Source organism: Streptomyces sp. NPDC044033 (genome assembly GCF_056434425.1).
Genome location: NZ_JBWKFF010000001.1, coordinates 720617 through 776849, shown reverse-complemented (window position 1 = coordinate 776849; position 56233 = coordinate 720617). Strand labels below are relative to the sequence as shown.

The window sequence follows — 56233 nt, the reverse complement described above, 5'->3', positions numbered from 1 at the left end:
GGTGGCGTTGCCGAAGCGTGAGAGCCACCGCGGCTCGGCTACGCCGCAGTCGTGACCGCAGACGCGCGTCAGGGAGGCCCGGAACTCCTCCAGCGTCAACGGCTCGCCACTGGACGTCCGCATGCGCTCGGGGTCGATGCAGACGAAGCGGGTGAGTCCGGCCTCCAGGGGCACGACCAGGACGCCGCTCCGCTTTGCCGCCTCAAGGGCCTCGGGAGAGGCGTCGACCACCGCGAAGTCGCCGAGGGCGCCGGTGAGAGTCTCGTCCGTACCGGAGAAGCCGATGCCGACGGCCTGCCGCACGACGCTACGGCCGCCGTCGCACCCGACGACGTACCGCGCCCGGGATGTGGTGGCCTGCCCGTCGCTGTCCCGGAGGTCGACCGAAACGCCGGTGTCGTCCTGGCTCAGCCCCAGGACCTCGTGCCCGCGGTCGATCCGCACCCCCAGTTCGCGAGCCCGCTCCTCCAGCAGGGCTTCTGTACGCGCCTGGACCAGGAACAGCGTGTAGCCGTGCCGGCTGTCCAGCGCGCCGAAGTCGAGATGGGTGGGCAGATTGGCGAAATGCCAGCCCGGCACGGTCTTGCCTGCCGACAGGAAGCGCGGCGCGAGACCTCGCATGTCCATCAGCTCCATGCTGCGTGGGTGCAGCGACAGGGCTCGGGAGTTCTGCGTAGCCTCCGCGCGGCGCTCCACGATCCGCGCCCGAACACCGGCCAGGGCGAGTTCGCACCCGAGCATCAGGCCGGTCGGGCCGGCACCGACGATGATCACGTCCGATTCCATGGCTGTCCTCCTTGATTAATGAACGATGTTCACGTGAACGGTGTTCACTATATTCGGAGGCGCGGCCTCTTCGTCAACCCCGAGCCAGGGGCGCTCCGCGCGGCTCGACCGCGTCGAAACGGTCGGCAACGCTCTGGAGGTGCCGAACGGCATCGGCATCGGCATCGGCCTCGGCCTCGGTATCGGTATCGACCTCGAAGCACTCGCTGTGCGCTGTGCGCCCGCGCCGACAAGCCGGAGGTTCACGCCGGGGTGCCGCGACGGCACTTCACGCCCGGACAAGACCTGCCCGGGCGTACTCATTGATGCCGGCTCATCCGGCGAGGACGACATGACCGTGAATCACGACATGGATCGGCATGTCCGGTCCTGGGAAGAAGGAGCCGCCTGGGCAAGAGCGATCGCCCCGGGGGGACGACCTCACAAACTTCGCCCGGCTGTAATTCAGTACGTACGGCATCACACCGACAGCGAGCGCGATAGCCGACCAAGGCGCTTCCAGCCGGGGCGGTTTCAGCCGGGGCCTTCCGGCCGAGGCGGTTCCAGCCGGGGCGTGCCGGCCGAGGCGGTTTCAGCCGGGGGCAGGCGCCGCGCGAAACGCTCCGGCAGAGTACTCCGCATGACGACACCTGCCGAGCTGCTCCGCTCCTTCGCCCGCACCCGGGCCTCGCTCGACGGCGAGGAGGTTACGTACTGGTGGTCCGGGGACGTGTACTCCTGGTCCCCCGACGAGCCCTACCAGCGCGTCTTCGGCTTCGAAGGGCTCAACGTCGCCCGCCTGGTCCAGGACGCCGAAGCCGGTTCGGACGCCTATCAACTGCTCACCCGCGAGGCCGCCTTCTACCTGGACCCCGCCACCCGCGAGATCCTGGAGACCTGGCAGGACCTGCCGGTGGTGCACGTCTGGAACGACCCGGCGAACCAGAAGTGGCGCCCCTTCCCGATCCCGACGACCGAGCTCGGCGGACAGGTCTGCTTCAGCCTGGAGATCCCGCTGGCCTACCCCTCGCCGCTGCCGGTGGCCGAGTACCCCGTCCACTCTGCCGGTGACACGTACAAGGCCCTGGAGCTCTTCCAGTTCTTCGCCGACCGCGCCGACTTGGCCGGTCCGGCTCCCAGTGTCCCGGCCACCATGACGTGGACCCGGATGTCCCCGTGGCTCCCGTGGATGGCCCACGGCCAGGCGCCCGGCGGCCTCACCTTCCACTGCCGGGGCCGAAAGCTCGGCTCGTACGCCGAGGTCCCCGAGCGCACCCGCGCCTACATCGCCGACCACCAGCCGGAGTTCGCCCATGCCCCGGAGGAGTGGAGCGAGCCCAACGAGACCAGCTGGACGTACTTCCGCAAGCTCCACCCGCCGAAGTAGCCGCCGAAGTAGCCGCCGAAGAAGCTGCCGAAGAAGCTGCCGAAGTAGCCGCCGGGGCCCGGGGCCGCGCCATCCGGTCGGAGCTCCCCGCACCGGCCCAACCGGTGCGGGGAGGTCCGGCTCAGGCCCGGGGCCCGCTCATGGCCGGGGTCTTGGCTTCCGCCTCGTCGGCGGGGGTTTCCGGTGCGGGGCCCGGCGGTGGCGGGTCGGCCGGGAGGATGCCCTGTTCCTTGGCCATCTCCTTGGCCACGCGCGGGGCGGTCCACAGGGTCGGGAGCATGATGAAGCCGACGGGGACGGCCGTGACCACGATGAAGGACTGGAGCGCGGTGATGCCGCCGTCGCCCACGAGGATGAGTACGGCGGCCGCCGCGCCCATGAGGAGGGCCCAGAAGGCGCGTACCGCCCGGGTGGGTTCGCCGGACTTCGTGCCGGCGGCGGCGATGCTGTACGACATCGAGTCGGTGGTGGTCACCACGAACGTGATGGTCAGCAGGAGCAGCGCGACCGCGACGACGGCGCCCATCGGGAGCCGTTCGGCCATGGAGATGACGGCGGCGTCCATGCCGACGGACTTGAGCGGGCCCGAGATGGTGCCGGGGTTCCGCTGTTCGAGGAAGATGCCGGTGCCGCCGAAGACGGTGAACCAGAACATGGTGGCCAGCGGCGGGATGATCGCGGTGGAGACCACGAGGTCGCGCACCGTACGGCCCTTGGAGATGCGGGCCACGAAGATGGACATCAGGGGCCCGTAGCCGAGGAACCAGCCGAAGAAGAAGACCGTCCAGGAGCCGAGCCACTGGTGATCGCCCCGGTTGAGGGCGAGCGGCACGAAGTCGCGTACGTACTGGCCGAGCCCGCCGAGGAAGGAGTCGAGTACGAAGCCGACGGAGCCGAGCACGAGGAAGACGGCCATCAGGGCGACGGCGAGCCAGATGTTGGCCTTGCTGAAGAACTGGATGCCGCGGTTGATGCCGCTGGATACGGACAGCACGGCGACGGCGGTCAGCAGGACGATGACGCCGAGCTGTACGGGGTAGCCGCCGGAGATGCCGAACACCTTGGAGAGGCCGTACGAGACCTGGAGGCCGAGGAAGCCGATCGGGCCGACAGTCCCGGCCACCACGGCGATGACGCAGACGATGTCGACAGCGGCTCCCAGCCGGGAGTGCCGGACGCGCTCGCCGAGGAACGGGTACAACAGCGTCCGCGGGCGCAGCGGCATGCCGCGCTCCTGGCCCCGGATCATCACGATCGACGCGAGGGTCCCGAGGACGGCCCAGGCGAGGAAGCCCCAGTGCGCGAAGCTCTGGGAGAGCGCCGCGTTGGTCGCCTGCTGGGTGCCGCTCTTGACGCCCTCGTAGAAGGGGGGCGTCTCGACGTAGTGCTGTACGGGCTCGCCCGCCGCGAAGAAGACGCCGCCGCCGGCGAGCAGCGTCGACATGATCATCGCGATCCACTGGAACCTGCCGTACTCCGGGCGCGCTCCGGCGCCGCCCAGCCGTACCTTCCCGTACCGGGAGAAGCCCAGCCACAGCGCGACGCCGAACGTGGCGAGCAGCAGCACCTGCCACAGCGGACCGAACCAGCGCGCGGCGAAGGTGAAGACGGTGTTCACGGCGTCGCCCGTGGCCGTGGGCGCGATCAGCGCGGACAGGACGAAGGCGATGAGCAGCCCGCCGCTGACAGCGAGCACCGGTATGTCGGTGGTGCGGCTACGGCCTCCGGGAGGCGGCTCGGACGCTGGGTGGCACTCGTCGTCAGCGCCCGCGGCCGGCCCCGCCTCCGTGGGGACGTCCGCGCGTGCGGCGGCTCGGGCATGGGGAGTCGGCATGGGGTTCCTTGCTGAAGGGGTCATTCCGCGCACGGGGGCATGACGCACCACAGGGACTCACGCGCTCACAAGACGCAGGGCCGCTCAGTGCGCGGGTCAGTAGAAAGGCTGCTATCCATGGAGCTTTGCGGTCAAATTGGGGTGCGGTTCCAGACCTGCCGATCCCCCTTCTGACGTGCGGTTTCTTCGGCCCGGGCGCGTCTGGTGTTGATGAGGATCACTCCTGCCCGCGATCCCTCGCGCGACACCCGCCCCTCTGGGTGAGGCCCAGGTCCGTGACCTGGGCCTCACCGGATCAGCCGGCGGCAGGCTCGGGCGCGGCCGCCTTTCCGCCCATCCGCCCACTCGATCCGGTGGAAGTGGAGCGGTCGGAACATGTCCTCGGGGGCGGGGAAGGCCGGGGCGGCGTTCTTGCCGGACTTGATGTCGTTGACGGCCGCGGCGTTGCCGCCGATCGTCTCCACGCGCGGGCGGCGCAGCGTCTCGTACGTGGCGAAGGCATCTCCGTACGCGGGCAGGTCGCGCAGGCAGCGGGCCAGTTCTACGGCGCTCTCCACGGCCAGCGAGGCGCCCTGCCCGGAGCTGGAGGACGGGGCGTGCACCGCGTCCCCGACCAGCACCATCCGGCCGCGGTGCCAGTGCGGTACGGACGGCATGCGTTCCATCGGGCCGACCGCCATCAGGTCGGCGGGGTCGGCGTGGCGCAGCATCCGCTCGCCCGGTACGTGGCCGGTGTACAGCTCGCGCAGCCGGTCCAGCCACTCGGCGGAGGGGGTGCGCGCCACCTCGGCCTGGCTCGGCGGGGTGTCCGTGGGCAGCCCGGCGAACCAGATCATCCGCCCGTCCGCGGCGCGCCAGTAGCCCATGAACGTACGGCCGAAGGCGAAGTGCATCATGCCCGGTTCGGCCTCGACGCCGCAGTCCGCCGGCGCGTAGCCGCCGAAGCTCAATATGCCGCCGTACTCGGGGGCCGGCGCCAGCGGGTCGATCAGGGTGCGGACGGTGGAGCGGATGCCGTCGGCACCGATCAGGATGTCCGCGGTCGCGGACGTCCCGTCGGCGAAGCGGGCCACGACACCGCCGGGCGTCTCCTCGGCGGCCACCAGCCGCTTGCCGAACTCGAAGCCGATGCCCGCCGCCACCGCGTGGTCGGTCAGCGCCCGGAACAGCCGGTCGCGCGGGAGCGTCAGCGTGGGCGGCAGTTCGGGGAAGCCTCCGAAGCCGGTGAGGCGGTGGCCCGCGCCGTCCTCCATGACCACGCCGGGCACCGGGTGGCCGACGGCCCGTACCGCCGCGGCGGCGCCCACCGTCTCCAGCGCGGCCAGGCCGTTCGGCGCCAGTCCCAGCCAGGCCCCCACGCCGTCCGCCGCCGTGGGGTACGCCTCGTAGACCGTCGCCGCGATGCCCGCCTCGCGCAGCGCCAGCGCCGCTACGGGGCCCGCCACCCCTCCCCCGATGACCAGTGCCGTACGGACTCCGGAGCCGTGGTCGCCGTTGTCGTTCATCACCCCTCCTATGGGTCAGGTGCGCTTCTTGGGCGCTCATTTCTTGGACGCTCTTGGACGCTCTTGGACGCTCATTCATAGTTGCAGAGTTACTAGTTGCATTGCAACTAGTCCTCTGCTCACTACGATGGACGGATGACCGCCTCCGTCAAAAGCTCCCCGCTCGGCCTGACCGTGCTGACGCTGCTGCACCACCGGCCGCTGCACCCCTACGGCATCCAGCAACTGCTCAAGCAGTGGGGCAAGGAGCAGGTCGTCAACGTCGGCCAGCGCGCCGGGCTGTACCGCACCATCGAGCGGTTGCAGGCCGGCGGCCTGATCGCCGTCCGCCAGACCGAGCGCGACCAGCTGTACCCCGAACGGACCGTCTACGAGGTCACCGACGAGGGCCGGGCCGTCACCCGTGAATGGCTGGAGCAGATGCTGGCCGTGCCCAAGGCGGAGTTCCCCGTCTTCCCGGCGGCTCTGTCGAACATGCTCATGCTCAACCCCGGCGAAGTGACCCCGATCCTGGAACGGCGCGCCGCCCACCTCGCCGAACAGCGTGCCGGACTGGAGCGCCTCTTCACCGAGACCGCGCCCGAGCTGCCGCGCGTCACGCTGATCGAGAGCGAATACCTGCTCGCCGTCCTCAGCGCCGAGGAGCGCTGGCTGCACGGGGTCATCAGCGATCTGCGCGACGGCCGCCTGACCTGGTCCCGGGAGATGCTCACCGCGTTCCAGGAGGCTTCCGAGCCGGAGTGATCAGCGGGGTGCGCGCTCCGCCCTTCAGCTCAGCAGGAGGGCCGCGTCCCAGCCGCCGGCCGGCGGGGCGTCGGTGGCGTAGGCGTGGAGTGCCAGGGCGATGCCCGCGGCGCCTGTCAGCAGCCCCGCCCGGTTCTCCTGCCCGGACTCGAACCGGTAGCCGTACGGGAGCCGGGGCTCGTAGTCCGTGAGGATACGTACGGCCAGGGCGTCACCGTGCGCGGCCAGGCGCGAGCTGTCGGGGCTGTCGGAGCTGTCGGAGCTGTCGGAGCTGTCGGAGCTGTCGGAGCTGTCGGGACCATCGGGGCTGTCGGGGCTGTCGGGGCTGTCGGGGATGCCCGGACCGCCGGAGCTGCCGGAGCTGCCGGAGCTGTCGCTTTCCGCGGTCAGGACGCGGCAGATGTGCAGCAACCCCGCCCGTCCGTGGCACAGGGCGTTGTCCGCCACCCGTCGGGGGCGGTCCAGGTCGGCCGCGAGGGCCGCCACCGCCGCCCCGCGCAGATCGGCGCGGTTCAGTGCCTGACCCGCCCGGAAGAGCGCGCACGCCGTGCCGGGAGTCCCGTAGCACCAGGCGGTACGGCCCGGCGGGAGCGGCCTCGTGCCGTACCGCTCCAAGGGGATCAGCGCGGGCCAGCCGCCCTCCGCCGTGCGGTGGGCGAGCAGCTCCCCGGCCAGGGCGGACACCGCCTCCCTGGCCCCGGGCACATGGACGCCCGAGCGCAGAGCCGTCGACAGGACCGCCAGCGGGCCGCTGATGCCGTGGGCCAGGCCGAAGTTGACGTGCCCCCGGGGGCAGACCGGGTCCGGCTCGCCCGACGGTCCGGACGGCGACCACCAGCCCGGCGCCGACGCGCCGTCCACGGGCAGCGGCTCGGTGAGGCGTACGAGGTAGGCCAGCGCCTCGCCCAGCGCCTCCTGGTGCGTGTCCCGCCGGGCCAGCAGCAGCCGGGCCAGCCCGGTGACCCCGTGGATCAGGTCGTACCGGGAACAGGGCACCCCGGCCCGCCCCCGCGACAAGCGGGCGTGTTCGCCCTTCAGCGCGCGCCGGAGCGCGCGGTCCAGCGCGGGGTCCAGCCGCTCGAACAGGCCCGCGTAGTCCTGCGGCGCCCGCCGGGCGGTGTGCGCGGCGAAGGCCAGCGCCGGTGCGCCGTGGTAGAGCGCGGCATCCGCCGGGCTCGGCGGATGGGCCGCCGCGGCGGCCAGGTGGGCGTGGGCTGTGGCCCGCAACGCCGGTTCGTGGTGGGCGAGTTCGGCGAACAGCAGCGCCAGGCCGGGGTGTCCGCCGTCCAGGCTCAGCGGCGACCAGGCCGAGGCGGTCGCCGCGGTGTGCTCGGGGTCCGCCAGCCGGGCCGCCAGTTCGGCCGCCACCTCGGCGGCCCGCTCCCTCAACTCGCCGCACCTTGAGGTGATTTCGGCAGAGGTGATTTCGGCACCGGAGAGCGGCGAGGTCATCGGGTGTGCCTCGCGCGGTCGGTACGCGCCTGGGCCGCGCCGCGCGCTACGGCGTGCGCGAGGCGTTCGGCCTCCCGGTCCGTGCCCACCAGCCGGTTGTGGTGCATGTGCAGCAGAGAGCTCAGCACGTGGTCCGGCTCGGACCAGCAGCGGTCGCCCAGCCCCCGCAGGAGGTGCCCGTAACGGGCGGTCTCCTCGGCACGCCGTTCCCACAGCCCGCGCAACACCTCGTCGGTGGCGGGACCCGCGCCCTCGGGGTCGGTCAGCGCGAGGGCCTGCCGGCGGCGGCGCCTGAACGCCTGATGACACGCCTCGTCCTTGGCCACCGTCCGCAGCAGCCAGGCCGCACCGCCGCACTCCCCCTCCGTACCGGCCCCCTCCACATCGACCCCCTCCGTATCGGCCGTCGCGTGGAACGCGCGCGCCAGGTCCGTGAAGCCCGCCGCCGCGAGCAGCAGCGGCTCCGTGGGGTCCTGGCGGGTGTAGCGGCGGCGCAGGTGTTCCAGTACGGCGACGCTGTCGGCGTGGAAGACCCGCTCCACGGCGGCCATGGCCTCCGGCCCGCCGTAACGCTCCAGCTCCGGGTCGTAGCTGTCCCACACCACCCGGCCGACCATGCCGCCCTCGTGCAGCGCCGCCGCGGCCCGGTGCAGCCGGGGCAGCAGGTCCTGTGCCAGTACGGCCGGCGCGGCGTGGAAGCGCAGCCGCAGATGCGGGCCGCCGGCGTCGCTGTAGCGCAGGAAGAACCAGCGGTCGACCTGCGCGGGAAGGTCTCCCAGCAACGGCGGCAGGTGGGCGGCCAGCAGCTCCTCATGCAGTTGGGCCGGGGCATAGAGGCAGACCTGGAGCCACTCCCCTCCCGGCAGGTGCGCGGTCCCGGGCGGGCGCGCCGGGGCGGGGCGGCGGCGGGAAGCCCGGTCCGAACGATCCGAGCAGTCCGAACGGTCCGCACAGTCCGAGCGGCCCGAACAGTCCGAGCGGTCCGAACGATCCGAGCGGTCCGGCAGCGCGGTCCTTCGCAACGGAATGACCACCTCCGCGTGGTGCGCGCCCTCCGGCCCCCGCAGCCAGCCGTCCGGCAGCCCGGCCGCGCCGGCGGGAGCCTCGCGCAGCTCCGCCTGGTCGGAGCGGAGCAGCTCGTGCCGCAGCAGTCGCGGGTGGCCGGGCAGGGTCAGATCGAGCTGTACGTAGCGGTCCGCCCAGCCGACCCGCACCCGGTCGGGGACGCGCCACTGCCGCTGCCAGCGGCGGAAGGTCTCCCACCACCGGTCGAACGGCACGCCGGAATCGCGCAGTTCCGCGTCCGGTCGCCAGCGCGCCGGGCTGAGGACCGTACGCCCGTAACGGACCCTCGGCAGGTGGGGCAGGATCTCGGCGCCGCCCCACTGCCACATCTGCCAGCGCCGCCGCCCGCTCGCGGTGACCTCGCACACGAAGCGCGCCGCGTTGGGCAGGTCCCACCGCTGGTTGAGCATGTGGAAGACCGCGGGCTCCACCGGGCGGCCGGTGGACGCCTCGACCAGCTGGAGGCGCTCGGAGTCGGCCCGTACGGCCAGCGCGCGCGGGTCGAGCACGCCGGGATCGTCGGGGTCCGCGAAGCAGCCCACCGGCAGCAGCCGGTCCAGCCACTGCGGCACCTGCGCGATGTTGCCCACCCGCGACCGGCCGGAACGGAAGGCGACCTGCGCGCGCAACGCGCCGCCGGGCGCCTCCTCCCGTACCAGCTCGGCGACTTCGGCGTCGGCCCCGTCGCCGAGCAGATAGCCGAACCGCCCCAGCATCGCCCCGGCCTGCCGGGAGCCATTGGCCAGTACGAGCCGGAAGGCGCCGCCGGCCAGCGCGTCCCCATCCGCCGCCAGCAGGTGGGCGCCCAGCTCCAGCGACGCCGGAGGCAGGCCGTCAGCGTCGGCCAGGAGGCGGACCACGGGGTGGTCCTCGTCGAGCACCACTTCGCCGTCGCCCGTCAGCACCGCCTGCTGGGCCAGCGCCGCCAGGGCGCGGTCGCGCTCCTGGTCCGGCGCGGCGGGCGGCGCGACGCGCGTGCTCGGCGGGCGCAGATACCCGGCGGGCGCGCCCAGGCCGACGCCGGGATCGAGTACGTCCGTCAGCGGTACGAGCCGGTCGGTGCCGTAACGCTCCAAAAACGCCCGGTGGTACTCGCGCAGATGCTCCGGCCCCGCCGTGCGCGGGGCGAGGCGCCACAGCAGTTCCGCGGCGCGGGCGGCCTCGTCCGCGACGGCGGCGGGGAGCCGGGCCTCGGCGTCCAGCGCGAGATCGACGTGGACCGGGTCGGGCGCCTCGTGCAGCCGCCGCATCCGCGCGGTGGCCTCGCCCAGCGCCGGTCCGCCGCGCCCGAGCGGAGCCGCGGCGTAGCGCTCCAGCCCCTCTTGTACGTCCTTGAGCGCTGCGCGCTCCGGCAGCTCCTGGGGAGGCACCCCGGCGCAGGCGCGCAGGACGTATCCGAGCGGGTCGACCTCCTCCAGCGGGGGCCGCGCCCGCGTCAACAGGATCTCCTTGCCGACCAGTTGCACCAGCACGCCGTCCACCGCCTGCGCGGTAGCGCCGGGGAACCGCTCCAGCAGCCCTTGGGCCAGTTCCGACCCGAGCACCGGACGGCGGGCCAGTTCCAGGACGGCCGCGACCACGGAGGTGTGGCGCACGCTCACGTCCTGGACGGTACGGGCGCCACCGCCGGAACCGCCGGGACCGCCGGGACCGCCGCCGGACTCGGGGGGCTCGGGAGTCTCGGCGGACTGCGGTACGTACGGCAGCACCAAGCGCCCGCCGCGCACCCGGCAGAGCGCGTTGGCCACCACTTCCAGTCCACGCAGCACGCCGGGGCGGCGCTCCCAGGAGGCGACGAGGCCGGTCAGCCACTCGCGGTCGGGGCGTACCGCGCGGCGGTGCGCGGCGCCGAAGCGCACCGCCGGCTCCTCGTCCGGACCGGCGAAGCGCGCCGGGGCGACGCCGGCCATCAGCCCGAACGGCGTGGCACGGGTGCTCATGCGCAACCGGTACAGGGTCAACGCCCGTACCGCGCGCCGAAGTTGGGCGGGGCTCGCACTCTCCCCCGCGTCGAGCACCCGGCGCAGCAGACCCGCCAGAGAGGGGCTGGAGACCTCGACCGCCTCGCGTACCAACGGGTCGGCCGCCAGTTCGCGCAGCGACGTGGTCAGGTCATCGGCCTCGCCCGCGCCCGGCTCGGCCTCCGGACCGGTGGCAGGCAGGGCGAGACGGGAAGCCCGCACCGGGTGGACCGGGGCGCGCAGCATGCCGATCCCGGCGGCCTGGTAGCGGAACTGCTGGGACACCTGCGTGCGCTCCTCACCCGACGCGGTACGGGCGACCGGCGACCGCACCGCATCGCGTGGCGAGCCCGTCACCCGTTGGCTTCTCAGGGGTCGGGGCCCACGGCGACTCGCCGCGGGCCCCGGTTCCGCCGGAATCAGTGGCAGATGAAAGTGATGACGCTGGTCGTCTCAGCCTTGGGGTCGTTGTCCCCGTTGTCGGCCTCCTGCTCGGTGACAGTCTCACGGAGGTCGAGGTCGAATTCTTCCATCAGGGCGGTAGGCATATCAGCTCTCCTGTCGTGGGAAACGAGAGTAGTGCGCAACGGGGAAATAGGACACCAGCGACCAGAAAGCTCCGGCGCAATACGGTGAACTCGCCGCACTTGCCTGCTGGTTGATCAGGCGTTCGCAACCGTAGGACTGCCGGTTCAGGGCTGTCAACAGGCACGGAGCCCTTAACGAACCCCTTACTCCACACAAACTGAATGCCCGCCGCCCATATGGATGCATCCGCCCGGCAACGATGCACCGGTAAACGCGATAAGGCTCAAAAGTTCCTCAACAAATGGGACGCAAAGCCCGGATGAGCTGCGGGAAGCGAATCGCATGGCCGCGCCGGGCGGCAGCCCGCCGTATTGCCTGTCTCATTGCGAAACCAATAGAGATGTTTGACATCTCCATAAAGTGACCGGCCGGTACAACTACCGCGGAACTGAACCGGCTCGCCCCACGCCGCGGCGCCGGCATCGAGGCGATCGCGCCCTCGGTCCGGCCGGCATCGAGGCGATCCCGGCCGGACCGAGGGCGGGGAGCCCAGGCGGCGCGGTTCGGGCACGGGACATCGCGGCGAGGGGACGCGAGGGGGCGCGAGGGGGGCGGCAGCGGCTCCGCGATGATCGAGGGCAAGATGCGGGACGTGGCCACGCCCCCGGGCCGCGCGACGCCCACGCGGCGGCCGAGCCCCAGCAGAACGCCGAACCATCGATGAACCAGGAGTGACCCCGTGTCCGACCCGAACCCGCGCCCCCGCCGCTCCGTCCTCTACATGCCGGGGGCCAACGAACGCGCCCTGGAGAAGGCGAAGTCCCTCCCCGCCGACGCCCTCATCCTCGATCTGGAGGACGCCGTCGCCCCGGACGCGAAGGCCGCGGCGCGCGAGCGGGTCGCCGCCGCCGCTGCCTCGCGGGGATACGGCCGCCGCGAGGTGGCGATCCGCGTCAACGGGCCCGGCACCCCCTGGCACGCCGACGACCTGCGGGCCGCCGCCGCGGCCGGCCCGGACGCCGTCGTCGTCCCCAAGGTGGACTCGGCCGAGACCGTACGGGCCGTCGAACGCTCCCTCGAAGCGGCCGGCGCCCCGGACCGCACCGCCGTCTGGGCCATGCTCGAAACCCCCCGCGCCATGCTGGACGCCCGGACGGTGGCCGCCGCCGGCGAACGGCTCACGGTGCTGGTCCTGGGCACCAACGACCTGGCGAAGGAGCTGCACGCCGAGCACGTACCCGGCCGGGCGCCCCTGCTGGCCGCCCTCTCGCTGGCCCTCCTGGCGGCCCGCGACACCGGCAGGGCGATCCTGGACGGGGTCTACAACGACGTGCGCGACCTCGAAGGGTTCGAGGCGGAGTGCGTACAGGGGCGGCAGTTCGGCTTCGACGGGAAGACCCTCATCCACCCCTCCCAAATCGACCCCTGCAACCACGTCTTCGCACCGTCCGACGCTCAGGCCGACCACGCGCGGCGGGTCATCGCCGCCTTCGAGGAGGCCGCCCGCGACGGCCGGGGCGTCGCCACCGTGGACGGCCGGATGATCGAAAACCTGCATGTCGAGGACGCCCGCCGGATTCTGGCCGTCGCGGAGGCGATCGCCGGGACGGGCGGCGCGCGCTAGTAGCGGCCGGTCGCCCGGCGGCGGACGGCCACGACGGGCGCGTTCCTGTTCGTCTGAAGCCGCAGCCGCAGCGTGCCACCCTGAACCGCTGCGCGCGTCACGGAGACGGAGACGGCAGCCGGTTCGTACCGCCCGTACCGCCCGTACCGCCCTTGCCCATGGAGCCCAGGCGGGCGCACAAGCAAGCGGCGGTGAGGGCGAGGGCGGCCAGGGTCAGAGCGGTCGTGTCGAAGGAGTGGGCGAAGCCCGCGGCGGGGACGGGCTCGGCGGGGTTCTCCGGGTTGGCGCCCAGCACCGCGCGGTACAGGGCGCCGACCGCGGCGACGCCCAGCGCCATCCCGGCCTGGGTCACGGTGTTGAGCACCCCGGAGCCCGCACCGGCGTCGTCCGGGTGCACCCGTGCCAGCACCGTATCGATCAGCGGCGCCACGACCAGCCCCTGCCCCAGGCCGGAGGCGCCCATGAGCGCGCCGAGCAACCAGCCCTGTACGTACGGGGGTTCGGAGGTCACGGCGGGTACGGCGCACAGGGCGGCGGCCATGATGGTGCCGCCTGCCACCGAGACCTTGATCCCGAAGCGGGCCGCGAGCCTGCGGCAGGCGGTGGACGCCACGATGAACCCCAGCCCGAGCGGTACGAAGACCAGGCTCGCCCGCATCGCCGAGAGCCCGAGGCCGGACTGGAGGTGGTAGGTCAGCACCAGGAACAGCCCGGCGTTGCCGGCGAAGAAGACGGCCACCGTCGCCATGCTGATGGGGAACCCGGGGGCGCGGAGCAGGCGGCGCGGCAGCAGCGGTTCGGCGCCGGTGTTCTCCAGCCGCCGCTCCCAGCGCAGGAGGACCGCCGTCAGCAGGACGCCGAGGGCCGCGCTCAGCCACGTCCACCACGGCCCGCCCGCGTCCGGGCCCACGACGAGCGGTACGAGCACGAGCGGCAGGATCAGCGCGGTCAGCACCACCCCGACCAGGTCCAGGCGCGGCCGTTCGGCGCTGCGGCTCTCGGCCAGGGCGGGCACGGCGGCGGCGAGGATGGCGACCCCGATCGGCACGTTGATCAGGAAGATCATGCGCCACCCGAGGCCGGCCGCATCGAGGTCGAGGAGGAGCCCGCCGCCGACGAGTCCGGCGATGACGCCGAGGCCGATGGCGGCTCCGTACGCGCCGATCGCCCGGGCCCGGTCCCGCTCGGCCGTGAACCGCGCCCGGATGATCGACAGCACCTGCGGCGTCATGAGCGCCGCCGCCAGCCCCTGGAGGACCCTGGCCGCGATCAGCGCGTCGGGGGTGGGAGCGAGGGCGCAGAGCAGGGAGGCCGCGGTGAACGCCGCGACGCCGTACTGGAACACCTTCTTGCGCCCGACCCGGTCCCCGAGCCGGCCGCCGGTGACCATGCCGGCGGCGTAGGCGATGACGTAGCCGTCGATGATGAACTGGGTCTGCCCGAATCCGGCGCCGAGGCCGGACTGGATGGCGGGGGCCGCCACGTTCACGATGAACATGTCGATCTGGCTCATGAACATCGCGAGGAGTACGACGCCGAGCCCCGCCCACGCACGGCGGGTGGCGCGGGGAGCCGAGGCGTCCTCGCCGGGCCCGGCCCCGGTCGCCTGGTCCGTCGGTACGGTCATGGTCGTCCCCCTTGCCTGCCTGTGTCCGTACGTCCCCGCAGCCAGGGCGGGCGGATCGCCGGGCGTGGCATACTGAAGCCGCACCCGCTCGTTTAGTGCTTAATTTAGCTCTAAATGTACACGCTCGCTGGAGGACTCGCATGCACCGGGGAGAACAGCCGGCCCAGCCGCCCGAGAACGCCGACCGCACCGATCAGGCCGGCCCCGAAACCGGCCCCGAGACCGGCACTAAAACCGACGCCGAGACCGGCCCCGAGTCCGGCTCTGAGACCGACGCCGAGGCCGACGCCAAGGTCGGACCCGAGACCGGATCCGTGGCCGGATCCGGTCAGGCCGCCCGCGACCAGGTCGACGAGATCGCCGCCGCGTGGCAACGGGAGCGGCCCGGCACACCGGTCGCCGCCATCGGCGTCGTCACCCGCATCTGGCAGCTGGCCAAGCTCTTCGGCGACGACCGCCGCCGCGTCCTGGCCGCCGCGGGCATCGACAGCGCCACGCTCGACCTGCTCAGCGTCCTGCGGCGCAGCGGCCCCCCGTACACCCTCAGCACCCGCGAGCTGGCCACCCAGTCACTGGTCACCGCGGGGGCGATCTCGCAGCGCCTGACCCGGGCCGAGCAGGAGGGGCTGGTGACCCGCCGCGGCGCGGGCGGCCGCACCCGCGCCGTACTGGTCGAGCTCACCCCGGCCGGGCACGACCTCGTCGAGCGGACGGTCGACCGGGTCCTGACGCGCGAGGCCACGCTGCTCTCCGGGATTCCCGAGGCGCGCCGCGACGAACTCGCCGTCCTGCTCCGCGACTTGCTGGACGACGTACAGGAACGCGTGGGCGAGCGCGGGGTGTCGCACGTCGGCGGCCCGTGATCGCGCCCCGCGCCGACGCCATGGGCCGCGTGGGCCCGGTAAACGCAGCATTCCAGCCCCGTGTTCAATACATGGCCGAAGCTTGACTGTTCGCGTTCGGACTGTCGCCCTAGGGTGACAGTGCCCGGTCCCGGCATCGCGAATTCGGTCGCGCGAGTCGGCTCCGAGGCCGCATGCCAGCGGTCTTCCCCGGGGGATGGGGGCCTCCCCCGTGGTCCCCAAGCGTCCGGGGAAGGCCGCTTTCCCGGCTCGGCGCCGGAGAGCCCGCGGCGAGAAGATCAGCAATCACCGCGAGCACCACGACACGGAGCGCGTGAACAGCACCACGACTCGGAGCGCGTCAACAGCACCATGAGGGCGGAGTGAGGGGCGCCGAGCACGGCGCCCCCATCCCGGCCCAGCCCCCGTCCCGCTGACGGGCTACGCCGACACCCCATGTCCGTCCTCGTGCCCGGCGGACTTCTCCAGCGCCGCCGGCAGGCCGTCCAGCACGGCGAACGAACGGTCCAGGTGGGTGAGGCGCAGAACCCGCCAGACCTTCGGAGGGGGCCGCACAAGCCGCAGCTCCCCTTCCCTGGCGGCTACTCGGCTCCTGATGCGCAGCAGCAGGCGCAGGCCGCCGGCGTCCAGGAAGGTGACGGCGCGCAGATCCACCACGACGTCCGGGCGAGGCTGGTCCAGCAGTGACTCCACGTGACCGGTCAGGGTCACGGTCGACCAGATGTCCAACTCTCCGTACAACTCAATGACCAGCGTCCCGCCCACAAGGCGGTCCCGCAGAAGAAAAGTCGTCTCTCCGACACCCATAACCTTCCCCCGGTGGCTCCGGTGATTACCCGCACGTAACAGATCGTTGAAGCGCGCATTGCCACCGAGGTCCGGGGTGGCCCCAAAGTGCTCTGCTCTCATCATGCCCCGCAATGGGCCACCTGTACCGTCCGAGACCCCACGTATGCAGCGGCAACAGCCCCTGGACGCGCACTTTCCCCACCGCCGGGGCACCGCGGGGCCGCGCCGCCCGGCCCCGGCGCTCGACCACACCCCCGCGATCACCCCGTCAATCACGCTCCGTAGCCACCCCTTTCTGTCAAGCTCAATCGGAAAACCCAGTTTTACCAATGCCTCCTGAGCTACCGTGAGTTGATGGCATCTCACCCTGCGCAATCAGCGGGACGGAGCGGTCGCGCGCGGAGGGGCGGAAAGCCCGGCGCCGGACCGCCGGCCGGGCGTACGGCCCGTGGCGTCGCACACCACCAGCGCCCGCCACCGCACCATCGCCGGCCTCAGCATCCACGTCCCCATCCGCGTCCGCTCTCAACAGCTGGGCGGGAGCTTCCAACGGCTGGACGCCGCCGGGCGGTTCGACGGCCGTACGCGTCGCACCCAGCACGGAGACCTCATGATGATCACCACGCCGCCCCCCTCCTCTTCGCCGTACCCAGCGCGTCCCGCCACCGCCTCCCCGCACGCGCCGCCCACGCCTTCCGCCCCAGACGTCCCCACCACCCTCGCCGCCCCACACGCCCCTCCGGCCCCGGTCGCCCCCTCCGCCCTCACCGCCTCGCATCGGGACTTCCCCGGAGAGCTCCAGTGCGTGGGCGCCGCCCGCCGGTTCATCACCCAGCACCTGCGCGACAGCGGGTACGAGCCGCTCATCGACGATGTCGTGCTCCTCGTCAGCGAGCTCGCCGGCAACGCCGTCGTCCATTCGCGCTCCGGCGACCGCCACGGCACCTTCACCGTGCGGCTGCGGCCGACCCGGTCCGCGCTGCGGATCTCCGTGCTCGACCAGGGGGGCCACAAGGTTCCGCACGTCCGGTCCGGCTGCGGCGAGCGGGGCCGGGGGCTCGGCCTGGTCGACGCCATCGCCGACCGCTGGGGCACGGACGGCGACGGCGACGGCCGGACCGTCTGGTTCGAGGTCTCACCGCCCGCCGGAGACCAGGACGCTTGACGGGCTTGAGCGCTCCCCCCGCCCCCGCCGCGCCCCGAACGGCCGGACCCACCGGCTCTCCCCGGACCACGGCACCGCCGCATACGCGATCACGCGGGCCGCTCGGACAAATGCTTTCCTCACCTAAAAAGCGAGACCCGACGGAACCCACAAGTCGCCGTACCCCTCTTTGACTTCAGAGAGTTCCTTCACCGGAGCTCCACGCCCAGCCGCTCCGAGCCACGGACCCGCCCCACGCCCCCGTCGCTCGGAGCCGAATGGACGGGGTCCTGTCCGTACACCCCCGAACGGCGGGACCCCGTCGCCCACCCGCGTCCGCCCATGATCGTTTCTGGGCCGCCCCGTTCCGCACCGGCAGCCGGTTACGATACTTGCATGGGAGCGCAAGTTGAGGCATGGGATTCCGCCGCGGCCGACCGGGCGATCGCGGTACTGAAGGCGGTGGCCGACCCGACGCGGTACCGGCTGCTGTGGGCGCTGAGCCGCCAGGAACTCCCCGTCGGCAGCCTCGCCGAGATGCTGGGCGCGCACGTCGCCGCCGTCTCCCAGCACCTGGCCAAGCTGCGCACGGCCGGGCTGGTCGAGTCCCGGCGCGACGGCACCCGCATCTACTACCGGGCCGTAGGCCCGCACGTACGGGGGCTGCTGGAGGAGGCCGCGCTGGCGGCGTCCGCCTCCTTCGAGGACCCCGAGCCCTCCGGCCCGCCGGCCGCCGCCGCCCGGACCCGCGCGGTACGGGCCGGGGCCCGCGCCCCCGGCGCCGCCGCACGCGCCCGGCGGCCGCTCCCGGAGTAGTCCGAGCGGCCCGGGCAGCCCGACCCGAGCGGCCCGCCCGTACGTACGGCCACCCGCCCGTACGTACGGCCGCGGCGCCCGTGAGCCCCGTCAGAGCCGGTGTCACCCGTCCACCGCGCCGCCGCCCTCGTCCAGGCGGTACTCCTGCGGGTCGGCGTCGAAGGAGTACAGCTCCGCGTAGCGGCCCCAGTCGGTGGCCGTCTCCAGCTGCTGTTCCACCTGCTCGCTCGTGTAGTGGTGGGCGAGCAGGTCCCTGAAGAACCCGGCGCGGAGGGCGCCCTCGGGGTTCTGGCGGAGGCTGGTGGTGATCAGCCGGACCAGCGGGACGTCCCAGGCCGCCTCGGCGAAGATCTTCTTCGACTGCTGCACATCCGCCCCGGCGAAGGTGGTGCCGCGCCCGGTGAGCAGCAGGTCGTCCTCGCTGACCGTGGCGAAGTCCAGGAGTTCCAGGGCGTCCACGAGCGGGAGCAGGTCGTCGATCTCCAGCCCCAGGTCGTCGGCGAGGTCCGGCAGGTCGAAGCGCCCGCCGCGGTGGGCGACCATCTCGGCGAGGCCGGACAGCCCGTCCACGCTGGCCGTGGGCAGCGGCGTGTTGGCGGCGGTGCGCTTCTCCATCTCGACCGCCTCCGTTCGGCCGGGGATGCGGCTCTCCTTGGCCCGGCCGGTCATCGTGCGGTACACGCGGTCGATGAGGTCCTCGAAGGCGGCGGACTGCCGGTCGCGCGGGCGGTCCAGGCCGACGTCGAAGGTCTCGCGGATGGTGCCGGGGCGCGAGCCGAGCACGACGATGCGGTCGGCCATCAGCACCGCCTCCTCGATGTTGTGGGTCACCAGCACCACCGCCCGGGTGGGGAACTGGCCCGACTCCCACAGCTCCATCAGCTCGCCGCGCAGGTTCTCGGCGGTGAGCACGTCCAGCGCGGAGAACGGCTCGTCCATCATCAGCACGTCCGGCTCGACGACCAGCGCGCGGGCGAAGCCGACACGCTGGCGCATGCCGCCGGACAGCTCCTTGGGATAGGCCGACTCGAAGCCGTCGAGGCCGATCAGGTCGATGGCCTGCACGGCGGCCTCGGCACAGGCGTCGGGGGCGACGCCCCGGGCCTCCAGGCCGAGTTCGACGTTCTGCTGAACGGTGAGCCAGGGCAGCAGCGCGAAGGTCTGGAAGACCATGGCCGTACCGGGGTTGGCGCCGGTCAGCCGCTCGCCGCGGTAGGTGACGGCGCCGGAGCTGGCCGGGATGAGCCCGGCCAGGCAGCGCAGCAGGGTGGACTTGCCGGATCCGGACTTGCCGAGCAGCGCGACGATCTCGCCGGCCCGGATGTCCAGGTCGATGCCGGCCAGCACCGGAAGGTCCCGGTCGGCGCCCGCGTACGACTTGGTCAGGCCGTCGGCGGCGAGCAGCACTTCCCCGTCGGCGGCGCGCGGCAGCTTGCCCGCGGGTACTGCGAGGTTGGTGTTGTCCGTGTGCGTGGCGCGCAGGCGCCGGAGGATGTTCAGGGCCATTTGGGGGCTCCAGGAGGAAAGTTCAGAAAGTTTGCGGGGGAGGGCGTACGGGCGTCAGAGCGCGTACCGCGTATCGGCCAGCCGGTAGAGCCTGCGCCACACCAGGCGGTTGAGCCCGACCACGTACACGCTCATCACCGCGACGCCCGCGATCAGATGCGGGAAGTCGCCGTCGGCCGTGGCCTGGGCGATGTACGCGCCGAGGCCGGTGGCGGTGAGCGTGGTGCCGCCGAAGGTGACGACCTCGGAGACGATGGAGGCGTTCCAGGCGCCGCCGGACGCGGTGATGCCGCCGGTGACGTACGCCGGGAAGACCCCGGGGAGGATCAGCCGCTTCCAGCGCTGCCAGCCGTGCACGCCGAGGTCGTCCATGGCCTCGCGCAGATCGCTGGGGATGGCCATGGCGCCGGCGATGGTGTTGAAGAGGATGTACCACTGCGCGCCGAGCGCCATCAGCAGGATGCCGCCGAGGTCGATGGACAGGCCCGTCTTGAGGAAGAACCAGACCGCCAGCGGGAAGAGGAAGTTGGCGGGGAAGCTGGCGAGGATCTGCACCAGCGGCTGGGCGATGCGGGTCAGCTTGGGCGAGAAGCCGATCTTCACGCCGATGGGCACCCAGATGACGGTGGCCACGGCGACGAGCACCACGACCCGGGCGAGGGTGGCGAGGCCGAGCAGCAGCGGTTCGCCGAACACGCCCAGCCCGGTGCGCTCGTGCAGATAGCCGCCGAGGTCGATCAGGCCCCACAGGATCAGGCCGCCCGCGACGACGGCGAAGGCGATGTCGCCGGTGCGCTGCCGCTTGGGGTCGACGTCCAGCGGCCGGTCGTCGACGCCGAGGACGCGGCCGGCCCGGCCGAGGGCGCGCGCCGCCGGGCGCAGCGCCCGGCCCAGCAGCTGGGACCAGTTGGAGCGGCGCAGGAACGCGAGGACGTAGCTGCGCTGCACCTCGGTGGCCTCGGACTGCTCGTTCTTGAACTTCTCCGCCCAGGCGGTGAGCGGCCGCCAGAAGAGGAAGTTCACGCCGATGACCATGACGGCCATGGTGAGGATCGCCCAGCCGACCTTGCCGAGGTCGCCGTCGGCGATGGCGGCGCCCGCGTACGAGCCGACGCCCGGCAGCGCGTAGTCCTTCTGGTTCACGCTGATCGCCTCGGACGCGACGAGGAAGAACCAGCCGCCGCCGAAGCTCATCATGCCGTTCCAGACCAGGCCGATGGCCCCGGCGGGCAGCTCCACCTTCCAGAAGCGCATCCAGCGGGTGAACCGGAACGAGCGGGACAGCTCGTCGAGTTCGCGCGGCAGCGAGGTCAGGGAGTGGTAGAAGCCGAAGGTCATGTTCCACGCCTGGGAGGTGAAGATCGCGAAGATCGACGCGCACTCCAGGCCGAGCAGGGAGCCGGGGAACAGGGCGATGAAGCCGGACACGGCGACGGTGAGGAAGCCGAGCACCGGCACCGACTGGAGGATGTCCAGGGCCGGGATCAGTACGCGTTCCAGGCGGCGGCTGCGGGCGGCGGCATAGGCGTAGACGAAGGTGAAGACGATCGACGCGGCGAGCGCGACGAACATCCGCAGCAGGCTGCGCGCCGCGTCGTAGGGGAGCTGCGAGGGGTCGGTGTCGACCTTCGCCGACTGGCTGGTGGAGAAGCGGACGGTGGTGCCCTGGCCGACCTTCAGCGTCAGATAGAGCAGCACCAGGACGGCCGCGGCGACCACCACGTCCACCCAGGTCAGCCGGGACAGCCGGCCCTTGACCCGGGACTGCGGCGACTCCCGCGAGGCGGTGGGGTCCGTACGGAACGACATCACAAGAACCTCCGAACCACAGTGGGCATGACGCCGCTACCCGTGCGTGGCAGGCGCGCCGACGGCACGGGCGGGGGGGGGCCGCCCAGAGTGCGGTGAAGAATCGGTGGGGAAGGTGCGGGAGAGCGGGCCGGGCCTGGGGCCGGGCGAACGCTCTGCCGCGCGGCGCGGCGGGGGTCCGGCGCGCCGTCGTGTCAGCGGCTGCCGAGGAGGCAGCGCGGACTGGGAGGGTCGGCGCCCATGGCTGCCTCCGTTCCGTCGCGTCGTTCCTGTGGAGCCGGGTCCGGTCTCGTATGGACAGGGACCGAGCCCGGGTTCGTCTGCCGGGTCCGGGTCCCGATGGTCCGGGTCCGGGTTCGTACCGTGCGAAGTCTGCCGCTAATTGCGTTTCTACGCAAATAAGCAGAACCCACGTCAAGACTCCGTCAAGTAGTTGCGTCAATACGCAAGTATATGCCTACACTCCAGCCGTTCAGCGGGATCCGGGAGACGCCTCGTACGGCGAGGCGTGATCCGCCCGGGCCCGGAAGGAACGGGCACTGGAGTCCCGTCATGACCGACCTGACCACCGCACCGGCGCGCCCGGCCGCCCCCGGCGCCACCCGCGAGCCCCCCGGAGCCATCCGCGGCGCGCTCGGCACCATCGAGGCCGGTGACACCGCGCCGCGCCGCGGCCCGTCCGCGAAGTTCAAGACGCTGCTCGCCGTCGTCGGCCCCGGCCTGATCGTCATGGCCGCCGACAACGACGCGGGGGCGTTTGGCACATACGCCCAGGCCGGACAGGACCACGGCACCCGGCTGCTGTGGACGCTGCTGCTGCTCGTACCCGTGCTGTACGTGAACCAGGAGATGTCGCTGCGGCTCGGCGCGGTGACCGGGGTCGGGCACGCGCGGCTGATCCTGGAGCGGTTCGGGAAGTTCTGGGGCGCGTTCTCCGTCATCGACCTCTTCCTGCTCAACGCGCTGACCCTGGTCACCGAGTTCATCGGCGTCGCCCTCGCCGTCGGCTACCTGGGGCTCCCCCGGACCGCGAGCGTGCTCCTCGCCGCGGCCGTGGTGATCGCCGTCGCCGCCACCGGCTCGTTCCGCCGCTTCGAACGGGCCGCGATCGTGCTGTGCCTGGGCTCGCTGCTGCTCGTACCGGTCTACTTCCTCACCCACCCGGCCACCTCGCGCGCCGCCCACGACTTCGTCGTACCGGGCCTGCCGCACGGCTCGCCGCTCTCCGACGTCATGCTGCTGATCGTCGCGGTCGTCGGCACCACCGTCGCGCCCTGGCAGCTCTTCTTCCAGCAGTCCTATGTGGCCGACAAGCGCGTCACACCGCGCTTCCTGCGGTACGCGCGGGCCGACCTGGCCCTCGGCATCGCCCTCGTGATCATCGGCGCCGCCGCCCTGACGGGGATCGGCGCGGCGGCCTTCGCCGGGACCGCCGGGGCCGGGCACTTCACCGACGCCGCCGGGATCGCCCACGGCATCGAGGACCGCGCGGGCCGGCTGGCGGGCGTGCTGTTCGCCATCGCGCTGCTGGACGCCTCGGTCATCGGCGCCGCCGCGGTATCGCTGTCCAGCGCGTACGCGCTCGGCGACGTCCTGGGGTTCCGGCACTCCCTGCACCGGGGCGTACGGGGCGCGGGCGTCTTCTACGCCGTCTTCGCCGGGCTCGTGCTGGCCGCCGCCGGGACCGTACTCGTCCCCGGCGCACCGCTCGGCCTGCTCACCGAGGGCGTACAGGCGCTGGCCGGAGTGCTGCTGCCGGCGGCCACGGTCTTCCTGCTGCTGCTCTGCAACGACCGGTCCGTGCTCGGCCCCTGGGTCAACGGCCGCTGGACCAACGCCGTCGCCTGCCTGGTGGTCGCGGTCCTGGTCGCCCTCTCCCTGATCCTGACCGCCTCGGTGCTCTTCCCCGCCCTCGGGACGGCCGCGATCCTCGCCGCCGCGGCGGCCTGCGGGTGCGCGGGGCTGCTGGCCGTCGGGTACGCGGAGGTGCGCCGGGTGCGCAAGGGGTGGGCGCGCGGCGGGCGCCCCGTCGACCGTACGGGCCGGGCCGGCTGGCGCATGCCGCCGCTCGCCGCGCTGCCCCGGCCCAGGATGTCCACCGGCCGCCGCGTCGGCCTGACGGCGCTGCGCACGTATCTGCTCGTGGCGGCGGTCCTGGTGATCGTCCGCACGGTGCAGCTGGCCGCGGGCCGCTGAGCCGGCCTGACGTTCCGTCACAGCCACTGACCGACCGTACGGAATCAGCCAGATCGACGGGGCCGGGGGGAGCGGCGCTCACGTACCCGCACAGGGTTCACTCTCATGAATGTCATGAACATCGACTACAGCGGGGCAATGCATTCCGCATAGTCCGCGGAATGGTCCGCTCCACGCCGTCCGCCAGGGCCTTGGTCGCCTTCAAGCCATCGCGTCGTCACTCTGGATTCACCAGTCGCTGCTGTGCTTCACTCCGTCGGCATCCGGTCGGCCTAAGAGAGGGAAATGCTCGTGCGAAGACTGCGCCTGACCCGCCGCCATGTCACGTGGAGCGCCGCCGTGGTGCTCGCGACCGCCGTCGCCGTGCCCGCCGGAGCCAGTGCCTTCGGTCCGGCGGACAAGGTCCGCGCCGCCGTCAAGGCGGGCCCGGCCAAGAACGTCATCCTGCTGATCGGTGACGGCATGGGCGACTCGGAGATAACCCTCGCGCGCAACTACACCGTGGGCGCGGCCGGCCGGCTGAACATGGACACGTTCCCGATGACGGGCGCGTACACCACGTACTCCGTCGACAAGCACGGCAAGCCGGACTACGTCACCGACTCCTCCGCCAGCGGCACCGGCTGGGCGACCGGCCACAAGACCGTCAACGGCCGGGTGTCGAAGACGCCGGACACCAACAAGGCGATACCCACGCTGCTGGAGATGGCGCAGCACGGCGGCCTCGCCACCGGCTCCATCACCACCGCCGACCTCACCGACGCCACGCCCGCGGTGCAGGCGTCGCACGTCACCGACCGCGACTGCCAGGGCCCCGAGGACATGAAGAAGTGTTCCGTGGACCGCATCAGCAAGGGCGGCCCGGGGTCGATCGCGGAGCAGAGCGTCAACCACAAGGTGGACGTGCTGCTCGGCGGCGGCAAGGGCCACTTCGACCAGAAGGTCAAGGAAGGCCAGTACAAGGGCAAGACGGTCACCGAGCAGGCCAAGAAGCTCGGCTACCAGGTCGTCACCGACACCAAGGCGATGAAGAAGGCCAAGGCCGACCGGCCCGTGCTCGGCCTCTTCGCCGACTACGACATCCCGATCGAGTGGACCGGCAAGCCCGCCACCGGCAAGGGCACCGACCCCCAGCGCTGCGTCACCAGCAACCCCAAGCGCCCCAAGGGCACCCCGACCCTGGCCGACCAGACCACGCAGGCCATCCAACTGCTGGAGGGCAAGCAGGCCAAGAAGAAGTCGGGGTCCCGCGCGGACAAGGGCTTCTTCCTCCAGGTCGAGGGCGCCAACATCGACAGCGAGGACCACGCCGCCGACCCGTGCGGCCAGATCGGCGAGACGGCCGCGTTCGACCGCGCCGTGAAGGTGGCCCGGGACTACGCCGCCAAGCACCCCGACACGCTGGTGGTCACCACCGCCGACCACGGCCACAGCAGCCAGGTCGTCCCGGTCGACAGCGAGCCGGCGGGCATGAGCTCCACCCTGGTCACCGACGAGGGCCAGAAGATGAAGGTCAGCTACGGCACGAGCCCGGTGGGCGAGTCGCAGGAGCACAGCGGCACGGAGGTGCGCATCGCGGCCGAGGGCCCGGAGGCGTACCGGGTGCTCGGGGTCACCAACCAGACCGACCTCAACACCACGATCCGTACGGCGCTGAACCTGGGCTGACGGAGCCCGGATCGCCGAAGAGGGGCGCGGACCTCGGTCCGCGCCCCTCTTGGCGTCATACGAGCCGGCTGCGCGCCGGCTTCCCCGCCTACGCCGCCGAGGGGCGGCGGCTGCCCGAAGAGCCCGCGGACCCCGCCGACGGCCGGCGGCCCTGGCTCGGGCGGCGGCGTCCGCGTGACGCGGACCCGCCGCGCTGGGCCCGCTCGGCGGGCGGCGCGGAGACCGAGACCGGGACGCCGGAGGGCGTGCGGGCCCCCGTGATGCGGGTGAGTTCGGCGTCGCCGGAGCGGACCTGGGTGGTCTGCGGGGTGATACCGGCGTCTGACATCAGCCGCGCCATGGTGCGGCGCTGGTTCGGCAGCACCAGGGTGACGACGCTGCCGGACTCGCCCGCCCGCGCGGTACGGCCGCCGCGGTGCAGATAGTCCTTGTGGTCGGTCGGCGGGTCCACGTTCACGACGAGGTCGAGGTTGTCGACGTGGATGCCGCGGGCCGCCACATTGGTGGCGACCAGCACGCTGACGTGCCCGCTCTTGAACTGCTCCAGCGTCCGGTTGCGCTGCGGCTGCGACTTGCCGCCGTGCAGCGCAGCCGCCCGTACGCCGCTGGCCAGCAGCTCCTTGGTGAGCAGGTCCACGGCGTGCTTGGTGTCCAGGAACATGATCACTCGCCCGTCGCGGGCGGCGATCTCCGTGGTGGTGGCCCGCTTGTCGGCCCCGTGCACATGCAGGACGTGGTGCTCCATGGTGGTGACCGCGCCCGCCGAGGGGTCCACCGAGTGGACCACCGGGTCGTTCAGGAACCGGCGCACCAGCTGGTCCACATTGCGGTCCAGGGTCGCCGAGAACAGCATCCGCTGGCCGTCGACGCGCACCTGGTTCAGCAACGCGGTGACCTGCGGCATGAACCCCATGTCGGCCATCTGGTCGGCCTCGTCCAGGACCGTGATCGCGACCTGGTCCAGCCGGCAGTCGCGGCGCTCGATCAGGTCCTTGAGCCGCCCCGGCGTCGCGATGACGACCTCCGCGCCCGCGCGCAGCGCACCGGCCTGGCGGCCGATCGACATCCCGCCGACCACCGTGGCGATCTTCAGCCGCACCGCCTGGGCGTACGGCGTGAGCGCGTCGGTGACCTGCTGGGCGAGCTCCCGGGTGGGGACCAGGACGAGCGCCATCGGCGCCCGCGGCTCGGCCCGGCGGCCGGCGGCCGCGGTCCGGGCGAGGAGGGCCAGCCCGAAGGCGAGCGTCTTGCCGGAGCCCGTACGGCCGCGGCCCAGCACGTCCCGGCCGGCCAGCGCGTTCGGCAGGGTGGCCGCCTGGATGGGGAACGGCTCCGTGACGCCATGCCGGGTGAGCGTCGTCCGCAGCGCCGCGGGCATGTCCAGGTCGGCGAAGGCCTCGACGGCGGGCAGCGCGGGCGAGGTGCCGGTCGGCAGCGCGAACTCGCCCTGCGGGGCGGCGGCGGGGCGGCGGCGGGCCGGGCCGGAGCCGTAGCCGCCGCGGGGGCCGGCACCGCTGCGGGGAGCGGAGGCGCTGCGGGAGCCGTAGCCGCCGCGACCACGGCGGTATTGATCGTTCGGGCGGTCGGGTCGTGTCATATGAGAACTTCCTCGATGCGGCACGTATCGGGGAACTCTCCAGCGGCGTGGATGAAACGACCGCGCGAAGAATCGCAGGAACGAGCCGGAATTAAGCGGCGGACAGCGGGCCGGAAATGCGCCCCGAAACCCGCCCGGGAAAGGCTGCACACCCGTGCAGCGGCCGATCGGAAAAATCGTCCGAGCCACCGAAAAGAATTCAGGGTACGGGACGCGTCCGGCCGGCGGGGCACCTGGCGGTGTACGGCCGGTAAACAGCCGAAAAGCAACGAGCTGGGGCCCGCACCCTCACGGTGCGGGCCCCAGCTGCGCGGTACGTCGAACGACGTCAGGCGGGAACGATGTTCTCGGCCTGCGGGCCCTTCTGGCCCTGCGTGACGTCGAAGGAGACCTTCTGGCCCTCCTGGAGCTCACGGAAGCCCTGGGTGGCGATGTTCGAGTAGTGGGCGAAGACGTCGGCGCCGCCGCCGTCCTGCTCAATGAAGCCGAAGCCCTTTTCCGAGTTGAACCACTTCACGGTACCGGTAGCCATATTAATTCTCCTTCTGGGGCAGAGCCGAGGATTCACACTGCGTGAATCCAGCGTCGCCGCGATGATTGCCCCATTCCGGAATACTTACCGGTAAAACAAAAATGCGCCTACGACCCGGGGGTCAGAGGTGCACAGAGTTCTTGGGAACCACAACTGCAACTGCCCCAGACGATAGCACGTCCGGGCCGATTACGCCCAGGAACTATACAGCTCCGCCAAACGGTCCATAAAGATTGGGGGCGGGCCTCGACAAATCCTGGGCGCGATCCTCGACAAACCCTGGGTGCGGCCCGCGACGATATCTACAGCCGCCACGATAGACATGCGCGCAGCGCCTCGATAGCTTTGAGGGGCCACACAGACGCTTGAGCCCCATCTCGCGCTCACGAAGACAAGGTGCGATGCCCCCAACACCCCGCCCGTTCGACGACGACGACTACCCCGCCTACACGATGGGGCGCGCCGCCGAAATGATCGGCACCACCGCCGCCTTTCTCCGCACTCTGGGGGAGGCACACCTGATCACCCCGCTGCGCTCGGACGGCGGTCATCGCCGCTACTCCCGCTACCAGCTGCGCATCGCGGCCCGCGCACGAGAGCTGGTCGATCAGGGCACGCCGGTCGAGGCCGCCTGCCGCATCATCGCCCTGGAGGACCAGCTGGACGAGGCCCGGCGCCTCAACGACGAGCTGCGCCGATCCACCGGTGCGCCGCCGGACCAGGGGTCCTGACGGGCGGCGCCCCGACGTCTCAGAGCTTGTTCAGCCTGGCGAACGGCGTGGGGAGCCGCTCCTGTCGGGAGCCGAAGTCCACGAGCACGGCGAGGTCTTCCTCGACCCCGACGACGCGGCCGAGGCCGTACTGATCGTGGGTGACCCGCTCGCCGACGACGAACTTCTTGGGCGGACTGACGGTCGGTGCGCTGAAGGGGCTGGTGGGCAGATGGCGCTTGGGCGCGGCTGATTTCGTCATTACGGTCAGTATGCGCCTGCGGGGGCGCGCCCGTCACGCCTCAATGCCCTTATCTCCCAAGCCAAACGGAAGCCCCAGGTCAGTGCGGTGCACCCGATACGGCACCCCGTGCCAACGCCACTCTTCGGACGGCCAGTTGCCGCGCCACGCGGAGCGGATATGGTGCTGAACGATCTCCGCAACGCCTCGCGCTGCCTGGCTCCCCACGCCATCAACCGTTCACAAGGACCAGTTTGATGTCAGCACTCATATCCACTCGCCAGCAGGCAGTACGCCCACCCGTGGGGCAAGCGCTGCTCGTCCTGCTGGCCGCGGCTGCCGTCACCGGCGGCCTGTGCCTCTGGGCGGCGCTGACCGCCCCGGGCTCGGTACAGACCCCGGTGGCCTGGTGCGGTGGGGCCGCCGCCGCACTGCTGAGCCTCTCGCTCGCCGCGACCGCGCACAGCGTGCGGACCGCACGGGCGCGCCGCGACCAGATCGCCGCGCTGGAAGCGGAGGCCGGCCGGCTGGCCGACGACACGCTGCCCGCGCTCGTCGCCGTGCTGCGCCGGGGCTCGTCCGTGGACACCGCGCTCGCCCACGTGAGACAGCCCGCCGACGGCGCGCACCGGCGGATCGTACGGATCCTGGCCGAGGAGGTCGGCCGGGGCGAGCGGATGCGCGCCGCCGCGATGTCCGCCTGCGCCAACGCCGCCGGCCGCGTCCAGGCACTGGCCACCAGCATGCTCGCCGACCTCCGGGAGATGGAGCACCGGCACGGCGAGGAGGTCCTCGGCGACCTGCTCAAGCTCGACCACAGCACCGCGCAGGCGGGCCGCCTCGCGGACAGCATCGCCGTGCTCACCGGAGCCCGCTCGGGCCGCCGCTGGACCAAGCCGATCGCGATGGAGTCGATCCTGCGCGGCGCCATGGGCCGCATCAGCGCCTACCGCCGGGTGCGACTGCACTCCAGCAGCAGCGCCGCGGTCGCCGGGCACGCCGCCGAGGGCATCATGCACGCGCTCGCCGAGATCATGGACAACGCCACCACCTTCTCGCCGCCCTCCTCCGAGGCGCACGTCTATGTGGAGGAGGCCCAGGCCGGCATCGTGATCACCGTCGAGGACGGCGGGCTGGTCATGAGCGAGGCCGCGCTGCGCCGCGCCGAGCAGGCCGTCTCCTCCGAGACCCTCGACCTGCTGACGCTGTCCGGCACCCGGCTGGGCCTCGCCGTGGTGGGCTGTCTGGCCCGCAAGCACGGCCTGTCCGTCTCCTTCCGCCCCTCCTCGCGCGGCGGTACGGGCGTGGTGATCCTCATCCCCCAGCAGCTGGTCACCCAGCTCCCCGCGCAGCCCTCCCCAGCCCTGGCCGAACAGGGCGCGCCGCGGCACGCCCGTACGCCCGCCGCGCCGCAGCACGCGCCGATGCCCGCGCCCGCCACCGCACAGGCCCCTGCCGCGCCCCTACCGCCGCAGGCCCCCGCAGCGCCCGTACCGGCGCCCGCCCCCGCGCAGGCCCCCGCCGCCGACCTCGGTGACAGCGGGCTGCCCAAGCGCCGCCGCGGCCAGACGCTGGCCTCCGCGCCCTCCCCGACGCCGTCGCGCGGCGACGCGCCGCCCGCGCGCTCCCGCGAGGAGGCCGCGGCGCGGTTCAGCACCTTCCGCAGAGCTGTCCAAGGCAGCAACTCTTCCCCCGCCCCCACCCCCGCCCGCCCGGAGGACGACCCCCGATGAACACCACCGACCGCAGCCTCGACTGGATGCTGGAAAACCTCCTCCAGAAGACCCCGGGGACCCGGCACGCGCTCGTGCTGTCCAAGGACGGCCTCAAGCTCTGCCACTCCAAGGAGCTCTCCGTGGACCAGGCGGACCAGCTCTCCGCGATAGCGTCCGGCATCCAGAGCCTGTCGCACGGCGCGTCCGTCGAGTTCGGCGACGGCTCCGGCGGAGTCCGGCAGGCGATGACCGAGTTCCACGGCGGCATCCTGTTCATCGTGGAGGCCGGGCACGGCGCGCATCTGGCCGTGGTGGCGACGGAGGACGCCGATGTCGGCGTCATCGGCTTCAACATGAATGAGCTGGTCGAGCAGATCGGCGAGTACCTCAGCGCCGCCCCCCGCCAGTCGGTATGAGGAGGCTGGGGCCCGACGACGACCCGGACCGGCTCTACACCGTCACCGGCGGCCGCAGCCGCGCCGACGAGAGCCGCTTCGACCTGGTCACCCTCGTCGTCAGCGAATGCGATCCGACCCCGGGCATGCAGTCCGAGCACGCCCGGATCCTCGCCATGTGCCAGTACCCGGTGGCGGTCGTGGAGATCTCCGCGGAGCTGCGGCTGCCGGTCAGCATCGTCAAGATCCTGCTCTGCGACCTGCTCGACGGGGGCCGGATCACCGCGCGCCATCCGCGTTCGGCCCCGGCCGCGGCCCAGCTCCCCGACCCAGACCTGTTGAAGGAGGTGCTCGTTGCACTCCACCGTCTCTGAGCCGACCGCCGGCCGCGACCATCTGCGGAGTACCGCGGACAACGGCCTGAAGATCGTGATAGTCGGCGGCTTCGGCGTCGGCAAGACCACGATGGTCCGCTCCGTCAGCGAGATACGCCCGCTCAACACCGAGGAGACGATGACGCGGGCGGGCATCGGCGTCGACGACCCCTCGGGCGTGGAGTCCAAGTCCACCACCACCGTCGCCTTCGACTTCGGCCGCATCAGCATCAACGACCAGGCCGTGCTGTATCTCTTCGGCGCGCCGGGCCAGGAGCGCTTCTGGTTCCTGTGGGACCGGCTGTTCTCCGGGACGCTGGGCGCGGTGGTCCTCGTCGACACCCGGCGCCTGGACGACTCCTGGTACGCGATCGACCGCCTGGAGCACCACCGGATGCCGTTCATCGTGGCCCGCAACGACTTCGGCGGCCCGCACCACACGCTGGAGCAGGTACGGGAGGCGCTCGACCTGTCCCCCGACGTGCCCCTGATCGACTGCGACGCGCGCGACCGCGACTCCTGCAAGAAGGTCCTGATCGCGCTCGTCAACCACCTCTACGCCCTGTCCGCCCGGGAGATCACACCGTGACGTACCAGCCCCCCTCGCCCGACGCCGTCGCCCCGCCTCCCGGCTGCCCCGCGCACCAAGGGGCCGTGCCCCTGTACGGGGAGGGGTTCCAGAGCGATCCGGCGCGGCTGTACCGGGAGCTGCGCCGCGACCACGGGCCGGTCGCGCCGATCCTGCTGGACGGCGGCATCCCCGCCTGGTTCGTGCTCGGGTACCGGGAGGTGCACCAGGTCGCCGGCGATTCGCAGCTGTTCGCCCGCGACTCCCGGCGCTGGCACGCGTGGAACCGCATCCCGGCCGACTGGCCGCTCATGCCGTACGTCGGGTACCAGCCGTCGGTGATGTTCGCCGAGGGGCCGGAGCACCGGCGGCGGGCGGGGGCGATCAGCGACGCGCTGGCCGCCGTCGACCAGTTCGAGCTGCGGCAGATCTGCGAGCGGGTCGCCGACTCGCTGATCGACGCGTTCGCCGGGCGCGGCGAGGCGGATCTGATGGCGGACTTCGCGTTCCGGATGCCGCTGCTGGTCGTCGCCGAGCTGTTCGGTCTGCCGGACTCCGAGATCCCCCCGCTGGTGCGGGACATCGCCGACTCGCTCGACGAGACCGAGGGGGCCATCGAGGCGCACCAGCGGGTCGCGGCCCGGATGGGGCGCCTCGTGCAGGACAAGCGGGTGCACCCGGGGCCGGACGTGCCCTCAAGGCTGCTGGGGCACGCGGCGGGGCTGGCCGTGGAGGAGATCGTCATCGATCTGCTCGTGGTGATGGCCGCCGCCCAGCAGCCCACGGCGAACTGGATCGGCAACACGCTGCGGCTGATGCTCACCGACGACCGGTTCGCGGTGACGCTGGCGGGCGGCCGGCGCAGCGTCGGGCAGGCGCTCAACGAGGTGCTGTGGGAGGACACGCCCACGCAGAACTTCATCGGCCGCTGGGCCACCCGCGACACCCAGCTGGGCGGCCAGCGCATCCGTACCGGGGACCTGCTCGTACTCGGGCTGGCCGCCGCGAACAACGACCCGCAGGTGCGGCCGGACTCGTACGCCGGTTCCGAGGGCAATCAGGCCCATATGTCCTTCAGCCACGGCGAGCACTCGTGCCCGTATCCCGCGCCGGAGATCGCCGAGGTGATCGCCAAGGCGGCCGTCGAGATCCTGCTGGACCGGCTGCCGGACGTGCTGCTGGCGGTCGAGGCGCGGGAACTGGTGTGGCGGCCGTCGGTGTGGATGCGCGGGCTGGCGGCGCTGCCGGTCGGGTTCACCCCCGCTTACGTGCCGGGAAGCATGGGCTGACCCCGGCCCGGCCGGATGCGCCCCCGCCTACGTGCCGGGAAGCGGGGGCTGATCCGGGCGCGTCCGCTACGTGCTGGGCGTGAAGGTCACCGGCAGGGCCCCGAGGCCGCGGGTGAACAGGCCCTGCTCGGCCGGGCGGAAGCTCTCCGCCAGGGCGAGGTCGGGCATGGCGTCGAGGAGCAGGCCGATGCCGGTCTCCACCTCGGCCTTGGCGAGCAGGGCGCCCACGCAGAAGTGCCGGCCGAGGGCGAAGGCGAGGTGGTCGGCCGCGGCCGAGAAGGCGTTCTTCGCGCTCAGGTCGGTGCGGAAGATGTCGAAGGCGTCGGGGTCGGCGTACCGGCGCTCGTCCCGGCCGGCCGCGCCGATCAGGCAGGTGACCGTGGAGCCCGCGGGGACCGTGCCGCCGCCGATCTCGACGTCCTCGGAGACCTGACGCATGATCATGTGCACCGGGGGCGTGTAGCGCAGGGTCTCGGCGAAGGCCAGCGGGATCAGGGAGTGGTCCGCGCGTACGGCGGCGAGCTGCTCGGGGTTCTCCAGCAAATTGTGGACGATGCCGGCGAGGGCCTTGTCGGTGGTCTCGCCGCCCGCGGTGAGCAGCAGGCTGCAGAACGACTTGATGTCCTCGTCGCTCATCCTGGTGCCGTCGATCTCCGCCGCGCAGAGCGTGGAGAGCAGGTCGTCGCCGAGGGCGGTGCGGCGTTCGCGGATGACGGGCAGCATGTAGGCGGCGAACTCCTCGCGGGTGCGGACGCCCGCCGCGGCCACCTCGGGGTCCTGGGAGAGGTTGCCGAGGAAGCCGATGATCGCCGTGTACCAGCGGTGGAACCGCTCGTACTCGCCCTGGTCGAGGCCGAGCATGTCGACGATGACGTTGACGGGGAAGCGGGTCGCGAAGTCGGCGACGAGGTCGGCCCGGCCGGTGTGCCGGAAGCCGTCGATGAGGGTACGGGCGTTGCGCTCGATGACCGGCATGAAGTGGTCCTGGAGGGCGTTGCCGCGGAAGGCCGGGGCCACCAGGGCGCGGCGGACGGCGTGTTCGCGGCCGCTCATCTGGAGGATGGTGCGGCCGTGCGCGGGCTCCAGCTGCCAGTCGTAGTTGTCGGTGGTGAAGGCGGGGTCCTTGAAGGCCCGCTCCACGTCCTCGTACCGGGAGACGATGTAACTCTGCATGGCCTCGTGCCGGATCAGCGGGAATTCATCCCGCATGATGCGGTACGCGCTGTACGGATCCGCGGCGAACTCCGGGGAGAGGATGTCCGGCGCATGTCGGTTCGTCGTCATGGGGCCAAGATCATCGTGTACCCCGCAACTTTTCAATAGCTCCGACATCACGATGCATAACGGGCCCGGCGGAGGGGCCGCCCGGAGCACCGACGGGCCCCCGGCCGCGGCGTCCGGTGGGACGCGGCGACCGGGGGCCCGGTGACCACAGAGCTGCTACGGGCTCCGTCGTGCGGTCAGTGGTTGGCCGAACCGTTGCCGGACAGCACCGGGACCTCGCTGAGGATGTGCGACAGGGCGTCGTCGCCGTCCTTGATCGAGGAGTTCTCGACACAGGACTGCTGCTGCTGCGAGGAGAGGATCGGCACGTCCTGGACGCCGACGTTGATCAGGCCGATGAGCGACTGGGCGCCGAGCTTGCCGAGGCCGATGCAGGGCTTGTTGAGGGAGCCCTGGATCAGGCCGATCTGCGGGCTCATGTAGCCGCCGGTGTGGGTGTTGCCGTAGCTCTGGGAGGCGGCGTTGCCGTTGTTGACGTCGTCATCGTTGGCGACCGCCATCGCGGGGCCCGCGATGGAGCCGACCGCGGAAACCGTCAGGGCCGCCGTGGCGAGTACCTTCTTGATCACGATGTATTCCTTCGCTCTGGGTCGGTGAATAGAGAGCTACCTGCCCAACTCGAAAAGTCCGAGAAGGTTATTACACTTCACTCATGTGGCCTATCGGGCCCGACAATTCCGGAAATACGAAAACCCCCCTGCGGCGGGGCTGCACACCCGCCGCAGGGAGGAATACCGGACTCGGCCGTATGGGTCAGCGGCCGTTGGCGGAGCCGTTGCCGGACAGCACCGGGATCTCGTCGAGGATGTGCGACAGCTGGTCGTCGCCGTCCCGGATGGAGGAGTTGTCGGCGCACTGCTGCTGCTGCTGCGACGTGAGGATCGGCACGTCCTGGACGCCGACGTTGATCAGGGCGAGGACCGACTGGACGCCGAGCTTGCCGATGCCGAGGCAGGGCTTGTTGAGCGTGCCCTGGATCAGGCTCATCTGCGGGCTCTCCTTGCCGCCGGTGTGCGTGTTGCCGTAGGCGGACTCCGCGGCGTTGCCGTTGTTGAGGTCGTCGTCGTTGCCGACCGCCATCGCGGGGCCGGCGATGGTGCCGACCGCGGAAACCGTCAGGGCTGCCGTGGCGAGTACCTTCTTAAGCACGTCTATGCCTTTCGATCGTCGTGAAGCGCCCCTACTGGGAAAGCGAACTGAATAACTCCGGCCCTTTAGAGAAGTTCCGGGCATTCACTCCTTCGGGCCCTTTACCCCGCACCGGCATTGCGCGGGCATTGCGCGGGGCCAGGAGACGCCGACGACCCTGCTACTGTCCGCGCTCCGCCGCGGCCGGCCGGACTCCGGCGGACCACTTCTCCTCGATGCGGCCGAATCGCCAGATGGCCAGGGCCACGAGCCAGACGGCGGCGAAGAGGCCGACGATGACGAATCCGACCGAATTCAGATCCAGGGAGCCGATCCAGCCGATGATCCCGGTGTCCCAGCCGAGCTGGTCGGAGAGGATCGAGACCAGCTCGATGCCGCCGATGATGACGGCCACGGCGACCGAGAGACCGGTGATGGTGAGGTTGTAGTAGACCTTGCGGACCGGCCGGGAGAACGCCCAGTCGTAGGCGAAGTTCATGAACGAGCCGTCGATGGTGTCCAGCAGGCACATCCCGGCCGCGAACAGCACGGGCAGCGTCAGGATCGCGTACCAGGGCAGGTTGAAGGCGGACGCGCCGCCGGCCAGGACGAGCAGCGACACCTCGGTGGCGGTGTCGAAGCCGAGGCCGAAGAGGAAGCCGATCGGATACATGTGGCCGGGCTTGCGGACGGCCTTGGTGGCGCGGCCCAGAATCCGGTTCATGAAGCCGCGCTTGTTGAGCTGCTCCTCCAGCTCGGCCTCGTCGTAGTCGCCCTGCCGCATCCGGCGGAACACCTTCACGATGCCCAGCAGCACGGCGACGTTGATCGCGGCGATGAGCAGCAGGAAGCAGCCGGAGACCAGGGTGCCGACGAGTCCGGCGGAGTTCTGGAGGGTGGAGGAGTCGCTCTCCACCTGCCCGGCCAGCGCCCGTACGCCGAAGGAGAGCAGCAGGCAGAGCGCGAAGACCACGGAGGAGTGGCCGAGCGAGAACCAGAAGCCGACGGAGAGCGGGCGCTTGCCGTCGGCCATGAGCTTGCGGGTGGTGTTGTCGATGGCCGCGATGTGGTCGGCGTCGAAGGCGTGCCGCATGCCGAGCGTGTACGCGGTGACGCCCATGCCGACGCCGAAGACCGAGCCGCCGACGGCATAGTGGTGCGGGGCGATGAGCGCGATGAGCGTGAACCAGCCGACGACGTGCAGGAGGGCGATGAAGCCGACCATGCCGAAGACGTGCCGCCACTCCTTCGGCGTCATGGAACCGCGTATCCGGGCCATTCGGGCCGTCCCGGCCGTCCGGCCCTCCGCCGCGCTGTGACCTGCTGTATCGCTCATGAAGCAGCCTTCCTCGACCCGGCCCCCGTCGGGACGGTAGAAGGCTCAACACCCTGTTGCAAACGACTCGCAACTGCGGAATCTATGCAGAACGGCCGGGTAAAGCGGGCATTTCCAGACATCGTTGAGACGCCCGATAACCTCCGCCCACCCGGCCGTGACGGTACTTTTACTCCGTTTTTCCGCTGGTCACGCGCTCTGACCCGGTTCCGCGGCGTCCGTGGCGCCCTCCGCGCCGCGCACGACGACCACCGGGCACGGCGCGTGCTGGGTGACGTGGTGGCTGACGGAACCGAGCAGCGCCGCCCGGAAACCGGCCCGCCCGCGGTCGCCGACCACCACCAGCTCGGCGCCCTCGGCGGCCTCCAGCAGTACGTCCGCCGGGTTGCCCACGATCACGCAGCGCTCGATCGCCACGGGCGGCTCGCCGCCGAAGGTCTCCTCGATGGCGTCGGCGAGCGCCCGGTCGCCGACCTCCTCCGGTACGTACGCCTCGGGCATCACCGGCATGACGCCTGCCCAGGACCAGCTGGTCAGCGACTCCCAGGCGATCACGGCCTGAAGTCCGGCGCCGGTCAGCGACGCCTGCCGGGCGGCCCAGCGCAGGGCCCGCTTCGAGGGCTCGCCCCCGTCGACACCGACGACGATCCGTCCCGCTGCGGCGTTACTCACTGTCATCTCCCCATCTCCCCGAAACTCTATGAATCAACGGTTCGCGGTGAATGACCCGTTATGGGCCTGGCTGTGATTATCGACGACCGCGTTGCTGGAACGCGCGGCGGGGTGCTCTCGTCTTGTCCGCCGGGAGCGGCCAACCCAGCCGTCATATGCCATATGCGGCGATTATGGTCATTTGGAGCCGACCGGCGGAGGAGCCGGGCAGCCGAGCAGAGGAGAGCTCGCGGGATGAGTCTGACCGGAACACCCTTCTTCGTGGTGTTGATCCTGGCGACCGTGCTGGCCGTCCTGGCCACCCTGCTGCTCTGGTCGAAGATCCCCGGCCCGCGCCCGCTGCGCTGGCTCTCCCGCGTCGTGATGATCGCGCTCTGCCAGCTCACCGCGATCTCCGTGGTAGCGGTCTGGATCAACCAGAGCTACGGGCTGTACGCGTCCTGGGACGACCTGCTCGGCACGGACGACGGCAGCGCCCCGGTGGCCATGCCCGGCCCGCCGCCGCAGCGCGCCAAGTTCATCCACGGCGACAGCCGGATGCAGGACACCTACTTCCACGGGGCGCACTCCAAGCTCTCCGGCCAGGTCATGATCTGGACCCCGCCGCAGTACGACAAGCCCGAGTACCGCAAGACCCGGTTCCCCGTCGTGATGCTGCTGCACGGCGTGCCCGGCTCCCCGCAGTCCTGGCTGGAGCACGGCGGGATGCCCAAGGCGTTCGACAAGCTGATCAAGGAGGACATCGCCAAGCCGGCCATCCTCGTGCTCCCGATCGTCAACCCGGGCGGCGTCGACACGGACTGCTCCAACACCCCCGGCCGCAAGGTCGCCACCTGGCTCACCGACGACGTGCCGGAGCTGGTGCGCCACCACTTCCGCACCGCGGCCGGGGCCAAGAGCTGGGGCCTGGCGGGCATCTCCACCGGCGCGTACTGCGCGGCCAAGCTGCCGCTCCAGTACCCGAAGATCTTCGGCGCCGGGGTCGCCCTCGACCCGGACCCGCTGACCGGCGACCCGGACGTCATCCCCGACCCGGTGCTGCGCGAGCGCAACAGCCCGACCTATCTGGTGCGCCACTCCAAGGCCGACGTCTCGCTGTTCCTCGCCACGTCGCGGCAGGACCCGGACAGCCCGGTGAAGTACATCGAGCAGTTCAGCAAGGCGGCGGAGGGCAGCAGGGTCAAGGTCAAGACGATGCTCGTCGACAGCGGCGGCCACAACTACAACACGTGGAAGAAGATGTACCCGGCCGCGTTCAACTGGCTGGGGCAGCAGCTGAGGTCGCCGGTCACGTAGGCGGAGCGCGGGCGCCGGGCCGTACGGGCGTCCGTACAGCCCGGTCCGTACGCGCCGATCGTTCCGCCGGGTCAACCGCTCCGCTGGCAGGAGAGGCCCGCGATCACGGACGTCCCGCACGTGGCACGGGGCCGCACGGCCCAGGCGGTGGCGAGGCTGTCGACAAGGATCAGCCCCCGGCCGCTCTCGGAGTCCGCGTCCGGGCGGGCCAGTGCCGGCTTACCGGTACCCGGGTCGGAGACGGCGAGCCAGTAGTGTCCGTCGGCGGGCCACAGGACGAGTTCGATGAGTTCCTCGTCCGCCCGGCACGCGCCGTACCGAATGGCGTTGGTGACCAACTCCGAGGTCAACAGGGTCAGATCGTCGCCGAGGCGGGGACGGAGGACGTCCGGCAGCGATGCGGCGACGGCGTGCCGGGCCCGCCGTACGGAGGCGGGGTGGGCGGGGAAACGCCAGTGGGCAGGTACGAGGGGAATCTCGGGCATGGCGAACTCCACGGCTGTGTGAAGGGGTTGGGGTCGCCGGTGGCCTACCGCCCTGGCCGCGTGCACACCCGTCCCAGGGCGGACGGGCATGCTCGCGCGGTGCGCTTCCGGCATTGCGGTGTGTAGCTTGCGCGATACTCACAGTAGAGCAACGGGGGTACATATGCTACTAAGCTTCGGAGGTCCGCTGGACCGCACTTCGCTTCACGACAAACGCAGCCGCACGCGATGAGAGGGAACGCATGCCGCCGAGGAGTAATCCGACCGCACGCCAGCAGCGTCTGGGCGCGGAGCTTCGCAAGCTACGGGAAGGGGCAGGGCTGTCCACCGAACAGGCCGCCGTGCTGCTGGACACGAAGCGGACCGTGATCACCAGCACCGAGGCGGGACGCCACGGCGCCAGCCCGGAGCGTGTCCGGCGCATCGCCTTCCGGTATGAGTGCACGGACCAGGCCCTGGTGGATGCGCTGGTCGCCATGTGCGGCGACCGCGCGGTCGGCTGGTGGGAGACGTACCGCGGCCTCCTACCCGCGACATTCCTGGACATCGCCGAGTTGGAGTGGCACGCCCAGGGCTTGCGTGTCAGCACGATGACGCACCTGCCGGGGCAGTTGCAGACCGAGGCGTACTCGCGCGCTCTCTTCCATGCCGCTATCCCGCCGCTGCCCGCCGAGGAGTTCGAGGCGAGAGTGGCCCACCGCGTGCAACGGCACCAAGCCATCGACAGGCCCGGAGCTCCGGACTACGCCGTGATCATCCACGAAGCCGCCCTGCGCATCGAAGTCGGCGGACGCGGGGTGCTACGAACCCAGCTCGGTCACCTCATGGCAGCCGCAGACCGTAACAACGTCACGATCCAGGCCATCCCGTTCTCGGCCGGAGCGTTCCCCGGTTCGGGGCAGGCGATCCTGTACGCCCTCGGCCAGGTGCCCCCGCTGGACACCGTGCAGCTGGATCGCACGACGGCGGGAGAATTCCTGCATTCCGGAGCCCACCTGTGCAAGTACCGGTTGCAACTTGACGAGATGCAGAGGATCGCGCTTCCACCCAAGGAGACCCTCGATCTCATGCACACCATTTCACAGAGCATTTAGGAGAGTTGACCGTGCCTGACATCACCTGGGAAGCACCCTTCTGCCAGGATGCGAGCAACTGCTTCCGCCTCGGTACGGACGCCGACGGCAACGGCTACATATCCGTCGCCGGCCAAGAGGATCGCTACCTCACCGACTCCCTGGAAGCCCTGCGCACCCTCATCACCGACATCAAGGCCGGCAAAGCCGACCACCTGCTGTAGCCCCTGCCACCCGACGCCGTCGTATCACCCACGCCCAGGCCGCGGGGCGCCCTCAAGGCAGTGATCGCCACCGCGGCCCGGCCGTTCTGCTCGTACGGGCCTCGTACGGGCCTCGTACGGGCCTCGTACGGGCCTCGTACGGGCCTCGTACGGGTACGGCTCATACAGGTCCTGCGGGACGGCCAGCTTGGGAAAGCTTGGCACTGCCCCCGGAGCGGTCCCGCGACTTCATCCGCCAGATCGCCCGACAACCTTGAGGAGAAGCCGAATGGCTGACATCACCTGGGACGCCCCCTTCTGCGGCGAGGGCAACTCCTGCTTCCGCCTCGGTACGGACGCCGACGGCAACGGCTACATATCCGTCGCCGGCCAAGAGGACCGCTACCTCACCGACTCCCTGGAAGCCCTGCGCACCCTCATCACCGACATCAAGGCCGGCAAGGCCGACCACCTGCTGTAGCCCCTGCCACCCGACGTCGCCGTATCACCCACGCCCAGGCCGCGGACGTCCTCAAGGCGGTGATCGCCGCCGCGGCCTGGCCGTTCTGCTCGTACGGACCTCGTACGGGTACGGCTCGTACAGGTACGGTCACGCCCCCGGCGGGGCGCTCGGGCCCTTGGTCGGCTGCTGCTGCTTCTTCGGGGCGTTGTTGACGACGTCCTGCGGGAAGGTCAGCTGCTGGCCCATCCACTCCAGCGCCGGGCCGATCTCGCGCCGCCAGGTGGTGAAGTGGTGGCTGCCCTCGCCCAGGATGATCGACGACTTGTTCATCGGCGCCTTGACGGCCTGGAGGAACTTCACCGTCTCGCCGTAGTTCTTCTCGCCCTTCTTGCTGCTGGTGACCAGCACCGAGACGTGCGGCACGGGCATGTTCTTCAGCCGCCAGATCAGGTCGTGCTCGTGCTCCTTCTTCTTGGCGTCCGGGCCGGTGCCGAAGAGGTTGCCGGTGGTGAGGTCGTTGGCGATCTTGTAGTCGCCGGACAGGGAGGCCGCCGCCGGGTAGACGCCGGGCTCGCGCATCGCGAGCTGGAGGGCGCAGGAACCACCGGAGGAGTAGCCCATCGCGCCCCAGGCGCTGGGGTCGTGGCCGACCCGGTAGGTCTGCTTGAGCGCCTCGGGCAGGTCCTTGGTGAAGAAGGTCTCGGCCTGCGGGCCGCCAGGCACGTCCACGCACTCGGTGTCGCGCGGCGGGGCGATGGTGGGGCGGATCATCACTATCACCGTTGGCTGCATCTTGTTCTCGCCGATGAGCTTCGACGCGGTCTGCGGCACCTCAAGGTGCTGGGCGAGGTTCATGATGCCGCCGGGATAGCCGCTGATGACGACCGCCACGGGGAATCGCTGGCGCTGGAACTGCTTCTGGAAATACTGCGGCGGCAGGTAGACGAACGCCGGGTTGATGGCGTGCGACCGGCGGCCCAGGATCTTCACCGACTGGACCTTGCCGACCTTCTCGGCGGGGCCGTGCGGGATTCCCTTTATCTTGTCCAGGCCCTGCGCCCCGGCCGGCTGCACCAGCCCGTCCTTGGTCGCGCCGACGGTCGCGTACGGGCCGCCCTTGCCCAGGTGGGTGACGTTGACGGGGGCCTTGTCGTACTTGCCGAACAGCTCGTTCCAGGTGCCGTAGAACTCGAAATTGGCGTTGACGGCGAGCATGAAAGCGGCCACGACGGCCACCTGTGTCACCGCGATCGACCCCAGTCGGCCCGCTACGGGCAGCGCCCCGCGCTTTGCCAGGCGCGGCCACAGCCACACCGTGAGACCCACACACAGCACGGCGACGAAAACCACCGTGTACAAGAGTGACCGACTGGTCAGCCCCATATGCCCCTCAACTCCCTGCCCCCGGATGTGGGTACTCATGTTCGGTTCCGGTATTGCTCACCGGAGAAGAGGCGGGATACGACCGGCGGGGTTGCTCAGCACCCTGTTCTTACCCTGCTCTTATCCTTCTCTTCCCGAGCCGTTGTCCAACTGCTCATACGCTGAGCCGCTGTGAGACAACGAGTCGCCTCAGTAGCCGGTTACACCTGCCTGCTCATCGGCCTCCTCGACATCGCCTCGGCCATCAGGCCGGGGATGCGCGAAGGCCGGATAGCCCGAATCACCCATTATGTCCCGGGGTTCCCCGATTCCCTCGCGCGGGCCACCTCGCTCGCCGCGGGCATCCTCCTCGTCATGCTCGCGCGCGGCCTCGCCCGCCGTAAGCTACGCGCCTGGCGAGCCGCCGTGGTGCTGCTCGGACCCTGCGCGGTCATCCAGTCGCTGCGCCATCACGAAATCGTTGCCGCCGTTGTCTCGGCCGCCCTGTGCGGGGTGCTGATCGCGTACCGCAAGGAGTTCTACGCGCTCGGCGACCCCCGCACCCGCATCCGCGCCGTCGGGAACTTCATCCTGCTCGGCCTGTGCAGCACCGGCCTAGGGCTCGCGATCGTGGGCGTACGGGCGCACGAGGAGAGCGGCGGCGGCATCGGCTTCGCCGACCGGCTGCAGGAGGTCCTGTACGGCATGGCCGGCCTGGACGGCCCCATCAAGTACAGCAGCGAACGCGTCGCCGACCTGGTCTCCTTCTCCCTCCTCGCCCTCGGCCTGGTCACCGCCTGCACCACCGCCTACCTCGCGCTGCGCCCCGCCCGGCACGGCCTGCCGGACCCGGAGGACGGCGAGGAGAAGCTGCGCGCCCTGCTCGACAAGGACGGCGCCCGCGACTCGCTCGGCTACTTCGCGCTCCGGCGTGACAAGAGCGTCATGTGGTCCCCCACCGGCAAGGCCGCCATCGCCTACCGCGTCGTCTCCGGCGTGGCCCTGGCCAGCGGCGACCCCATCGGCGACTACGAGGCGTGGCCCGGCGCCATCAAGGAGTTCATGGACCAGTGCGCCAAGCACGCCTGGACGCCCGGCGTCATGGGGTGCAGCGAGCTCGGCGGCCAGGTCTGGACCCGCGAGGGCGGCCTGCACGCGCTGGAGCTGGGCGACGAGGCCATCGTGGACACCAAGGCGTTCAGCCTCTCCGGGCGCACCATGCGCAACGTGCGCCAGATGGTCAACCGCATCGAGCGGGCCGGCTACTCCTGCCAGGTCAGGCGCGTACGGGACCTGCCCGCCGAGGAGAAGAAGAAGCTCCGCGAGGACGCCGCCGCCTGGCGCGGCAGCGCCACCGAGCGCGGCTTCTCCATGGCGCTCGGCCGCTTCGGCGCCCCGGGCGACGGCGACTGCGTCGTCGTCACCGCCCACCAGCCGGACGAGAACGGCGAGGACCGCGTACGGGCCCTGCTGCACTTCGTGCCGTGGGGGCCGGACGGCATCTCCCTCGACCTGATGCGCCGCGACCGCACGGCCGAACCCGGCCTCAACGAACTGCTGATCGTCGCCGCGCTGAAGGCCGCGCCCGGCCTCGGCGTCAACAAGGTCTCGCTCAACTTCGCCGTCTTCCGGGCCGCCCTCGCCCGCGGCGAGAAGCTGGGCGCGGGCCCGGTGCTGCGGGTGTGGCACCGGCTGCTGGTGTTCTCCTCCCGCTGGTTCCAGATCGAGTCGCTGTACCGCTTCAACGCGAAGTTCCAGCCGGTGTGGGAACCGCGCTTCGTGGTCTACCCGACCAGCCGCGACCTGCCGCGCATCAGCTGGGCCTGCATGCAGGCCGAGGCGTTCGTGGTGCTGCCGCGCCCGGCCGAGCGGCTCCGCCAGTACCTGCGGAGCAAGCCGCGGTACGTGAAGATCCGGCGGGCGCTGCCGATGACGGGGATACAGCGGGGCTGACGGCGCGCTGCGGCGGGCGGGGGGCTCGGTTTGCCGGAGTGGAGGGCCGGTTTGCCGGGGCGGGGGCCCGGTTCGCCGGGGCGGAGGCCGGCCGTCTGAGGCGGGCCCGGCCGTCCGAGGCGGGCCCGGCCGTCCGAGGCGGGGCCCTGCCGCCGGTGGCCCCCGGGTGTGGGGTGGTCGGGTGTGGGGTGGTCGGGTGTGGGGTGGTCGGGTTTCCCCTACCGACTCCTCCCCCGCCGCATGGATTAATGGTCCGCATGGCGAACTCACAGGGTCCCCAGAGCACGGAGCGGACCATCGCCGTATGGCAGGCGATGCGGCGCCGCCCCCACCGCTTCCTGCTCTCCCTCTGGCCGTGGCGCTGCTGGGCGTACGCGCTCAGCGGCGCGGTCATCGGCACCAGCGCCCTGTTCGCGCTGGCGGTACTCGTCGCCCTCGGGGTGCTCTTCTCCATCGTCGGCGTGGGCCTGGTCGCGCTGGTGCTCGCCGCGCTGTTCGGCATTCCGGTCGCCGCCATGGAGCGCCGCCGGCTGCGGCTGGTCGAACCGGTGCCGCTGCCGAACCCGCACGCGCGGCTGCGGGGCGCGGGCGGCGGCGTGCGGCTGCGCGGCCGGCTGCGGGAACGGGCGACCTGGCGCGAGCTGGCGTACACCGTCGTGTTCGGCGTCGTCTTCGCGGGCTCCGGTTTCGGCATCGCGCTGATGCTGCTGTTCTCCGGCATCCTGACCGTGGCGCCCCTCCTCGTCCTGGCCGTCGCGCCCGACCCCGTCATGGTCTTTTCCGGCCGGCCGGTCGACGGCCCGCTGGAGGCGCTGCCCGCCACCGCCGTCGGCCTCGTCGGGCTCGCGGTGTGCGCGTACGCCGCGGGGCTGCTGGCCGGGGCGCAGGTCAGGACGGCGGAGTTCCTGCTGTCGGGCCGGGGCGAGGAACGGCGCGTGGTGGAGCTGACGCGCTCCCGGGCCCGGCTGGCGGACGCCTTCGAGGCCGAGCGGCGGCGCATCGAACGCGATCTGCACGACGGGGCCCAACAGCAGCTCGTAGCGCTCTCCATGACGCTGGGGCTCGCCGAGATGGAGCTGAGCGACACCGCCTCCCCCGCCGCCGGCCTCGTGGTCCGGGCCCGCGGCGAGGCCCGCCTCGCCCTCTCCCAACTGCGCGACCTGGTACGCGGCATCCACCCGCAGGTCCTCACCGACCACGGCCTGGACGCGGCCGTGGCGGAGGTCGCGCTGCGCAGCCCGATCCCCGTCAGCGTCGACATCGAGCTGCCGGGGCGGCTGCCGGGCGCGGTGGAGACGGTCGCGTACTTCACGGTCACCGAGGCGCTGGCCAACGCCGCCAAGCACAGCGGCGCCTCCGGGATCACCGTCGCCGGCCGGGTCCGGCACGGCAGGCTCGTCCTGTCGGTCACCGACAATGGCCGCGGCGGGGCGGTCCCGTCCGACGGCACGGGCCTTCAGGGCCTGGCCGACCGCATGGCGATCCTGAAAGGCAGGCTCATGGTGTCCAGTCCGGTGGGCGGTCCGACCGAGTTGCGCGCGGAGGTGCCGTGCTCCGCGTAGTGCTGGCCGAGGACTCCGTGCTGCTGCGGGCCGGGCTCGTCGAGCTGCTGACCCGGGGCGGGCACCGGGTGACGGCGGCGGTGGGCGACGCCGAGGCGCTGGCGCGCGCGGTGGAGCCCGAACAGCCCGGCGACGAGCTGCCCGACCTCGTGATCACGGACGTCCGGATGCCGCCCGGACAGCGCGACGAGGGGCTGCGGGCGGCGCTGGAGATCCGCTCCCGCCACCCGGCGCTGCCGGTGCTCGTACTCTCCCAGTACGTCGCCACCGCCTACGCGACGCAGCTCCTGGGCGGGGACGGCCCGGGGGCGGCGGGGCAGCCGGGGGCGGCGGGGCTCGGCTATCTGCTCAAGGACCGGGTGGGCGAGGTCTCGGAGTTCCTCGAAGCCATCCGGCGGGTCGCGTCCGGTGAGACCGTCATCGACCCGGAGGTGGTGCGCACGCTGCTCGTGCAGCGGACCGCGGCCCGTCCGCTGGGTCGGCTCACACCCCGGGAGCGGGAGGTTTTGACGCTGATGGCGGAGGGCCTCAACAACCAGACGATCGCCCAGCGGCTGGGCGTCACCGAGGCGTCCGTGGTCAAGCACTCCGGCAACATCTTCATGAAACTGGACCTCGACCCGGCGGAGGGCAACCGGCGGGTGCTGGCTGTGCTGACGCATTTGCGGGGCGGGCTGACCTGACGCTACGTCAGGATGGTGCCGGGGTCTGGGCTGTTCACCGCCCGGCCCGTACGGGCAGCGGCTCACCTGCGCCCGGCTCGTGCCGTGCACCGCCGGGTCGGGCCGCCTCCGCTACAAGGCGGCCCGGCCCAGTTCGAGCAGCAGCACGTCATGGAGGTCCGCGCCCTCCCACGGGCGCGCCTCCCCGACTTTGCGGTATCCCCACGCGCGGTAGGCGGCCTGTGCCGCCGCGCCGTCCGGATGGGCGTTGAGCAGTACGCGCTCGACGCCGGTGCTGTCGAGTACGGCCCCGTGCAGCCGGCGCGCGACGCCCCGTCGGCGCCAAGGCTCGCGTACCGCGAGCTCCATGAGGCCGAAGGTTCGGCGACCGTCCTCGCGGCGCATGTCGTCGGGTACGGGTTCGGTGAGCCGACCCCACCAGCCGGTGGCGGGGCCGAGGGGATAGCCGTACACCATGCCGACCGGTGTGCCGTCCTCCACACGGGCCAGAGCGGCACGGAACCCGCCCTTGCGGGCCTGGGACCGGATGCGCCGGAACGTCGCGGCGATGTCCTCCTCGGTCTCGCCGTAAGGCGGCTCGGCGAACGCCTCGGCGTAGACCAGCCTGAACGCGTCCATGACCCGCACCGTGGCCGGTCCGTCCAGCTGCTCAACGGTGAAGGTTCCCTGTCGGGTCACGTGGTGCCTCCTCGGACGATCTCGCGGATGCGCTCGCCGCAATCGCGGGCCGCCGCGCTGTCGACCCGGGCGGCGGCCCGCCGGAACTCTCCGATCCCTCCCAGCAGTCGCGGCGAGGCGATGCCGCCGAAGGCGTCAAGGGCGACGCCCATCTCGGCACACGCCTCTTCGGCTTCCCCGGTGGCCAGGAGTACACCTGCCGGCTTCACGCGGTACGAGGCGTGGTTGCGGGTGAAGTCGCAGCCGATGCCGCGTACCGCAGCACGCAGGAACGGCACGGCGCGTCTGGGTTGTTCGGCTCGCACGTACATGTCGGCCGTGGCGTTGTCGACCTCGAACGGCCCTACGAAACGGGCCCAGTTGGGCACCTCGGAGTCCACGTCCGCGCGCCCCAGGTGACTGACGGCACGGCTCAGAGCGCGCCGCGCTCCGGACAGGTCTCCGATGTGGGTGGTGACGTTGGCGTCGCGGAGCGCGATCACGAGGCGCACGCCATGTCCCGCACCCGCACTGGTGGCGAGCCGGTATGCGTGCTCGACCGCGCTCGCCCCTCCTTGAGCGCGAGGAGCACAAGGGTCTCCAGGGCGGAGATCTGTAGCAAAGGGCTGTCGACGAGCTGCGACGCCGCGAGGGCTTCCATGCCGGCGGCACGGCCCTCGGCGATGCGCCCGCCGGCGGCCGGGCTGCGCCCGCTGCGTGACCCGAGCACCGACGAGAAAGCGGCCGACGACGAGAACAGCTGACCGCTTCCCAGCGGTCAGGTCATTCTGGTTGCTACTCGGCCTGCAGGACGAAGAACAGGAAGCACAAGAAGCGCGGCTCGGCCGCGATGGCCTCGGGGAACATCTCGCGGGCGGCGGGATCAGGATCCGGCTCGCTGATGGCCGTGATCCGGAAACCGGCCCCGGTGAAAGCCTCGATCATCGTGTGCAGCGGCCTGGTCCAGCGACTCACCAGGGCGGTCTGACCGTCGATGGTCCACTCTACGGTCCAGTTGGTGGTGTCGAAGTAGTTGCACTCGGCCTCGCGACCGGCCTCGCGGTGTATGAGGTTGATGGCAAAGGGATGGTCGACAGACGCGATCAGCCGACCGCCGGGCCTGAGTATGCGTCGCAGCTCGGCCAGCGCCGGCCCCCAGTCCTCCAGGTAGTGCAGCACCAGGGACGCCGCTACATCGTCGAACGTGTCATCAGCGTAAGGAAGCGGGCTGCCCAGGTCCGCCACCCGCAGGTCCGCACCGTCGCCGAGCCGCTGCCGAGCCAACTCCAGCATCCCGGCACTCGTGTCGAAGCCACTCACCATGGCGCCACGGTCGCGCAGCGCGGCAAACAGCGACCCCGAGCCGCAGCCGGCGTCGAGAATCCGCCGACCGGCCACGTCTCCAGCGAGGGCCAGCATCGCGGGCCGCTCGTAGTAGGCATTGACCAGGTTGGTTTCGTTTGCGGCCGCGTACGCCTCGGCGAAGCCGTTGTAGTCGTTGGCCTTCGACGGATCCACACTCACCGCGGACGGCGAGACCAGCCTGGAGGAAATCGCGTGCTCTTGGCGCTCGTTTGAGATCATGGTGCGGGAGACGTGCGCTGCAGCAGTTCGGTTCCTGGCCGCGGCCAACCGCTGCGCTGCGTCGTCGCACGGGTCGATCTCGTCTACCCCGAGTCCTGGAGGAGTGGAGCGGGTTCGCGTATGAACCGGTCGGTACCGCCCTCGGCCTCGCAGCAGCCCAGGAGTGGGTGCACGAACTCCAGCTCGGTGACGCCCCCATAGCGTGATGGCCCGTAGCGAGAAGCATCCCGGTCCGCGGCCGGTGCGATGGCCTGTCGAACGCCACCCACCACGGCACCGCCCGGACACATGGCGAACATGTCCAGCACGCAAAGCGCCTGGTCAAGTCTGCTTCTCGCGAAGGACGGTCGGAAAACTGTAGATCACCGGCCAGTGCCAGAACACCTGCCCAATGCACTGCTATGCCCGGTCGGGGCCGTCCAAGGGCCACGGCAGCATGACCCGCGAGGACTGATTCACGCTCCTGGACCAGGCCGCCGGCCTCGGCGTCACTGCGGTGCAGTACATCGGCGGAGAACCGACCTGTCACCCCAGCCTTCCCCAACTCATCAGCCACACCGTGTCCCTGGGCATCCGGGTGGAGGTGTTCACCAACTTGGTCCACATCCGCCCCTCGATGTGGCACGCGTTCGCACGCTCCGGCGTCACCCTCGCCACCTCCTACTACAGCGACACCGCGGCAGTGATGACGGAGAAGCGGTAGGCGTTCGGACCGCTTACGGCGCTCGACGCGGACGTACGCACCATGGACACGTCAAGGTTTCGCCTTCAGGATGTGGGCCCCGACCTGTGAGGTGTTCCTGTGGACAGACGTCAACTGATCGGTTCCGGCGCGGCGTTGGCCGCTTCTGTGGCGCTCGGCGGTACGGCGGCGGCGCAAGGCGTGAGGGTGAGGACAGGGGCGGGGGCGGGGGCGGACGGGGATATCCGCGGGGTTCTGCGGCGGGTGGCTGATCACTGGATCGGGGCGCACGGCGATCCGGGGGACAACGGGTGGGCCCGGGCCACGTTCTTCAGTGGGCTGATGGCCCTGTACCGGCTGACCGGGGAGGACCGCTATCTCTCGTACGCGCGCGGGTGGGCCGAGAAGCACGCGTACGGGCTCAAGGGCGGCGTCGCCACCCGGCACGCGGACAACCAGTGCGCGGGGCAGACGTATCTCGATCTGTACGAGGCGGACCGGGACCCGGATCAGATCGAGGCCATCGGGGAGTCGCTGCGCCGCATGGCCGGCGGGGACCAGCCGGACAAGGACGACGACTGGTGGTGGGACGACGCGCTGCACATGGCCATGCCGCCCTTCGCGCGGATGGGGCTGCTGCGCGGGGACGCTCCTTACTGGGACAAGCTGCACCGGCTCTACACGCACACCGCGCGGGCCGAGGGCGGCCCCGGGCTGCTGGACGCGGGGAGCGGGCTGTGGTTCCGCGACAAGCGGTTCCTTCCTGGTGGAATCGTTTCTCCCGCCGGGCGGCCCGTCCTGTGGTCGCGCGGCAACGGCTGGGTGGCGGGCGGGCTCGTCAAGACGTTGAAGGCGCTGCCACGCACGGCCGCGCACGTACCCGAGTACCGGGCGGCCCTGGTGCGGACGCTGCGCGCCGCCCGCGCCGTCCAGCGCGACGACGGCTTCTGGAACGTCAGCCTCGCCGACCCCGCCCACTTCCCCGGCCCGGAGACCAGCGGCACGGCCTTCCTCGCCTACGGCACGGCGTACGCGCTGCGGGCCGGGCTCCTGCCCGCCCGCGAGTTCGGGCCGGTCGCCGCCCGCGCCTGGCGCGGGCTCGTCGCCACCGCCGTCCACCCCGACGGGTTCCTCGGCTACGTACAGGGCACCGGCGACCGCCCCGAGTCCGGCCAGCCCGTCGGCTACGGGAGCACCGCGGACTTCGGCGTCGGGGCGTTCCTGCTCGCCGGCACGGAGCTGGCGCTGCTCGACCGCGGCTGAGCTGCCCGGGTCACACCCTGATGACCGTCTTGCCGCGCGCCCGGCCGCTCCTGCTCGCGGCGATGGCGGCGGGCGCCTCCTCCAGGGTCGTCTCGTGCCCTATGAGCACGGTCAGCCGCCCCTCGTCGATCTCGGTGGCGAGCGTGGAGAGCAGCGCCGACGACGGCGTGTTCCGGGCGTTCAGGGCACGCACCCCGTGCGGTTCCAGGGCCGCCGCGTCCGCCGCGCCGATGGTGGAGGCGACGGTGCCGCCCGACCGTACGATCCGGGCCAGCTCCGCCAGCGCCGCCGCGTCGTCGACCAGGTCGATGACGACGTCCACCCCCTCGGGGTGCGCGGCCAGTACCTGGTCGGCCACCGGGCCCGCACTGTGGTCGACGGTCTCGGCCGCGCCGAGGTCGCGCATGAGGACGGCGGCGCCCGGCCGGGCCGTGACGATCACCTCGGCGCCGCGGCCGGCCGCGAACTGGGTCGCGAACGTACCCACGCCGCCCGTCGCGCCGACGATCAGCACCCGGCTCCCCTCCCGTACGCCCGCCTCCTCGACCAGGTTCCACGCCGTCATCCCGGCCGTCGGCAGCGCGGCGGCGGTCATCAGCGTGGCCCGCGAGGGCGCGGGGGCCACCGCCTCCTCCGCGGCCACCGCGAAGTCCGCGTACGAGCCGCCGCCCGCGCCCACCCGCATGAACTGGCCGAACACCCGGTCCCCCAGTTCGAACCGGCCGGTCTCCGGCCCGACGGCCACTACCTCACCCGCCCCGTCCACGCCGAGGACCAGCGGAAAAGCGTGCCGCACGGTGTCCCGCAGCATGCCGTCCGCGATCTTCCAGTCAATGGGGTTCAGCCCCGCCACGGCAACGCGCACCAGCACCTCGCCGGGGCCGGGTTCGGGCTGCGGCAGATCCATGACCTGCGGTTCCGCCCCGAATTCCGTGACCGCGACTGCCCGCATGGTGATCTCCGATTCGTCTCCGCCCAGCCCCCTGGTCCCGATGCGTCCAACCCTCTCCCCGCCGCGCCGCCACCGCCACCGCTGGGCCGGAACGGGTGGCTTTGCTCACTCTTGATCGACCGCTCGGTCGCGCAATACGCTAAGCAGGTGATAATGGGGCAGGCCCACGCATCCCCAGCTGAGAGCGAGACCCCGCCGTGTTGCGCAACGGACTGGAGCCCTGGCACCTGATCATCTTGGTCGTGGTGGCCCTCCTGGTGTTCGGATCGAAGAAGCTGCCCGATATCGCCCGCGGCCTCGGCAAGTCCGCGCGCATCCTGAAGTCCGAGGCGCGCGCCATGCGCTCCGACGAGTCGCAGTCGCAGCCCTCGTCCTCCGAGGCCCCTGCCCCGACCGTCACCCCCGCCGCGGACACCGCGCAGGGGCACCCAGACACCGACCGCGTGCGCACCACCGCGGAGCAGCAGCAGCACCGCCAGTCCGCCTGACCGGCGGTCACGACTCCACCACGGCATGTCACTGGATCGCCGGCCGGGCCCACCAACCCGTCCGGCGATCTGTCGTATCCAGGGCTCTCGGTGACCGGCGCCGGGCCGTCGGCCTCGGCCTCGGCCTCGGTCTCAGGGGGTCGCGGGGCGTTCCGCCGCCGACTGGGTGGCCCCGGCCCCGCCCGTATTCGGGCTCCCCGAAGCCGCCTTCCCGCCGCGCGGGTCGTACGCGGGGAAGGGCGGGACGGTGTTCGCCGCGGCCCCGTGGGCGGGTTCCCCGGAGTTCTTCGGGCCGGGCGGGGCCGTGTGCGCCGCCGGGCCCGTGGTCCCGGCGGGGGCGACGGGCAGCGGGGCGTGTTCGGAGCCGCCGCCCGGCCGGACCAGGCCGACGGCCACGGTGACCGTGACGGCCGCGACGGCCAGTACGCCGGCCGCGGAGAGCGCCGCGCGCCGTCGCCGAATGCGGCGGCCGCCGGCGACTGCCGCGTCGGTGACGCTGGGCAGGGGCGGCTCGGGCTGCGCGCCGAGGATGCCCCGGAAGGCGGCGTGCAGCGCGTCGTCCTCGTGCTCGTCCATGCCCTGCCTCACCTCCCGACCGATTCGCTGGTCATGCCCTCGACGATCGTGCGCAGCCGGGCCAGCCCGCGGGCGCTCTGGCTCTTGACCGTTCCCGTGCTCACCCGCAGCGCGTGCGCGGTCTGCTCCACGGTCCAGTCCTCCCAGAACCGCAGGACCAGCACGGCCCGGTAGCGGGGCGGCAGTTCCCTCAGGGCCTCGCGCATCATCAGCCGCAGCTCCGGTGCGTCCGGCACGGTAGCGGACAGGTCGGGCGGTTCGCTCACCGGCTCCTCGCGCCAGCCTCCCTTGCGCTGCTGGTCGATGAAGGTACGGGTGAGGATGGTGCGCGCGTACGCGTCCACGTTGCCGTCCTTGCGGACCCGGCCCCAGGCCGCGTAGAGCTTCATCAGCGCGGCCTGGGTCAGGTCCTGGGCCTGGTGCCAGTCCCCGCACAGCAGGTAGGCGCTGCGTCGGAGCCGCGCCTGCCGCGTCTCGGCGAACTCCCGGAACTCCCGCTCCCGGACCGCTTCCCTCACCCTTGCCGGCCCTCCGCCCCTCCGCTCGCGCAGCACTCCTCCTGCCTTATATACGGGGAGCGGCGCGGGGAGGTTGCACGGTGCGGCGGAAAGAGATTTTCCGTCGCGGCGTGCAACGTGTCCGTGCTCGCTTCCGTACTCCTCTCACACAAGGGCTCCCGAGCCACAGGCGTCGGCCCGTGGCCGTGGCCCCGGGCGCATGGCCCGAGCTCGCAGTCCAGGCCGCAGTCCGGTCCGTAGTCCGGGCTCGCGGTCGGTCCGTAGCCCGGGCTCGCTATTCGGGCCCGCAGTACGGGCTCGGGATCCGAGTCCGTAATCCGAGACAGAGGAAGACCGTTGTCGAAGCACCGCAAGTTCACACCGAAGCAGCGCAGGCTGTTCGGCCTCGCCGCCGGAACCGTCCTTGTCGCCGCGGGCACCGCCGGCGTCGCCACCGCCGCGACCCCGGCCCACCATGCCGAGGTGGCCGCGCCGGTGCAGCATGAGGACGCCGCTGCCCGCGCCCACCAGGCACAGTCCCCGCACGAGGACGCCGCAACCCGCGCCCACCAGGCACAGTCCCCGCACGAGGACGCCGCAACCCGCGCCCACCAGGCACAGTCCCCGCACGAGGACGCCGCAACCCGCGCCCACCAGGCACAGTCCCCGCACGAAGCGGCCGCGGCCCCCGCCCACGCCGCTTCAGCCACCCCGACCCACTACGCCGACGCCGCAGCCCACAGCTCGGCGGCGAGCGTGGCACAGCAGGCGCATCCGGTGCGCTGACCCGCCACTGACCACTTCCCACACTCCGAACAGCACTCCGATCACCCACGCCGCCCCCGGGTCCAGTCTTCGCCTGGCCCGGGGGCAGGTTTGTCATCGGGGCGGCCGGGAAACCCGTAGCCACCGTGGGCACGAAACGGAATGTCGAGATCCAGCGGCCGGAGAAGGTGCTCTTCCCCGAGGACGGCGATGGCGGCATCACCAAAGCCGACCTCGCCGACCACTACCGCGCGGTCGCCCCGCTGATGCTGCCGCACCTGCGCGGGCGGCCGATCATGATGGAGCGGCACCCCGACGGCATCGGCGGAAAACCCCTGATGCAGAAGAACGCGCCGGACTACTTCCCCGACTGGGTACGGCGGGCGGTGCTGCCCAAGGAGGGCGGCGAGGTCACGCACGTCGTGTGCGACAACCGGGCGACGCTCCTCTACCTCGCCGACCAGGCGTGTGTCACCCCGCACCGCTGGCTCTCCCGCGCGGACCGGCCCGACCACCCCGACGTCCTCGTCTTCGACCTCGACCCTCCTGGCGAGGGCGACTTCGAAGCGGTGCGCTGGGCCGCGCGGCGCGTGTGCGAACTCCTCGACGCGGTGCGGCTGCCGACCCGGCTCATGACGACGGGGTCGCGCGGCCTCCACGTCCTCGCCCCGCTCGACCGGCAGTCGGACTTCGACACGGTACGGGCCTTCGCCCGCGACATCGCCGAGGAACTGGAACGTCGCCACCCGGACCGGCTCACGACGGCGGCCCGCAAGGCCGACCGGGGCAGCCGCCTCTACCTGGACACCCAGCGCAACGGCTACGCGCAGACCGCCGTGTCCCCGTATGCAGTACGGGCCCGGCCGGGCGCCCCGGTCGCCGTCCCCATCGCCGCCGCCGAGCTGGACGACCCCGAACTGCGCGCCGACCGCTGGACGTTGCGTACAGTCGGCGAGCGTCTGAAGTCCGACCCGTGGGCCGGTACGCCCTTCAGAGGCCGATCACTGCGCGCGGCGGCGGCGCGGCTCGGGAGGGTCTGAAGGCGCAACACGCCGGGTGGCGGCTAGCCTTACGTATCCGTCCTCCCCGGGGACTTTTCCCCGCACTACGGACATAAATCGCACCCGAGACACGTGAAGGACTGCTCCATATGGGCATTCGGAGTCTGCTGCGGAATGCGTTCGGCCGGTCCAAAGCCGCCCAGAACGACGGGTCGCCTACCGAGTCCGAGGCCGAGGCCGCGCGGGGCGCGGCCGGGACGGATACCGGGTCGGCTGCCGCCGGGGGGTCGGTTACCGCTGCCACGGAGACGGCTGACGCCAATTCGGCTGGCGCCGGGGGGTCGGTGGCCGCTGGCGCCGGTTCGGCCGGCGCCGGAGGATCGCTTACCTCTGACACCGGTTCCGCCGGCGCCGGAGGATCGCTTACCGCTGGCGCGGAGACGGCTGACGCCGGTTCGGCTACCACCGGGGGTTCGCTTACCTCTGACGCCGGTTCGACTACCACCGGAGGGACGCTTACCGCTGTCGCGGAGGTGGCTGACGCTGAGTCAGCTGGCTCCGAGGAATCGTTGCCCGCCCTTGCGGAGACGGCTTCCGCCGACAGTTCGCGCCTGTCCACGGTGACGGATTATCTGACCGACAGCACCGTTGCCGAGAGCCCCGCTTCGGCGTCGGACGAGCGCGGCTCCACCGCCGCCGTCTCGGACGCTTCTGTGGTCGCCCCCGCTTCGGCGGCCGTCACGGACACGGCCGACGCAGGTACGGTCTCCGCCGATTCGGCTTCCGCCGAGAGCTCGTTGACCGTTACCGCGGTCACCGCCGACGCCGATACGGCGGCCAGCGCCACAAGCACCACCTCAACAGCGGACGAACTCGACTCCACCCCCACCGTCACCGACGCGGCCAAGGCCGGTTCGGCTGCCGCCGGAGGCTCGTTGACCGCTCTCGCAGACACCGCCGACGCCGATACGGCCACCGCCGAAAACACCACCGCTCACGCGGACACAACCGACACTGCCGGCACGGCCGAAACAGCCGACGCCGGTACGGCTGCCGCCGAGGGCTCGCTGACCGCTCACGCGGAAACGACCGACAGCGGTTCCGCAACCGTGAGCGGCGAAGGCACCAGTAGTCGGGAAGCCGCCGGGACGGTGCTCACCGACGCCGGCGGGCCCACCGTGCCCGCCCCCGCCCACGAGCCGAACCCTGCCGGAGGCCGCGGCAGTGGCAGCGGCAGTGGCGGCAAGACGCCGTTCCCCACCCAGACCACCGGCGAGCGGATGCCCGACCCCGGGCCGCTCTCACCGATTCCGGACCCGGCTCCGGGGCCGGACGTGCCCAAGCCGGACCCGGAGCCGACCCCGGTGCCTGATCCGACCCCGACGCCGAAGCCGGACCCGCGGCCGACGCCCGCGCCCGGACCGGACCCGCAGCCCGCGCCCGTACCCGACCCCGAGCCGCGGCCCACGCCGCTGCCCGACCCGGCCCCCGCGCCAGAACCACAGCCCGCCCCCGCCGCGGAACCCCTCGTCACAGACGAAACCACCACCCCCGCCGCGGGCCC

At 71.7% G+C, this 56233-nt stretch carries 54 protein-coding genes (1 of these 54 only partly in view); 27 read left to right on the top strand and 27 right to left on the bottom strand.

Annotated features, from left to right (window positions below; all coding sequences use genetic code 11):
- Positions 1 to 786: the 5' portion of a monooxygenase gene (locus AC07AB_RS03435; protein ID WP_478559244.1), read on the bottom strand. It extends 756 nt beyond the left edge of the window; the window shows 786 of its 1542 coding nt (coding positions 1–786); the start codon lies at positions 784 to 786; its stop codon lies beyond the left edge, outside the window.
- A 619-nt stretch (positions 787 to 1405) separates the two neighbouring features.
- Between AC07AB_RS03435 and AC07AB_RS03430 the strand changes: the two genes are divergently transcribed.
- Positions 1406 to 2152, top strand: a complete 747-nt coding sequence (locus AC07AB_RS03430; RefSeq protein WP_478559241.1) for a DUF1838 family protein — start codon at positions 1406 to 1408, stop codon at positions 2150 to 2152.
- Positions 2153 to 2273: 121 nt separating this feature from the next.
- On the opposite strand, the gene AC07AB_RS03425 is transcribed toward AC07AB_RS03430, so the two are convergent.
- Positions 2274 to 3986 carry a BCCT family transporter gene (locus tag AC07AB_RS03425; protein WP_478559238.1) on the bottom strand — a complete coding sequence of 571 codons (1713 nt, stop codon included), beginning with the start codon at positions 3984 to 3986 and terminating at the stop codon, positions 2274 to 2276.
- 287 nt (positions 3987 to 4273) lie between these two features.
- On the bottom strand, positions 4274 to 5491 hold the full coding sequence (locus AC07AB_RS03420; protein ID WP_478559235.1) for an FAD-dependent monooxygenase: 1218 nt from the start codon (positions 5489 to 5491) through the stop codon (positions 4274 to 4276).
- Between the two features lie 135 nt (positions 5492 to 5626).
- Here AC07AB_RS03420 and AC07AB_RS03415 point away from each other — a divergent pair, with 135 nt between their 5' ends.
- Complete coding sequence (locus AC07AB_RS03415) at positions 5627 to 6235, top strand: PadR family transcriptional regulator (protein WP_478559232.1); 609 nt, start codon at positions 5627 to 5629, stop codon at positions 6233 to 6235.
- Between the two features lie 24 nt (positions 6236 to 6259).
- Here the strand turns inward: AC07AB_RS03415 and AC07AB_RS03410 are convergent, their stop codons facing one another.
- From AC07AB_RS03410 to AC07AB_RS03400, 3 genes are all read right to left on the bottom strand, one after another.
- Entirely contained in the window at positions 6260 to 7624 is a 1365-nt protein-coding gene (locus AC07AB_RS03410) for a lanthionine synthetase C family protein (RefSeq protein ID WP_478559229.1), read from the bottom strand.
- A 59-nt stretch (positions 7625 to 7683) separates the two neighbouring features.
- Positions 7684 to 11070 carry a lantibiotic dehydratase gene (locus tag AC07AB_RS03405; protein WP_478559226.1) on the bottom strand — a complete coding sequence of 1129 codons (3387 nt, stop codon included), beginning with the start codon at positions 11068 to 11070 and terminating at the stop codon, positions 7684 to 7686.
- Between the two features lie 62 nt (positions 11071 to 11132).
- Positions 11133 to 11261, bottom strand: a complete 129-nt coding sequence (locus AC07AB_RS03400; RefSeq protein ID WP_363128361.1) for a hypothetical protein — start codon at positions 11259 to 11261, stop codon at positions 11133 to 11135.
- Positions 11262 to 11980: 719 nt separating this feature from the next.
- On the opposite strand from AC07AB_RS03400, the gene AC07AB_RS03395 reads away from it, so the two are divergent.
- Entirely contained in the window at positions 11981 to 12865 is an 885-nt protein-coding gene (locus AC07AB_RS03395) for an HpcH/HpaI aldolase/citrate lyase family protein (RefSeq protein WP_478559223.1), read from the top strand.
- Between the two features lie 97 nt (positions 12866 to 12962).
- Here AC07AB_RS03395 and AC07AB_RS03390 read toward each other — a convergent pair whose 3' ends face one another.
- A complete protein-coding gene (locus tag AC07AB_RS03390) occupies positions 12963 to 14492 on the bottom strand; it encodes an MFS transporter (protein WP_478559220.1) in 1530 nt (509 codons plus the stop codon).
- A 140-nt stretch (positions 14493 to 14632) separates the two neighbouring features.
- On the opposite strand from AC07AB_RS03390, the gene AC07AB_RS03385 reads away from it, so the two are divergent.
- A complete protein-coding gene (locus AC07AB_RS03385; RefSeq protein WP_478559217.1) occupies positions 14633 to 15355 on the top strand; it encodes a MarR family winged helix-turn-helix transcriptional regulator in 723 nt (240 codons plus the stop codon).
- Between the two features lie 420 nt (positions 15356 to 15775).
- On the opposite strand, the gene AC07AB_RS03380 is transcribed toward AC07AB_RS03385, so the two are convergent.
- The gene (locus tag AC07AB_RS03380; protein WP_478559214.1) at positions 15776 to 16120 is read right to left on the bottom strand and encodes an STAS domain-containing protein; all 345 of its coding nucleotides are present in this window, start codon (positions 16118 to 16120) and stop codon (positions 15776 to 15778) included.
- Positions 16121 to 16592: 472 nt separating this feature from the next.
- On the opposite strand from AC07AB_RS03380, the gene AC07AB_RS03375 reads away from it, so the two are divergent.
- The gene (locus tag AC07AB_RS03375) at positions 16593 to 17309 is read left to right on the top strand and encodes an ATP-binding protein (RefSeq protein ID WP_478559211.1); all 717 of its coding nucleotides are present in this window, start codon (positions 16593 to 16595) and stop codon (positions 17307 to 17309) included.
- A gap of 375 nt (positions 17310 to 17684) precedes the next feature.
- Positions 17685 to 18104, top strand: coding sequence for an ArsR/SmtB family transcription factor (locus AC07AB_RS03370; protein ID WP_478559208.1), 420 nt, complete (start codon positions 17685 to 17687; stop codon positions 18102 to 18104).
- A 102-nt stretch (positions 18105 to 18206) separates the two neighbouring features.
- Here AC07AB_RS03370 and AC07AB_RS03365 read toward each other — a convergent pair whose 3' ends face one another.
- Both AC07AB_RS03365 and AC07AB_RS03360 read right to left on the bottom strand, forming a co-directional pair.
- Entirely contained in the window at positions 18207 to 19610 is a 1404-nt protein-coding gene (locus AC07AB_RS03365) for an ABC transporter ATP-binding protein (protein WP_478559205.1), read from the bottom strand.
- 54 nt (positions 19611 to 19664) lie between these two features.
- Positions 19665 to 21419 carry an ABC transporter permease gene (locus AC07AB_RS03360; RefSeq protein WP_478559202.1) on the bottom strand — a complete coding sequence of 585 codons (1755 nt, stop codon included), beginning with the start codon at positions 21417 to 21419 and terminating at the stop codon, positions 19665 to 19667.
- Positions 21420 to 21971: 552 nt separating this feature from the next.
- On the opposite strand from AC07AB_RS03360, the gene AC07AB_RS03355 reads away from it, so the two are divergent.
- Both AC07AB_RS03355 and AC07AB_RS03350 read left to right on the top strand, forming a co-directional pair.
- Positions 21972 to 23615 (top strand): NRAMP family divalent metal transporter, encoded by a 1644-nt coding sequence (locus AC07AB_RS03355; protein ID WP_478559199.1) that lies wholly within the window; start codon positions 21972 to 21974, stop codon positions 23613 to 23615.
- Positions 23616 to 23900: 285 nt separating this feature from the next.
- A complete protein-coding gene (locus AC07AB_RS03350) occupies positions 23901 to 25283 on the top strand; it encodes an alkaline phosphatase (RefSeq protein WP_478559196.1) in 1383 nt (460 codons plus the stop codon).
- Between the two features lie 88 nt (positions 25284 to 25371).
- Here AC07AB_RS03350 and AC07AB_RS03345 read toward each other — a convergent pair whose 3' ends face one another.
- Together AC07AB_RS03345 and AC07AB_RS03340 are read right to left on the bottom strand one after the other, a co-directional pair.
- Positions 25372 to 26880, bottom strand: a complete 1509-nt coding sequence (locus tag AC07AB_RS03345; RefSeq protein ID WP_478559193.1) for a DEAD/DEAH box helicase — start codon at positions 26878 to 26880, stop codon at positions 25372 to 25374.
- 328 nt (positions 26881 to 27208) lie between these two features.
- Positions 27209 to 27412 (bottom strand): cold-shock protein, encoded by a 204-nt coding sequence (locus AC07AB_RS03340; protein ID WP_015607926.1) that lies wholly within the window; start codon positions 27410 to 27412, stop codon positions 27209 to 27211.
- 401 nt (positions 27413 to 27813) lie between these two features.
- Here AC07AB_RS03340 and AC07AB_RS03335 point away from each other — a divergent pair, with 401 nt between their 5' ends.
- Positions 27814 to 28143 (top strand): MerR family transcriptional regulator, encoded by a 330-nt coding sequence (locus AC07AB_RS03335; protein WP_478559190.1) that lies wholly within the window; start codon positions 27814 to 27816, stop codon positions 28141 to 28143.
- A gap of 19 nt (positions 28144 to 28162) precedes the next feature.
- On the opposite strand, the gene AC07AB_RS03330 is transcribed toward AC07AB_RS03335, so the two are convergent.
- Entirely contained in the window at positions 28163 to 28384 is a 222-nt protein-coding gene (locus AC07AB_RS03330; RefSeq protein ID WP_478559187.1) for a hypothetical protein, read from the bottom strand.
- 236 nt (positions 28385 to 28620) lie between these two features.
- On the opposite strand from AC07AB_RS03330, the gene AC07AB_RS03325 reads away from it, so the two are divergent.
- Genes AC07AB_RS03325 through AC07AB_RS03305 form a run of 5 tightly spaced genes read left to right on the top strand, consistent with a single transcriptional unit; the run spans position 28621 to position 32704 of the window.
- Positions 28621 to 30096 (top strand): sensor histidine kinase, encoded by a 1476-nt coding sequence (locus AC07AB_RS03325; protein ID WP_478559184.1) that lies wholly within the window; start codon positions 28621 to 28623, stop codon positions 30094 to 30096.
- A complete protein-coding gene (locus tag AC07AB_RS03320) occupies positions 30093 to 30494 on the top strand; it encodes a roadblock/LC7 domain-containing protein (protein WP_478559181.1) in 402 nt (133 codons plus the stop codon). The genes AC07AB_RS03325 and AC07AB_RS03320 overlap by 4 nt, the downstream gene beginning before the upstream one ends.
- Entirely contained in the window at positions 30491 to 30847 is a 357-nt protein-coding gene (locus tag AC07AB_RS03315; protein ID WP_363128379.1) for a DUF742 domain-containing protein, read from the top strand. The genes AC07AB_RS03320 and AC07AB_RS03315 overlap by 4 nt, the downstream gene beginning before the upstream one ends.
- Positions 30828 to 31436 (top strand): GTP-binding protein, encoded by a 609-nt coding sequence (locus AC07AB_RS03310; protein WP_478559178.1) that lies wholly within the window; start codon positions 30828 to 30830, stop codon positions 31434 to 31436. Before AC07AB_RS03315 ends, AC07AB_RS03310 begins: the two co-directional genes overlap by 20 nt.
- The gene (locus tag AC07AB_RS03305) at positions 31433 to 32704 is read left to right on the top strand and encodes a cytochrome P450 (protein ID WP_478559175.1); all 1272 of its coding nucleotides are present in this window, start codon (positions 31433 to 31435) and stop codon (positions 32702 to 32704) included. The genes AC07AB_RS03310 and AC07AB_RS03305 overlap by 4 nt, the downstream gene beginning before the upstream one ends.
- A 66-nt stretch (positions 32705 to 32770) precedes the next feature.
- On the opposite strand, the gene AC07AB_RS03300 is transcribed toward AC07AB_RS03305, so the two are convergent.
- The 5 genes from AC07AB_RS03300 to AC07AB_RS03280 form a co-directional block, all read right to left on the bottom strand.
- Positions 32771 to 33988, bottom strand: coding sequence for a cytochrome P450 (locus AC07AB_RS03300; RefSeq protein ID WP_478559172.1), 1218 nt, complete (start codon positions 33986 to 33988; stop codon positions 32771 to 32773).
- A 176-nt stretch (positions 33989 to 34164) separates the two neighbouring features.
- Positions 34165 to 34557 (bottom strand): rodlin, encoded by a 393-nt coding sequence (locus tag AC07AB_RS03295; protein WP_478559169.1) that lies wholly within the window; start codon positions 34555 to 34557, stop codon positions 34165 to 34167.
- Positions 34558 to 34741: 184 nt separating this feature from the next.
- Positions 34742 to 35137, bottom strand: coding sequence for a rodlin (locus AC07AB_RS03290; RefSeq protein ID WP_478559166.1), 396 nt, complete (start codon positions 35135 to 35137; stop codon positions 34742 to 34744).
- A gap of 160 nt (positions 35138 to 35297) precedes the next feature.
- Positions 35298 to 36395, bottom strand: coding sequence for a Nickel transporter NicT (nicT, locus tag AC07AB_RS03285; protein ID WP_478559733.1), 1098 nt, complete (start codon positions 36393 to 36395; stop codon positions 35298 to 35300).
- A gap of 246 nt (positions 36396 to 36641) precedes the next feature.
- Positions 36642 to 37124 carry a universal stress protein gene (locus AC07AB_RS03280; protein WP_478559163.1) on the bottom strand — a complete coding sequence of 161 codons (483 nt, stop codon included), beginning with the start codon at positions 37122 to 37124 and terminating at the stop codon, positions 36642 to 36644.
- 234 nt (positions 37125 to 37358) lie between these two features.
- Between AC07AB_RS03280 and AC07AB_RS03275 the strand changes: the two genes are divergently transcribed.
- Entirely contained in the window at positions 37359 to 38420 is a 1062-nt protein-coding gene (locus AC07AB_RS03275; RefSeq protein ID WP_478559160.1) for an alpha/beta hydrolase, read from the top strand.
- A 71-nt stretch (positions 38421 to 38491) separates the two neighbouring features.
- On the opposite strand, the gene AC07AB_RS03270 is transcribed toward AC07AB_RS03275, so the two are convergent.
- Positions 38492 to 38905, bottom strand: a complete 414-nt coding sequence (locus AC07AB_RS03270; RefSeq protein WP_478559157.1) for an ATP-binding protein — start codon at positions 38903 to 38905, stop codon at positions 38492 to 38494.
- A 242-nt stretch (positions 38906 to 39147) separates the two neighbouring features.
- On the opposite strand from AC07AB_RS03270, the gene AC07AB_RS03265 reads away from it, so the two are divergent.
- The 3 genes from AC07AB_RS03265 (at position 39148) to AC07AB_RS03255 (ending at position 40662) form a co-directional block, all read left to right on the top strand.
- The gene (locus AC07AB_RS03265; RefSeq protein WP_478559154.1) at positions 39148 to 39999 is read left to right on the top strand and encodes a helix-turn-helix domain-containing protein; all 852 of its coding nucleotides are present in this window, start codon (positions 39148 to 39150) and stop codon (positions 39997 to 39999) included.
- An 11-nt stretch (positions 40000 to 40010) separates the two neighbouring features.
- Positions 40011 to 40202: a hypothetical protein gene (locus AC07AB_RS03260; RefSeq protein ID WP_478559151.1), complete on the top strand. Its 192-nt coding sequence runs from the start codon at positions 40011 to 40013 to the stop codon at positions 40200 to 40202.
- A gap of 268 nt (positions 40203 to 40470) precedes the next feature.
- A complete protein-coding gene (locus tag AC07AB_RS03255) occupies positions 40471 to 40662 on the top strand; it encodes a hypothetical protein (RefSeq protein WP_478559148.1) in 192 nt (63 codons plus the stop codon).
- 129 nt (positions 40663 to 40791) lie between these two features.
- Here AC07AB_RS03255 and AC07AB_RS03250 read toward each other — a convergent pair whose 3' ends face one another.
- The gene (locus AC07AB_RS03250; RefSeq protein ID WP_478559145.1) at positions 40792 to 42027 is read right to left on the bottom strand and encodes an alpha/beta hydrolase; all 1236 of its coding nucleotides are present in this window, start codon (positions 42025 to 42027) and stop codon (positions 40792 to 40794) included.
- 171 nt (positions 42028 to 42198) lie between these two features.
- On the opposite strand from AC07AB_RS03250, the gene AC07AB_RS03245 reads away from it, so the two are divergent.
- The 3 genes from AC07AB_RS03245 (at position 42199) to AC07AB_RS03235 (ending at position 46204) form a co-directional block, all read left to right on the top strand.
- Positions 42199 to 43959 carry a phosphatidylglycerol lysyltransferase domain-containing protein gene (locus AC07AB_RS03245; RefSeq protein ID WP_478559142.1) on the top strand — a complete coding sequence of 587 codons (1761 nt, stop codon included), beginning with the start codon at positions 42199 to 42201 and terminating at the stop codon, positions 43957 to 43959.
- 257 nt (positions 43960 to 44216) lie between these two features.
- Entirely contained in the window at positions 44217 to 45521 is a 1305-nt protein-coding gene (locus AC07AB_RS03240; RefSeq protein WP_478559140.1) for a sensor histidine kinase, read from the top strand.
- Positions 45509 to 46204: a response regulator transcription factor gene (locus AC07AB_RS03235; protein ID WP_478559137.1), complete on the top strand. Its 696-nt coding sequence runs from the start codon at positions 45509 to 45511 to the stop codon at positions 46202 to 46204. The genes AC07AB_RS03240 and AC07AB_RS03235 overlap by 13 nt, the downstream gene beginning before the upstream one ends.
- A 111-nt stretch (positions 46205 to 46315) precedes the next feature.
- Here the strand turns inward: AC07AB_RS03235 and AC07AB_RS03230 are convergent, their stop codons facing one another.
- The 4 genes from AC07AB_RS03230 to AC07AB_RS03215 form a co-directional block, all read right to left on the bottom strand.
- The gene (locus AC07AB_RS03230) at positions 46316 to 46882 is read right to left on the bottom strand and encodes a GNAT family N-acetyltransferase (RefSeq protein WP_478559134.1); all 567 of its coding nucleotides are present in this window, start codon (positions 46880 to 46882) and stop codon (positions 46316 to 46318) included.
- The gene (locus AC07AB_RS03225) at positions 46879 to 47373 is read right to left on the bottom strand and encodes a hypothetical protein (RefSeq protein WP_478559131.1); all 495 of its coding nucleotides are present in this window, start codon (positions 47371 to 47373) and stop codon (positions 46879 to 46881) included. Before AC07AB_RS03225 ends, AC07AB_RS03230 begins: the two co-directional genes overlap by 4 nt.
- A complete protein-coding gene (locus AC07AB_RS03220) occupies positions 47361 to 47591 on the bottom strand; it encodes a hypothetical protein (RefSeq protein WP_478559128.1) in 231 nt (76 codons plus the stop codon). The genes AC07AB_RS03225 and AC07AB_RS03220 overlap by 13 nt, the downstream gene beginning before the upstream one ends.
- Before the next feature lie 65 nt (positions 47592 to 47656).
- A complete protein-coding gene (locus tag AC07AB_RS03215; RefSeq protein ID WP_478559125.1) occupies positions 47657 to 48445 on the bottom strand; it encodes a class I SAM-dependent methyltransferase in 789 nt (262 codons plus the stop codon).
- Positions 48446 to 49004: 559 nt separating this feature from the next.
- Between AC07AB_RS03215 and AC07AB_RS03210 the strand changes: the two genes are divergently transcribed.
- Together AC07AB_RS03210 and AC07AB_RS03205 are read left to right on the top strand one after the other, a co-directional pair.
- Positions 49005 to 49148 carry a hypothetical protein gene (locus AC07AB_RS03210; protein ID WP_478559122.1) on the top strand — a complete coding sequence of 48 codons (144 nt, stop codon included), beginning with the start codon at positions 49005 to 49007 and terminating at the stop codon, positions 49146 to 49148.
- 243 nt (positions 49149 to 49391) lie between these two features.
- On the top strand, positions 49392 to 50390 hold the full coding sequence (locus tag AC07AB_RS03205) for a glycoside hydrolase family 88 protein (protein ID WP_478559119.1): 999 nt from the start codon (positions 49392 to 49394) through the stop codon (positions 50388 to 50390).
- Positions 50391 to 50400: 10 nt separating this feature from the next.
- On the opposite strand, the gene AC07AB_RS03200 is transcribed toward AC07AB_RS03205, so the two are convergent.
- Positions 50401 to 51342 (bottom strand): NADP-dependent oxidoreductase, encoded by a 942-nt coding sequence (locus AC07AB_RS03200; RefSeq protein ID WP_478559116.1) that lies wholly within the window; start codon positions 51340 to 51342, stop codon positions 50401 to 50403.
- Positions 51343 to 51539: 197 nt separating this feature from the next.
- Between AC07AB_RS03200 and tatA the strand changes: the two genes are divergently transcribed.
- Positions 51540 to 51830, top strand: coding sequence for a Sec-independent protein translocase subunit TatA (gene tatA, locus AC07AB_RS03195; protein WP_478559114.1), 291 nt, complete (start codon positions 51540 to 51542; stop codon positions 51828 to 51830).
- Positions 51831 to 51962: 132 nt separating this feature from the next.
- On the opposite strand, the gene AC07AB_RS03190 is transcribed toward tatA, so the two are convergent.
- Both AC07AB_RS03190 and AC07AB_RS03185 read right to left on the bottom strand, forming a co-directional pair.
- Entirely contained in the window at positions 51963 to 52406 is a 444-nt protein-coding gene (locus AC07AB_RS03190; RefSeq protein WP_478559111.1) for a hypothetical protein, read from the bottom strand.
- An 8-nt stretch (positions 52407 to 52414) separates the two neighbouring features.
- The gene (locus AC07AB_RS03185) at positions 52415 to 52924 is read right to left on the bottom strand and encodes a SigE family RNA polymerase sigma factor (protein ID WP_478559109.1); all 510 of its coding nucleotides are present in this window, start codon (positions 52922 to 52924) and stop codon (positions 52415 to 52417) included.
- A 336-nt stretch (positions 52925 to 53260) separates the two neighbouring features.
- Here AC07AB_RS03185 and AC07AB_RS03180 point away from each other — a divergent pair, with 336 nt between their 5' ends.
- The 3 genes from AC07AB_RS03180 to AC07AB_RS03170 form a co-directional block, all read left to right on the top strand.
- The gene (locus tag AC07AB_RS03180; protein WP_478559106.1) at positions 53261 to 53689 is read left to right on the top strand and encodes a hypothetical protein; all 429 of its coding nucleotides are present in this window, start codon (positions 53261 to 53263) and stop codon (positions 53687 to 53689) included.
- Between the two features lie 125 nt (positions 53690 to 53814).
- The gene (gene ligD / locus AC07AB_RS03175) at positions 53815 to 54708 is read left to right on the top strand and encodes a non-homologous end-joining DNA ligase (protein WP_478559103.1); all 894 of its coding nucleotides are present in this window, start codon (positions 53815 to 53817) and stop codon (positions 54706 to 54708) included.
- Between the two features lie 581 nt (positions 54709 to 55289).
- On the top strand, positions 55290 to 56233 hold a 944-nt coding region (locus AC07AB_RS03170), incomplete at its 3' end, for a hypothetical protein (protein ID WP_478559100.1).

Bases quoted from the DNA above. Each gene is read 5' to 3' on its own strand.
- AC07AB_RS03345 (WP_478559193.1), bottom strand. From the start codon at position 26,880: ATGACACGACCCGACCGCCCGAACGATCAATACCGCCGTGGTCGCGGC.
- AC07AB_RS03360 (WP_478559202.1), bottom strand. From the start codon at position 21,419: ATGTCGTTCCGTACGGACCCCACCGCCTCGCGGGAGTCGCCGCAGTCC.
- AC07AB_RS03265 (WP_478559154.1), top strand. From the start codon at position 39,148: ATGCCGCCGAGGAGTAATCCGACCGCACGCCAGCAGCGTCTGGGCGCG.
- AC07AB_RS03425 (WP_478559238.1), bottom strand. From the start codon at position 3,986: ATGCCGACTCCCCATGCCCGAGCCGCCGCACGCGCGGACGTCCCCACG.
- AC07AB_RS03420 (WP_478559235.1), bottom strand. From the start codon at position 5,491: ATGAACGACAACGGCGACCACGGCTCCGGAGTCCGTACGGCACTGGTC.
- AC07AB_RS03370 (WP_478559208.1), top strand. From the start codon at position 17,685: ATGGGAGCGCAAGTTGAGGCATGGGATTCCGCCGCGGCCGACCGGGCG.
- AC07AB_RS03275 (WP_478559160.1), top strand. From the start codon at position 37,359: ATGAGTCTGACCGGAACACCCTTCTTCGTGGTGTTGATCCTGGCGACC.
- AC07AB_RS03335 (WP_478559190.1), top strand. From the start codon at position 27,814: ATGCCCCCAACACCCCGCCCGTTCGACGACGACGACTACCCCGCCTAC.
- AC07AB_RS03255 (WP_478559148.1), top strand. From the start codon at position 40,471: ATGGCTGACATCACCTGGGACGCCCCCTTCTGCGGCGAGGGCAACTCC.
- AC07AB_RS03350 (WP_478559196.1), top strand. From the start codon at position 23,901: ATGCTCGTGCGAAGACTGCGCCTGACCCGCCGCCATGTCACGTGGAGC.
- AC07AB_RS03355 (WP_478559199.1), top strand. From the start codon at position 21,972: ATGACCGACCTGACCACCGCACCGGCGCGCCCGGCCGCCCCCGGCGCC.
- AC07AB_RS03190 (WP_478559111.1), bottom strand. From the start codon at position 52,406: ATGGACGAGCACGAGGACGACGCGCTGCACGCCGCCTTCCGGGGCATC.
- AC07AB_RS03400 (WP_363128361.1), bottom strand. From the start codon at position 11,261: ATGCCTACCGCCCTGATGGAAGAATTCGACCTCGACCTCCGTGAGACT.
- AC07AB_RS03200 (WP_478559116.1), bottom strand. From the start codon at position 51,342: ATGCGGGCAGTCGCGGTCACGGAATTCGGGGCGGAACCGCAGGTCATG.
- AC07AB_RS03430 (WP_478559241.1), top strand. From the start codon at position 1,406: ATGACGACACCTGCCGAGCTGCTCCGCTCCTTCGCCCGCACCCGGGCC.
- AC07AB_RS03365 (WP_478559205.1), bottom strand. From the start codon at position 19,610: ATGGCCCTGAACATCCTCCGGCGCCTGCGCGCCACGCACACGGACAAC.
- AC07AB_RS03320 (WP_478559181.1), top strand. From the start codon at position 30,093: ATGAACACCACCGACCGCAGCCTCGACTGGATGCTGGAAAACCTCCTC.
- AC07AB_RS03415 (WP_478559232.1), top strand. From the start codon at position 5,627: ATGACCGCCTCCGTCAAAAGCTCCCCGCTCGGCCTGACCGTGCTGACG.
- AC07AB_RS03330 (WP_478559187.1), bottom strand. From the start codon at position 28,384: ATGACGAAATCAGCCGCGCCCAAGCGCCATCTGCCCACCAGCCCCTTC.
- AC07AB_RS03325 (WP_478559184.1), top strand. From the start codon at position 28,621: ATGTCAGCACTCATATCCACTCGCCAGCAGGCAGTACGCCCACCCGTG.
- AC07AB_RS03240 (WP_478559140.1), top strand. From the start codon at position 44,217: ATGGCGAACTCACAGGGTCCCCAGAGCACGGAGCGGACCATCGCCGTA.
- AC07AB_RS03390 (WP_478559220.1), bottom strand. From the start codon at position 14,492: ATGACCGTACCGACGGACCAGGCGACCGGGGCCGGGCCCGGCGAGGAC.
- AC07AB_RS03215 (WP_478559125.1), bottom strand. From the start codon at position 48,445: ATGATCTCAAACGAGCGCCAAGAGCACGCGATTTCCTCCAGGCTGGTC.
- AC07AB_RS03340 (WP_015607926.1), bottom strand. From the start codon at position 27,412: ATGGCTACCGGTACCGTGAAGTGGTTCAACTCGGAAAAGGGCTTCGGC.
- AC07AB_RS03315 (WP_363128379.1), top strand. From the start codon at position 30,491: ATGAGGAGGCTGGGGCCCGACGACGACCCGGACCGGCTCTACACCGTC.
- AC07AB_RS03250 (WP_478559145.1), bottom strand. From the start codon at position 42,027: ATGGGGCTGACCAGTCGGTCACTCTTGTACACGGTGGTTTTCGTCGCC.
- AC07AB_RS03270 (WP_478559157.1), bottom strand. From the start codon at position 38,905: ATGCCCGAGATTCCCCTCGTACCTGCCCACTGGCGTTTCCCCGCCCAC.
- AC07AB_RS03385 (WP_478559217.1), top strand. From the start codon at position 14,633: ATGCACCGGGGAGAACAGCCGGCCCAGCCGCCCGAGAACGCCGACCGC.
- nicT (WP_478559733.1), bottom strand. From the start codon at position 36,395: ATGGCCCGGATACGCGGTTCCATGACGCCGAAGGAGTGGCGGCACGTC.
- AC07AB_RS03300 (WP_478559172.1), bottom strand. From the start codon at position 33,988: ATGACGACGAACCGACATGCGCCGGACATCCTCTCCCCGGAGTTCGCC.